This window comes from Streptomyces sp. NPDC045967, from assembly GCF_056430495.1.
In genome coordinates this window covers 18,948-64,141 of record NZ_JBWKLE010000027.1, presented here as the reverse complement: position 1 = coordinate 64,141, position 45,194 = coordinate 18,948, and the positions used below count along the sequence as shown (strand labels likewise).

46 protein-coding genes and 1 riboswitch are annotated in these 45,194 nt (G+C 73.3%); of the genes, 24 read left to right on the top strand and 22 right to left on the bottom strand.

What is annotated here, in order from left to right; translation table 11 throughout:
- Nucleotides 1-101 precede the first annotated feature (101 nt).
- On the bottom strand, nt 102-1,523 hold the full coding sequence (gene cobC / locus AC07FY_RS31320; protein ID WP_479013273.1) for an Rv2231c family pyridoxal phosphate-dependent protein CobC: 1,422 nt from the start codon (nt 1,521-1,523) through the stop codon (nt 102-104).
- A 92-nt stretch (nt 1,524-1,615) separates the two neighbouring features.
- Between cobC and AC07FY_RS31315 the strand changes: the two genes are divergently transcribed.
- Nucleotides 1,616-2,341 carry a ZIP family metal transporter gene (locus AC07FY_RS31315; RefSeq protein WP_479013270.1) on the top strand — a complete coding sequence of 242 codons (726 nt, stop codon included), beginning with the start codon at nt 1,616-1,618 and terminating at the stop codon, nt 2,339-2,341.
- Nucleotides 2,342-2,343: 2 nt separating this feature from the next.
- Here AC07FY_RS31315 and AC07FY_RS31310 read toward each other — a convergent pair whose 3' ends face one another.
- From AC07FY_RS31310 to AC07FY_RS31280, 7 genes are all read right to left on the bottom strand, one after another.
- Nucleotides 2,344-3,822, bottom strand: a complete 1,479-nt coding sequence (locus AC07FY_RS31310; RefSeq protein WP_479013267.1) for a cobyrinate a,c-diamide synthase — start codon at nt 3,820-3,822, stop codon at nt 2,344-2,346.
- Between the two features lie 5 nt (nt 3,823-3,827).
- Nucleotides 3,828-4,427 (bottom strand): cob(I)yrinic acid a,c-diamide adenosyltransferase, encoded by a 600-nt coding sequence (cobO, locus tag AC07FY_RS31305; protein ID WP_479013264.1) that lies wholly within the window; start codon nt 4,425-4,427, stop codon nt 3,828-3,830.
- The gene (locus AC07FY_RS31300) at nt 4,427-6,565 is read right to left on the bottom strand and encodes a putative cobaltochelatase (RefSeq protein ID WP_479013261.1); all 2,139 of its coding nucleotides are present in this window, start codon (nt 6,563-6,565) and stop codon (nt 4,427-4,429) included. Before AC07FY_RS31300 ends, cobO begins: the two co-directional genes overlap by 1 nt.
- A gap of 169 nt (nt 6,566-6,734) precedes the next feature.
- Nucleotides 6,735-8,255: a cobyric acid synthase gene (locus tag AC07FY_RS31295; RefSeq protein WP_479013258.1), complete on the bottom strand. Its 1,521-nt coding sequence runs from the start codon at nt 8,253-8,255 to the stop codon at nt 6,735-6,737.
- Complete coding sequence (locus AC07FY_RS31290) at nt 8,252-9,211, bottom strand: cobalamin biosynthesis protein (RefSeq protein WP_479013255.1); 960 nt, start codon at nt 9,209-9,211, stop codon at nt 8,252-8,254. Before AC07FY_RS31290 ends, AC07FY_RS31295 begins: the two co-directional genes overlap by 4 nt.
- 58 nt (nt 9,212-9,269) lie before the next feature.
- Nucleotides 9,270-9,352: riboswitch (cobalamin riboswitch) on the bottom strand.
- 163 nt (nt 9,353-9,515) lie between these two features.
- Nucleotides 9,516-9,737 carry a hypothetical protein gene (locus tag AC07FY_RS31285; RefSeq protein WP_479013252.1) on the bottom strand — a complete coding sequence of 74 codons (222 nt, stop codon included), beginning with the start codon at nt 9,735-9,737 and terminating at the stop codon, nt 9,516-9,518.
- Nucleotides 9,738-9,765: 28 nt separating this feature from the next.
- Nucleotides 9,766-11,031 (bottom strand): inorganic phosphate transporter, encoded by a 1,266-nt coding sequence (locus AC07FY_RS31280; RefSeq protein WP_479013249.1) that lies wholly within the window; start codon nt 11,029-11,031, stop codon nt 9,766-9,768.
- Nucleotides 11,032-11,341: 310 nt separating this feature from the next.
- Between AC07FY_RS31280 and AC07FY_RS31275 the strand changes: the two genes are divergently transcribed.
- Nucleotides 11,342-12,499 (top strand): alpha/beta hydrolase family protein, encoded by a 1,158-nt coding sequence (locus AC07FY_RS31275; RefSeq protein ID WP_479013246.1) that lies wholly within the window; start codon nt 11,342-11,344, stop codon nt 12,497-12,499.
- 181 nt (nt 12,500-12,680) lie between these two features.
- Entirely contained in the window at nt 12,681-14,162 is a 1,482-nt protein-coding gene (locus tag AC07FY_RS31270; RefSeq protein ID WP_479013244.1) for a hypothetical protein, read from the top strand.
- An 84-nt stretch (nt 14,163-14,246) separates the two neighbouring features.
- Here the strand turns inward: AC07FY_RS31270 and AC07FY_RS31265 are convergent, their stop codons facing one another.
- Nucleotides 14,247-14,642, bottom strand: a complete 396-nt coding sequence (locus AC07FY_RS31265; RefSeq protein WP_479013241.1) for a VOC family protein — start codon at nt 14,640-14,642, stop codon at nt 14,247-14,249.
- A gap of 60 nt (nt 14,643-14,702) precedes the next feature.
- Nucleotides 14,703-15,593, bottom strand: a complete 891-nt coding sequence (gene ypfJ / locus AC07FY_RS31260; protein WP_479013238.1) for a KPN_02809 family neutral zinc metallopeptidase — start codon at nt 15,591-15,593, stop codon at nt 14,703-14,705.
- Between the two features lie 294 nt (nt 15,594-15,887).
- On the opposite strand from ypfJ, the gene AC07FY_RS31255 reads away from it, so the two are divergent.
- The 8 genes from AC07FY_RS31255 to amaP all read left to right on the top strand — a co-directional run bounded on the left by AC07FY_RS31255 (nt 15,888) and on the right by amaP (nt 21,335).
- Nucleotides 15,888-17,486: an ABC-F family ATP-binding cassette domain-containing protein gene (locus AC07FY_RS31255; RefSeq protein WP_479013235.1), complete on the top strand. Its 1,599-nt coding sequence runs from the start codon at nt 15,888-15,890 to the stop codon at nt 17,484-17,486.
- 335 nt (nt 17,487-17,821) lie between these two features.
- Nucleotides 17,822-18,043 (top strand): helix-turn-helix domain-containing protein, encoded by a 222-nt coding sequence (locus tag AC07FY_RS31250; protein ID WP_030010789.1) that lies wholly within the window; start codon nt 17,822-17,824, stop codon nt 18,041-18,043.
- 156 nt (nt 18,044-18,199) lie between these two features.
- A complete protein-coding gene (locus AC07FY_RS31245) occupies nt 18,200-18,979 on the top strand; it encodes an enoyl-CoA hydratase/isomerase family protein (RefSeq protein WP_479013232.1) in 780 nt (259 codons plus the stop codon).
- 157 nt (nt 18,980-19,136) lie between these two features.
- The gene (locus tag AC07FY_RS31240; protein WP_479013230.1) at nt 19,137-19,568 is read left to right on the top strand and encodes an Asp23/Gls24 family envelope stress response protein; all 432 of its coding nucleotides are present in this window, start codon (nt 19,137-19,139) and stop codon (nt 19,566-19,568) included.
- Between the two features lie 17 nt (nt 19,569-19,585).
- Nucleotides 19,586-19,771 (top strand): hypothetical protein, encoded by a 186-nt coding sequence (locus AC07FY_RS31235; RefSeq protein WP_479013227.1) that lies wholly within the window; start codon nt 19,586-19,588, stop codon nt 19,769-19,771.
- A gap of 7 nt (nt 19,772-19,778) precedes the next feature.
- A complete protein-coding gene (locus AC07FY_RS31230; RefSeq protein WP_479013224.1) occupies nt 19,779-20,213 on the top strand; it encodes an Asp23/Gls24 family envelope stress response protein in 435 nt (144 codons plus the stop codon).
- On the top strand, nt 20,210-20,776 hold the full coding sequence (locus AC07FY_RS31225) for a DUF6286 domain-containing protein (protein WP_479013221.1): 567 nt from the start codon (nt 20,210-20,212) through the stop codon (nt 20,774-20,776). The genes AC07FY_RS31230 and AC07FY_RS31225 overlap by 4 nt, the downstream gene beginning before the upstream one ends.
- A gap of 4 nt (nt 20,777-20,780) precedes the next feature.
- On the top strand, nt 20,781-21,335 hold the full coding sequence (gene amaP / locus AC07FY_RS31220; protein ID WP_479013218.1) for an alkaline shock response membrane anchor protein AmaP: 555 nt from the start codon (nt 20,781-20,783) through the stop codon (nt 21,333-21,335).
- Between the two features lie 18 nt (nt 21,336-21,353).
- Here amaP and AC07FY_RS31215 read toward each other — a convergent pair whose 3' ends face one another.
- From AC07FY_RS31215 to AC07FY_RS31190, 6 genes are all read right to left on the bottom strand, one after another.
- Complete coding sequence (locus tag AC07FY_RS31215; RefSeq protein ID WP_479013215.1) at nt 21,354-22,109, bottom strand: SDR family oxidoreductase; 756 nt, start codon at nt 22,107-22,109, stop codon at nt 21,354-21,356.
- Between the two features lie 9 nt (nt 22,110-22,118).
- Complete coding sequence (locus AC07FY_RS31210) at nt 22,119-22,913, bottom strand: SURF1 family cytochrome oxidase biogenesis protein (RefSeq protein WP_479013212.1); 795 nt, start codon at nt 22,911-22,913, stop codon at nt 22,119-22,121.
- 105 nt (nt 22,914-23,018) lie between these two features.
- Entirely contained in the window at nt 23,019-23,252 is a 234-nt protein-coding gene (locus AC07FY_RS31205) for a hypothetical protein (RefSeq protein WP_479013209.1), read from the bottom strand.
- A gap of 86 nt (nt 23,253-23,338) precedes the next feature.
- Nucleotides 23,339-24,427, bottom strand: coding sequence for a DEDDh family exonuclease (locus AC07FY_RS31200; protein ID WP_479013207.1), 1,089 nt, complete (start codon nt 24,425-24,427; stop codon nt 23,339-23,341).
- Nucleotides 24,428-24,600: 173 nt separating this feature from the next.
- Nucleotides 24,601-24,801: a DUF2191 domain-containing protein gene (locus AC07FY_RS31195; protein WP_479013204.1), complete on the bottom strand. Its 201-nt coding sequence runs from the start codon at nt 24,799-24,801 to the stop codon at nt 24,601-24,603.
- A gap of 56 nt (nt 24,802-24,857) precedes the next feature.
- Complete coding sequence (locus AC07FY_RS31190) at nt 24,858-25,511, bottom strand: TetR/AcrR family transcriptional regulator (RefSeq protein ID WP_479013201.1); 654 nt, start codon at nt 25,509-25,511, stop codon at nt 24,858-24,860.
- A gap of 132 nt (nt 25,512-25,643) precedes the next feature.
- On the opposite strand from AC07FY_RS31190, the gene AC07FY_RS31185 reads away from it, so the two are divergent.
- The 7 genes from AC07FY_RS31185 (at nt 25,644) to AC07FY_RS31155 (ending at nt 32,807) form a co-directional block, all read left to right on the top strand.
- The gene (locus AC07FY_RS31185; protein ID WP_479013198.1) at nt 25,644-26,441 is read left to right on the top strand and encodes an acetoacetate decarboxylase family protein; all 798 of its coding nucleotides are present in this window, start codon (nt 25,644-25,646) and stop codon (nt 26,439-26,441) included.
- A 1-nt stretch (nt 26,442) separates the two neighbouring features.
- Complete coding sequence (locus tag AC07FY_RS31180; protein WP_479013196.1) at nt 26,443-27,327, top strand: SDR family NAD(P)-dependent oxidoreductase; 885 nt, start codon at nt 26,443-26,445, stop codon at nt 27,325-27,327.
- Nucleotides 27,328-27,338: 11 nt separating this feature from the next.
- Complete coding sequence (locus AC07FY_RS31175; RefSeq protein ID WP_479013193.1) at nt 27,339-28,631, top strand: amidohydrolase family protein; 1,293 nt, start codon at nt 27,339-27,341, stop codon at nt 28,629-28,631.
- A complete protein-coding gene (locus AC07FY_RS31170) occupies nt 28,628-29,851 on the top strand; it encodes an amidohydrolase family protein (RefSeq protein ID WP_479013190.1) in 1,224 nt (407 codons plus the stop codon). Before AC07FY_RS31175 ends, AC07FY_RS31170 begins: the two co-directional genes overlap by 4 nt.
- Nucleotides 29,852-30,063: 212 nt before the next feature.
- Nucleotides 30,064-31,035, top strand: coding sequence for a sterol desaturase family protein (locus AC07FY_RS31165; RefSeq protein WP_479013187.1), 972 nt, complete (start codon nt 30,064-30,066; stop codon nt 31,033-31,035).
- Nucleotides 31,032-31,733, top strand: coding sequence for a lysoplasmalogenase (locus tag AC07FY_RS31160; protein ID WP_479013184.1), 702 nt, complete (start codon nt 31,032-31,034; stop codon nt 31,731-31,733). The genes AC07FY_RS31165 and AC07FY_RS31160 overlap by 4 nt, the downstream gene beginning before the upstream one ends.
- A gap of 30 nt (nt 31,734-31,763) precedes the next feature.
- Nucleotides 31,764-32,807: a zinc-dependent alcohol dehydrogenase family protein gene (locus AC07FY_RS31155; protein ID WP_479013181.1), complete on the top strand. Its 1,044-nt coding sequence runs from the start codon at nt 31,764-31,766 to the stop codon at nt 32,805-32,807.
- A 65-nt stretch (nt 32,808-32,872) separates the two neighbouring features.
- Here the strand turns inward: AC07FY_RS31155 and AC07FY_RS31150 are convergent, their stop codons facing one another.
- Nucleotides 32,873-34,417 (bottom strand): S8 family serine peptidase, encoded by a 1,545-nt coding sequence (locus tag AC07FY_RS31150; RefSeq protein ID WP_479013178.1) that lies wholly within the window; start codon nt 34,415-34,417, stop codon nt 32,873-32,875.
- A gap of 259 nt (nt 34,418-34,676) precedes the next feature.
- Here AC07FY_RS31150 and AC07FY_RS31145 point away from each other — a divergent pair, with 259 nt between their 5' ends.
- The 3 genes from AC07FY_RS31145 to moaA all read left to right on the top strand — a co-directional run bounded on the left by AC07FY_RS31145 (nt 34,677) and on the right by moaA (nt 37,821).
- The gene (locus tag AC07FY_RS31145) at nt 34,677-35,054 is read left to right on the top strand and encodes a DUF485 domain-containing protein (protein WP_479013175.1); all 378 of its coding nucleotides are present in this window, start codon (nt 34,677-34,679) and stop codon (nt 35,052-35,054) included.
- The gene (locus AC07FY_RS31140) at nt 35,051-36,679 is read left to right on the top strand and encodes a solute symporter family protein (RefSeq protein ID WP_479013173.1); all 1,629 of its coding nucleotides are present in this window, start codon (nt 35,051-35,053) and stop codon (nt 36,677-36,679) included. The genes AC07FY_RS31145 and AC07FY_RS31140 overlap by 4 nt, the downstream gene beginning before the upstream one ends.
- A gap of 152 nt (nt 36,680-36,831) precedes the next feature.
- Complete coding sequence (gene moaA, locus AC07FY_RS31135) at nt 36,832-37,821, top strand: GTP 3',8-cyclase MoaA (protein WP_479013170.1); 990 nt, start codon at nt 36,832-36,834, stop codon at nt 37,819-37,821.
- 19 nt (nt 37,822-37,840) lie between these two features.
- Here moaA and AC07FY_RS31130 read toward each other — a convergent pair whose 3' ends face one another.
- Nucleotides 37,841-38,095 carry a hypothetical protein gene (locus AC07FY_RS31130; protein WP_479013167.1) on the bottom strand — a complete coding sequence of 85 codons (255 nt, stop codon included), beginning with the start codon at nt 38,093-38,095 and terminating at the stop codon, nt 37,841-37,843.
- Nucleotides 38,096-38,241: 146 nt separating this feature from the next.
- On the bottom strand, nt 38,242-38,583 hold the full coding sequence (locus AC07FY_RS31125) for a DUF3099 domain-containing protein (protein ID WP_479013165.1): 342 nt from the start codon (nt 38,581-38,583) through the stop codon (nt 38,242-38,244).
- Nucleotides 38,584-38,763: 180 nt separating this feature from the next.
- Here AC07FY_RS31125 and AC07FY_RS31120 point away from each other — a divergent pair, with 180 nt between their 5' ends.
- Nucleotides 38,764-39,042 (top strand): GlsB/YeaQ/YmgE family stress response membrane protein, encoded by a 279-nt coding sequence (locus AC07FY_RS31120; RefSeq protein WP_479013162.1) that lies wholly within the window; start codon nt 38,764-38,766, stop codon nt 39,040-39,042.
- A gap of 121 nt (nt 39,043-39,163) precedes the next feature.
- Here the strand turns inward: AC07FY_RS31120 and tyrS are convergent, their stop codons facing one another.
- The 3 genes from tyrS to AC07FY_RS31105 are packed head-to-tail and all read right to left on the bottom strand — an operon-like array spanning nt 39,164 to nt 43,444.
- Nucleotides 39,164-40,432 (bottom strand): tyrosine--tRNA ligase, encoded by a 1,269-nt coding sequence (gene tyrS, locus AC07FY_RS31115; protein WP_479013160.1) that lies wholly within the window; start codon nt 40,430-40,432, stop codon nt 39,164-39,166.
- A 52-nt stretch (nt 40,433-40,484) separates the two neighbouring features.
- Nucleotides 40,485-41,885, bottom strand: coding sequence for a metallopeptidase TldD-related protein (locus tag AC07FY_RS31110; protein WP_479013157.1), 1,401 nt, complete (start codon nt 41,883-41,885; stop codon nt 40,485-40,487).
- A complete protein-coding gene (locus AC07FY_RS31105; RefSeq protein ID WP_479013155.1) occupies nt 41,882-43,444 on the bottom strand; it encodes a TldD/PmbA family protein in 1,563 nt (520 codons plus the stop codon). Before AC07FY_RS31105 ends, AC07FY_RS31110 begins: the two co-directional genes overlap by 4 nt.
- 145 nt (nt 43,445-43,589) lie before the next feature.
- Here AC07FY_RS31105 and fabG point away from each other — a divergent pair, with 145 nt between their 5' ends.
- The gene (gene fabG / locus AC07FY_RS31100) at nt 43,590-44,309 is read left to right on the top strand and encodes a 3-oxoacyl-[acyl-carrier-protein] reductase (protein WP_479013152.1); all 720 of its coding nucleotides are present in this window, start codon (nt 43,590-43,592) and stop codon (nt 44,307-44,309) included.
- Between the two features lie 5 nt (nt 44,310-44,314).
- The gene (gene fabI / locus AC07FY_RS31095; protein WP_479013150.1) at nt 44,315-45,085 is read left to right on the top strand and encodes an enoyl-ACP reductase FabI; all 771 of its coding nucleotides are present in this window, start codon (nt 44,315-44,317) and stop codon (nt 45,083-45,085) included.
- Nucleotides 45,086-45,194: the final 109 nt, after the last annotated feature.

The following is a 45,194-nucleotide window of genomic DNA, read 5'->3' as shown; positions in this document are numbered from 1 at the left end:
CCCCCCCCCCCCCCCCCCCCCCCCCCCCCCCCCCCCCCCCCCCCCCCCCCCCCCCCCCCCCCCCCCCCCCCCCCCCCCCCCCCCCCCCCCCCCCGCCGGGTTCAGGGCGTGGTCAGCGCCAACGCGTGGTCCAGGGCCTGCAGGAGGCGGCCCGTCGTCGCCCGGTCGCGGACCGCCAGGCGCAGCCAGGATCCGTCCAGCCCCGGGAAGGTGTCCCCGCGGCGGACGGCGAAGCCGAGGGCGCGCAGCCGGGTGCGCACCTGCGCGCCGCCCGCGACCCGGATCAGGACGAACGGGCCCTGCGCCTCGCCCACCACGGTGACCTCGTCGAACTCCGCGAGCCCGGCCAGCAGGTGGGCCCGGTCCACGGCGATCTGCCGCGCCGCCTGCGCCGCCTCGGCCAGCGCCTCGGGAGCCGTACACGCCTCGGCCGCCACCAGCGCCGGGGTGGACACCGGCCACAGCGGCTGGGCCGCGGCCAGCTTCGCGACCACTGCCGGTTCGGCCAGCACGTAGCCGATCCGCAGCCCCGCGAGGCCCCACGTCTTCGTCAGGCTCCGCAGCACCACCAGCCCCGGCAGGTCCGTCCGGCCCGCCAGTGCCTCGCGTTCCCCGGGCACCGCGTCCATGAACGCCTCGTCCACCACCAGGATCCGGCCGGGTCGGGCCAGCGCGGCCAGCGCCGACGCGGGGTGCAGGACCGAGGTCGGGTTGGTCGGGTTGCCGACCACCACCAGGTCCGCCTCCTCGGGCACGGCCGCCGGATCCAGCCGGAACCCGTCCGCCGCGGCCAGTACCACCCGCTCCACCCGGTGGCCCGCGTCCCGCAGGGCCGCCTCCGGCTCGGTGAACTGAGGATGCACCACCACCGGCCGGACGGCGTCCAGAGCCCGGGCGATCAGGACGAAGGCCTCCGCGGCCCCGGCCGTCAGCAGGACCCGCTCCACGGGCAGCCCGTGCCGCTCCGCCACCGCCGCCCGGGCGGCCCGGCCGTCGGGGTACGCGGACAGGTCGCCGAGGCAGTCCGCGATGCGCCGCCTGAGCCACTCGGGGGGCGTGTGCGCCCGTACGTTGACCGCGAGGTCGACCAGGCCGGCGCCCGCGTCGACCACCTCCGCGTCGCCGTGGTGGCGCAGGTCGTGGGCCTGCGCCGTGGCCACCGCGCAGGTCGCGGCCATCGACCGGCGCTTGGGCACCAGGAGTTCACCGCCACCCGCGAGTGCCGCGGCCTCCGCCACCGACGGGGTCCCGGTGGCGGAGCGCGTCGCCTCCGACGGATGCGGCACGGGGACCGCCGCCAACGTGTGCGCCGGGTAGCCGACGAGCGGTACGCCGAAACGTTTCGCCGCACCCGCCAGCCCGGCCTCCTCCACCTTCGAGTCCACCGTCGCCAGAGCCGTCACCGCCCCCGGAGCCAGCCCGGCCCCCCGCAGCGTCTCCTCGACCAGGGCGCACACCTCGGCCACGGACACCCCCGCGCGCCCGCCGACCCCGACCACCAGCCGCGTCACGTCCTCGCCCACCGGGGCTCCCTTCCGTAGATCGTCAACAGTCCGCCGCCCGCCACCCGCGCGCGGACGTGCGCGCGGGGCCGGGAATCGGTATGCAGGGGCACATGGCCGTGATCGTGGCACTGGGCGCGTTCCTGATGACCCTGGCGGGCGGATGGGCGGCGCAGCGCGTCACCGACCGCCGCCATCTCGTGCTGGGCCTGGCCGGCGGGCTGATGCTGGGCGTCGTCGGCCTCGACCTGCTCCCCGAATCCCTGCACGCGGCGGGCGGCGAGGTGTTCGGCGTCCCGCTCGCCCTGCTGCTCTTCGTGGCCGGATTCCTCGTCGCGCACGTGGTGGAACGCCTCCTCGCCGTGCGCCAGGCCGCGCACGGGGCGGAGGACGGCGCCCGGGTCCCGCAGGTCGGGCTCACCGCGGCCGCCGCGATGGTCGGCCACAGCCTCGCCGACGGGGTGGCCCTGGGGGCCGCGTTCCAGGTCGGCGGGGGGATGGGGGCTGCCGTGGCGCTGGCCGTCATCACCCACGACTTCGCCGACGGGTTCAACACCTACACGCTGACCCGGCTGTACGGCAACGCCCGCCGCAAGGCGCTGATGATGCTCTTCGCCGATGCCGCGGCGCCCGTGGTGGGCGCGGCGTCCACGCTGCTGTTCACCCTTCCGGAGGAACCGCTCGGCGCCTACCTCGGCTTCTTCGGCGGGGTCCTGCTGTACCTGGCGGCCGCCGAGATCCTGCCCGAGGCCCACCACGAACACCCCGCCCTGTCCACGCTGATGTGCACGGTGGGCGGGGTCGCCGGGATCTGGCTCGTGGTCGGCCTCGCGGAGTGATCTCACGGCCGGGCCGCCGCGGCCCCGGTGAAACGCGCGGCGACGGACGGCTCCGCCGCCCAGTGCGTGTGCAGGTAGCTGGCGTGCACGCCCTGCCGGACGAAGCCCTCGACGCGGCGCTCCGGGTGGGTGAACCCCCACGCGGGGGCCGGGCCGGCGCCGGGCTCCACCACCGTCCGGTGGAACTCGTGCCCCCGCAGCCGGGTTCCGGCCGCCGCCAGGGCGCTGTCGCGGACCGCCACGGCCTCGCGGTAGCCGAGGGTGAGCCGCTCCGACATCCGGGCCTCGGCGTCGAGCACCCCGCACATGGGCTTGCCGTCCAGGGACCGCGCGAGGTAGAGCAGCCCGGCGCACTCGGCGGCCACCGGGCCGCCCGCCGCGGCGAAGGCGGCCACGGCCGCGCGCAGCGGTTCGTTCGCCGACAGCTCGGGGGCGTAGACCTCCGGGAAGCCGCCGCCGATCACCAGACCGGCGGTGCCGTCGGGCAGTGCCTCGTCGCGCAGCGGATCGAACGGCACGACGTCGGCGCCGGCGGCCGTCAGCAGCTCGGCGTGCTCGGCGTACGAGAACGTGAACGCGGCCCCGCCGGCGACGGCGACCACCGGTCGTGGGCCCGGGCTCTGCCCCGGACCCCGCGCCCCGATCGCCGGCGAGGCCGGATCGTGGCCGATGGCGTCCGCCAGGCGCGGCCCTGCCAGCCCCTCCGGCGTGTGCGGAGCGGATTCGGGGGCCGAGCCCCGGCTGCGCGCCAGCGCCGTCGCGGGCGACCACGCTTCGCACGGCAGGGCCGGGGCCGTGCGGGCCAGAGCCATCAGCGCGTCCAGGTCGCACCCGGCCCGGACCTGCGCCGCCAGCGCCGCGACCGCGGCCAGCGCGTCCGCCCGCCGCTCGGCCACCGGTACCAGGCCCAGGTGCCGCGACGGCGCCGCCACCTGCGGAGCCCGCCGCAGCACGCCGAGCACCGGCACGCCCGCCTCCTCCAGCGCCTCCCGCAGCATCACCTCGTGCCGGTCGGAGCCGACCTTGTTCAGGATCACGCCTCCCAGCCGGACCTGCGGGTCGAAGGACGCGAAGCCGTGCACCAGCGCCGCCACCGACCGCGACTGCGAGGAGGCGTCGACGACCAGCACCACCGGCGCCCGCAGCAGCTTGGCCACCTGCGCGGTCGACGCCAGCTCGCCCCGGCCCGCCGCCCCGTCGTAGAGGCCCATCACGCCCTCCACCACGGCGAGGTCGCACCCCGCCGCCCCGTGAGCGAACAGCGGGGCGATCAGCTCCGGCCCGCACATGAAGGCGTCGAGGTTGCGCCCGGGCCGGCCGGTGGCCAGCGCGTGGTAGCCCGGGTCGATGTAGTCCGGCCCGGCCTTGTGCGGGGACACGGCGAGGCCGCGCTCCGAGAAGGCCGCCATCAGCCCCGTGGCGACGGTGGTCTTTCCGCTGCCGGACGACGGCGCGGCGACGACCAGCCGGGGCACGTTCACGGACGTCACCACTCGATGCCTCTCTGGCCCTTCTGGCCCGCGTCCATCGGGTGCTTCACCTTGGTCATCTCGGTGACGAGGTCGGCGAACTCCAGCAGCTTCTCCGGCGCGTTGCGGCCGGTGATCACCACGTGCTGGGTGCCGGGCCGGGCCCGCAGCACCTCGATGACCTCGTCGACGTCGATCCAGCCCCAGTGCATCGGGTAGGCGAACTCGTCCAGCACGTACAGCTTGTGCGTCTGGGCCGCCAGGTCCCGCTTGACCTGCTCCCAGCCCTCCTTGGCCGCCTGTTCGTTGTCGAGCTGCGCGTCGCGCTGGACCCAGGACCAGCCCTCGCCCATCTTGTGCCAGACCACGGAGCCGCCCTCGCCGGAGGCGCCGAGCACCTTGAGCGCGTTCTCCTCGCCGACCTTCCACTTCGCCGACTTGACGAACTGGAACACCCCGATCGGCCAACCCTGGTTCCAGGCGCGCAGCGCCAGCCCGAAGGCCGCCGTGGACTTGCCCTTGCCGGGACCGGTGTGGACGAAGACGAGCGGACGGTTGCGGCGCTGGCGCGTCGTGAGGCCGTCGTCCGGAACGACGGTCGGCTGTCCCTGCGGCATTACGCGGCTCTCCTGGGGGTGTCGGAAGCGGAGGATGACACTGCGGTACGTACGTTCTTCACGAGCCCGGCCAGCGAGTCGGCCCGCAGCCCGTCGAGGGTGACGGCGGGACCGCCGAGATCGGCGGCCAGCACCCCGGCCAGACCCAGCCGGACCGGCCCGCTCTCGCAGTCCACGACCACGGACGCCACACCGGCGGCCCGCAGCAGCCGGGCGCTGCGCCCGGCCACCTCGCGCGGGTCACCGCCGACGGCGCCGGCCGAGGTGGCCCGCCCGTCGGTGACGAGCACGAGGAGCGGCCGCCGCGAGGGGTCCCTGAGCCGCTCGACCCGCAGCACCTCGTGGGCCTTCAGCAGCCCGGCGGCCAGCGGGGTGCGGCCGCCCGTCGGCAACCGCTCCAGCCGGGCCGCGGCCGCGTCCACCGAGGAGGTGGGCGGCAGCGCCAGCTCGGCCGCCGCCCCGCGGAAGGTGATGAGGCCGACCTTGTCCCGGCGCTGGTAGGCGTCCAGGAGCAGCGACATCACGGCGCCCTTGACCGCGCTCATCCGCTGACGGGCGGCCATCGAGCCCGAGGCGTCGACGACGAAGAGGACGAGGTTGCCCTCGCGGCCCTCCCGCGTGGCCTGGCGCAGATCGTCCTTGCGGATCACCAGGCCGCGCCCGTCGCGGCCGCGTGCCCTCTGGTGCGGGGCGGCCGCGTGCACGGTCGCCGCCAGGTGCAGCTTCGTGAGCTGGCCGCGGGGGCGCTGGGCGCCGGTGGTCCGGCCGTGGGCGGTACGGGCCCGCGAACGCCGTCCGGCGGCGCCCTCGCCGAGGCCGGGCACGCTCAGCATCCTGGTCCGGAACGGCTCCGCCGCCCCTACGGCGGCCTGTTCGGGCGCGGCGCCGTCCCGGGAGGCGGGCCGGGGGTCGGGGGACTCCTCGGCGGCCGGGGCCGGCGCGGGCGGCGTCGCGTCCTCGCGCGCCCCGGGGGAGTCAGGGGCCTCGGGCGCCTCGGGACCGCCGCCCCGCGGGGGGACCCCGCCGCCTCCGCCGTCCGGGCCCCCGTCGTCCGGACCGTCGTCGTGCGGACCCTGGCCGTCCGGGCCCTCCGGCTCGGGCTCGGGCTCGGGCTCCGGCTCCTCGTCGGGGAACCGGTCCAGGATCTCGTCGAGCAGGTCCTCGTCGAGGCCCGGCGCGTCGAACGGAGCACGGCGGCGCCGGTGGGGAAGCGCCAGCAGCGCGGCCTGCCGCACGTCCTCCTTCAGCACCTCGGTCCGCCCGGCCCAGGCGGCCAGGGCCGTCGCGGTCCGGGCCATCACGATGTCCGCCCGCATGCCGTCGACCTCGAAGCCGGCGCAGGTCGCGGCGATCCGGAGCAGGGCGGTGTCCCCGAGCCGGACCTGCGGCAGCAGCGCCCGCGCCGCCACCACCCGGGCGCGCACCGCGCGTTCGTCATCCGCCCAGCGGGTCGCGAAACCGGCCGGGTCGTCCTCGTAGGCCAGCCTGCGGCGCACGACCTCGACGCGCTGGACGGGCTCCCGGGAGGCCGCCACCTCGACCGTCAGCCCGAACCGGTCGAGGAGCTGCGGGCGCAGCTCGCCCTCCTCGGGGTTCATGGTGCCGACGAGCAGGAACCGCGCGGCGTGCCGGACGGAGACCCCCTCGCGCTCCACGTACGAGGCGCCCATCGCGGCGGCGTCGAGGAGCACGTCCACCAAGTGGTCATGGAGGAGGTTCACTTCATCGACGTACAGGATCCCGCGGTGCGCGTCGGCGAGCAGGCCGGGCTCGAAGGCCTTCACGCCCTCCGCCAGGGCCCGTTCGATGTCGAGGGCGCCGACCAGGCGGTCCTCGGACGCCCCGACGGGCAGCTCCACCATGCGGGCGGGCCGGGCGGCGCCGGGGCCGGGCTCGTGCGGGCCGTCCGGGCAGGCCGGGTCCGGCGCGCCGGGCGCGCACGAGAACCGGCACCCGGGCACCACGTCGACCTGCGGCAGCAGCGCGGAGAGGGCGCGCACGGCGGTGGACTTGGCGGTCCCCTTCTCGCCGCGGACCAGTACACCGCCCACCGCCGGGCTCACGGCGTTCAGCAGCAGTGCCAGCCTCAGATCGTCCTGGCCGACCACCGCTGTGAAGGGAAAGTGGGTGGTGCTCATCCGCTGATCACTCCTTCGAGTGGACCGCGCTCGTTGCCTGTTGCACAGGAGCGGTCCATGGTCATGCCGGCTTTCTGCTCCCCGTGGTGAAGGGGACGGCCCGCTGCTGCACGAGCACGTGATCGAACTGCGCTTCTGCTCCCCGGGCGTGCGGGGATCCGACGGGACTTCACGGTGCGCCCGGCGGGAGGAACGGCAGGCCCGCCGGGGCCCCGGTCTCGATCAGCCGGAGCAGGGCTTCCGTGTCCGCGTGCTCCTCGATCAGGTCCCCCAGCAGGTCCAGCTGCCGCTCCCGCAGGGCGGAGAACGACGTGTCCGCCGCCGGGACGAACCGGCGGCCCGCGGCCGCGGCCACCTCCCGGAGGAACGCCCGGCGGAAGCCGTCCGACTCCAGCGAGCCGTGCCAGTGCGTACCCCACACCGACCCGACCCGGCAGCCGTCCAGGAACGGCTCGCCGCCCAGGACCTCGGCCACCCCGTGGTGGATCTCGTACCCCTCGACCGGCTCCCCGAGCGCCGAACCCTCCGGCCGCGCCAGGGTCTTCTCCCGCGCGAAGCGGACCCGCACGGGCAGCAGCCCGAGCCCGTCCACCGCACCGGCGCGTGATTCGACCTCGTCCTCGATGTGCTCGCCGAGCACCTGGAACCCGCCGCAGATCCCGAGCACCGGCCGCCCCTCGGCCGCCCGCCGCAGCAGCGCGTCCGCGAGCCCCCGTTCGCGCAGCCACTCCAGGGCCTTCACCGTGCCGCGCGTCCCCGGCACGACGACGAGGTCCGCGTCGGCCAGCTCCTCGGCCCGGTCCACGAACCGCACCACCACCCCCGGCTCCGCCGCGAGCGCGTCCACGTCCGTGAAGTTCGACATCAGGGGCACCGCGCACACGGCGACGCGCAGCACGTCCTCGCCCAGCGGCGGCGCCACCACGGACTCCCGTACCGCTCCCCGGAGGGAGACCCGCAGCCCGTCCTCCTCGTCGATGCCCAGCCCGTGCCGGAAGGGCAGGACCCCGTACGTGGCCCGCCCGGTCAGCCCGCGCAGCATCTCCATGCCGGGCTCCAGCAGCGAGACGTCGCCGCGGAACTTGTTGACCAGGTATCCGGCGATCAGCGACTGGTCCTGCGCCGACAGCAGGGCCGTCGTACCGAAGAAGGAGGCGAAGACACCGCCGCGGTCGATGTCCCCGACCACGACCACCGGGAACCGCGCGGCCCGCGCGATGCCCATGTTCACGATGTCGGTCCGGCGCAGGTTGATCTCGGCCGGACTCCCCGCTCCCTCGCAGACCACGGCGTCATAGGTGCCCCGCAGCTGCTCGAGGCAGTCCGTGACGATGCCGAGCAACTGCTCCTGCCTGCCCCCGTGGTAGCCGCGGGCGCTCATCTCGCCCACCGGCTTGCCCAGCAGCACCACCTGGCTGCTGCGGTCGCTGCCCGGCTTGAGCAGGACCGGATTCATCAGCGCGGTCGGCTCCACGCCCGCCGCCTGCGCCTGCATCGCCTGGGCGCGGCCGATCTCGGCGCCCTCCCGGGTGACGAAGGAGTTCAGCGACATGTTCTGCGCCTTGAAGGGCGCCACCTTGACGCCCCGGCGTGCCAGCCAGCGGCAGATGCCCGCCGTGACGACGCTCTTGCCCGCGTCCGACGTCGTTCCGGCGACCAGCAGTCCGCCACCGCGCTTAGCGCCGCTCATGCGCGCCCCCTCCGTGTTGTACGCGAGACCAGCATCCGGGCCGCCACACAGGTGCCCAGCGCCAGCCAGGTCACCCGCCGCGACAGCCGTACCGCCCGCTCGATGTCCGCGACCTCCACCGGCCGCCCCGCCCCGCCGTTGAGGACCGCGCGGTGTTCGACGCGGCCCCCGTACGCCAGGGTGCCCCCCAGCCGGACGCCCAGCGCCCCCGCGAAGGATGCCTCCACGGGCCCGGCGTTGGGGCTGGGGTGCCCGGCGGCGTCCGCACGCCAGGCCCGTACGGCTCCCCGCCGGTCGGGTCCGGCCGCCACGGCGGCCAGCGCGGTCAGCCGGGCACCGGGCCAGCCCGCCAGGTCGTCGAGCCGGGCGGAGGCCCAGCCGTAGCGCAGGTAGCGGGGGGACTTGTGGCCGACCATCGCGTCCAGGGTGTTCACCGCACGGAAGGCCAGCAGCCCGGGTACCCCGGCGACGGCCCCCCACACCAGGGCCCCGACCACCGCGTCCGAGGTGTTCTCCGCGACCGACTCCACCACGGCCCGGGCCATCTGCTGCTCGTCCAGGGCCTGCGGGTCGCGACCGCACAGGTGCGGCAGCCGCTCCCGGGCGACCTCCGCGTCCCCGGCGGCGAGCGCGCCCCCGATCGCGCGGGCCTCGCGGGCCAGCGAGGTGCCGCCCACCACGGCCCAGGTCGCGGCGGCGGTCAGGGCGATACGGGCGGCAGCGGGCCGGGAGCGCACGGCGCGGGCGCCGAGCGCGCCGACGGCGGCCGCGCCCCCGGCGCAGACGAGGGTGTGCAGAAGGCCCCGGGCGCGGTCGTCGCGCCACAGGGCGCTCTCGACGGCGGCGGCGGCTCGTCCGAAGGCGGCCACGGGGTGCCCTCGGCGCGGATCCCCGAGGATCCGGTCGCCGATCAGGCCCGCCGTGGCGCCGTACGCGAAGACGCGGTCGGCACGCATGGTGGCAGGTATGTCCTCACTCAGGGTCCGCGCCCTGGTTCGACGTGTCCGGCGGCGAGAGTTCCTGGCTCCCGGGTCGCACTCGGCGGAGTGACCCGGTGACAGTGGCGGGACCGCGCCGGATTCGCACCGGACTTCCTCTCCATGCCGCCGTGTTGGCCCGGGCAGTCCACCACGCACCGCGAAGGCCCGTCAACTCGCCGTTGACCTGCGGCGGGGGCGGGGCGGGGGCGGCCGGAAGCGGGCGGGGGTGCGCGAAGGCTCCCCCCGGGAGAACCCGGGGGGAGCCTTCGCCTGTGACGTCTCAGACGACGATCAGGTAGATCCCGTAGGCCACGGCCGCCGCGCACAGCGCGAAGCAGGCGTAGGCGCCGCTGCGGGCCAGGGTGGCCGCGCCGCCCTGCTCGGTGGCGGTCTCGTGCTTGGAGAGGCCCATCAGGCCGAGGGTGAACAGGGCCACGAGGGCGACGGTGGCGGAGAGGCTGACCCCGAACACGGAGCCGAGGGCTGCCCAGTCGATCTTCATACCGCTGATTCCTCTGTCGTTCTCGGGGTCAGACCGCCGCGGCCGGAGCCGCGGGCGTCGCGGTGGTGGAGGCCGGGATGGTGGCCCTCAGGGCGTCGTCGGTGACCGCCGCGGTGGTCGCCGCGGCGGTCGGCGGGACGCTGACGGCGGCGATCGCCGTGGTGACGACCCCGGGCTCGCCGGCGTCGGCGGCGGGCACGTCGTTGACGTTGTGGTGGTCGACGACCTGGCGGCGCGAGACGAGCCAGATGGCGAGGCAGGAGCCGATCAGGAACACCGTGACGGCGGCGATGCCGATGTCACCGGTGCGCATGACGAGCTCGGCGCCCGCGGCGACGAGGGCGGCGGCCGGCAGGGTCAGACCCCACGCGATGAACATGCGGGTCGCGGTGGACCAGCGGACCACACCGCCCTTGCGGCCCAGGCCGGCGCCCATGACCGCGCCGGAGCACGAGTGGGTGGTGGAGAGCGAGAAGCCGAGGTTGGAGGAGGCCAGGATGACGGTCGCGGCCGAGGTCTGGGCGGCGAAGCCCTGCTGCGGCTGGAGGTCGGTCAGGCCCTTGCCCATGGTGCGGATGATGCGCCAGCCGCCCAGGTAGGTGCCGAGCGCGATGGCCACACCGGCGGAGAGGATGACCCAGACCGGCGGGTTCGCGTCGGGCGCGATGGCGCCGCCCGCGATGAGCGCCAGGGTGATGATGCCCATCGTCTTCTGCGCGTCGTTGGTGCCGTGCGCGAGGGAGACGAGTCCGGCGGAGGCGATCTGGCCGGCGCGGTAGCCCTTGGCCGAGGTCTTCTCGCCGACCTTGCCACCGAACTTGTACGTCACCTTCGTGGCCAGCATCGCCGCCAGACCCGCGACCAGCGGGGCCGCGATGGCCGGGATCAGCACCTTGGTGACGAGCGTGTCGCCGTTGACCGCGCCGAGGCCCGCCGAGGCGACCGCGGCACCGATCAGGCCGCCCATCAGGGCGTGCGAGGAGCTGGAGGGCAGGCCGACCAGCCAGGTGAGGAGATTCCACAGGATCGCGCCGACCAGTGCGGCGAAGATCACTTCTGGCTGGATGCCCTCCTCGTTGACCAGGCCCTTGGAGATCGTCTTGGCGACCTCCACGGACATGAAGGCGCCGACGAGGTTGAGCACGGCGGACATGGCCACCGCCGTCTTGGGCTTGAGGGCGCCAGTGGAGATGGTGGTGGCCATCGCATTGGCTGTGTCGTGGAAACCGTTCGTGAAGTCGAACACGAGAGCGGTGATGATCACGATCCCGAGGAGAAGCGTTATGTGCTCCATTTACCCAGGCTTCTGTTTGACGTCAGTGGCTCGGCGAACGTAGGCAACCAGGATGAACGGAAGGTGAACTGGCGCGGGCGTAACGGTGTCTCCATGCGGGGTGTGATCGGGCCGTTCGTCCCGGTTCACCCGTATGTATCGCAATAAATGCACGTCAAAGCGGGGTGAACGAGCCGTTCCGGGAGCCACCTCCGACCGCCGGCCGCTCTGCCGGAGAAGGCGAGTGAGAGGGAGATCACCTCCCGGCCGCCGGCGAGCGGAGCAAGCCTTTCCGGTGGCCCGCCGGAGCCCGCGCCTCGACACTGGAGCCGTGCGCACACCGACAGCGACGGCAGCGGCCGTCACGACGACCCTGCTGGGCGCCGGTCTGGCCGCGGTCGCGGCCGGCCGGTACGCCGCCGGAGCGGCCCTGCGGCCCGAGCCCGGGCACCCGCTGCCCGGCAGCCCGCGGCTGAGCGTCCACTCCACGGCCGCCGGGCGGATCGTGCTGAACCTCCCCCGGCGCCCGGCCGGCGGCGCCCCCGTTCCCGGCTTCCTGCCCGACGGCACCTACGGACTGGACGCGCCCGGCCTGCACGCCGTGGTCGGGCCCGTGCTCCCCGACGCCGCACACGGACCGGACACCGTCGTACGCCGGCTCCTCGCCGTCACCCACGGCGGCCTCCATCCCGGCACCCGCGTCACCGTGACCCCCCAGGTCCACCTCGGCAACCCCCGCACGGCGCTCGGGCTCGACCACGCCGACGTGGACGTGCCGGGGGAGCTCGGCGCCCTGCCCGCCTGGTTCGTCCCCGCGGGCCGCGACATCTGGGTCATCACCGTGCACGGGCTCGGCACCGGCCGGGAGCACCCGATGGTGGTCATGCCCTTCCTGCACGGGCAACGGCTGCCCGTCCTCGACCTCGCCTACCGCGGCGACCTCGGCGCCCCCGCCTCCCCGGACGGGCTCGGCCACCTCGGCGAGTCGGAGTGGCGCGATCTGGACGCCGCCATCCGCTACGCCCTGCGCTACGGCGCCCGCCGGGTGATCCTGCACGGATGGTCCACCGGCGCGGCCATGGCCCTGCGCGCCGCCGAACGCTCGGCACTGGCCGGCCGGATCTCCGGACTGGTGCTGGACTCGCCCGTACTCGACTGGCACGCCACCCTGCGCGCGCTCGCGGCGGCCCGCCGCGTTCCGACCCCGGTGCTGCCCCTCGCGGTGCGCGCCGCCGAGAGCCGCGCGGGCCTGCGCGCCGACCACCGGCCGCCCCTGGCCGACCCGGGCGCGCTCGCCGTCCCCGTATTGATCTTCCACGGACCGGACGACGCCCTCGCCTCCTGGGAGCACTCCCGGCGGCTCGCCGCCGCCCGCCCCGACCTCGTCACCCTGCACACCGTGCCGGGGGCGGGCCACGGCGCCATGTGGAACGCCGATCCCACCGACTACGAGGAAACCCTGCGCCGCTTCCTCACCCCCCTGATGTGAGTCGCCGCTGAGGCGAGCTCCCGCGCGGCACGGGCGCGGGGCCTCCCGTCCGGGTTCTCGGGCGGGGAAGGAGGGGCATCGGGGGTCCTGCGGGTGAGTTGCCCCGGTCTGCGCTCGGGCCCGCCTCGGAAACGGCTGGTTCCGTTTGGGCTTTCGGCCGGTGACGGGCGAGACTGCTTCCGTGACGTCCCGAAAGCCTGATGAGCAGTTGGCTCGCGACTCCAGACTCCGACTCGTCTCCCCGCGCTCGGTCGCCGCGGCCCGCAAGGCGGTGACGGACCGGCGCACCCGGCCCGCCCCGAGGCCCCCGGCGGGCACCCCCGCCACGGCCGACCTCGCGAACCGGGCCCGCGCCTCGCTGTCCGACGCCGTGCGCCTGACCCGCTGGGCCGAACAGCACCTCGGTGCCGGCGACGGGGGGAGGCCGGCCCCCACGGGCGCCCTGCGCGCGGAGGACGTCGAACGCGCCGCCGCCGAACTGAACCTGACGCACGGCCAGATCAGGGTCGGCTGGGACCGCGCCCGGCTCGCCGGCCTGGTCGAAGTGCACGGCGGCCACGCCCGGCCCGGCTGGCGCCTGCGCGCCTGGGAGCGCGACGACACCGCCGTACTGCGCGGCTGGGTCGCCCTCTTCGACGCCTGGTCCCTGGTGCACCCCGCCCCGGCCGACATCGCCCCCGCGGCCGTCGCCGAGGTCGTCGAGGCGATGCCCCAACTGCTGTCCCTGCTCCAGCTGTCCGCCGGGCCGGTGACCGTGCCCGACCTCCTGGACCTGCTCGGGCAGCGCGTCACCGAACTGCGCGACGAGCGGTGCGAGATCCCCTACGACACGGACCCCGCGGCGGCCCGGGCGGGCGAGCCGGAGGCCCCGGCCCGGGCGAGCGAGCCGGACACCCCGCCCCGGAACGCCCCGGCCGCCGGCCCCGCCGAGAACCGCCCCGTCCCGCTCGCCCGCCTGCTGCGCTGGGCGCTCGGCGGACTCGCCGCCGTGGACGCCGTCACCCTCGGCCCCGCACGGGCCGCGCTCACCCCGCTCGGCAGCTGGGCGGTCTGGGTCAAGCTGGAGCAGATCTGCGTGGCCGCCCAGAGCCCCGCCGGGAACATCGAGCAGTCCGCCGCCGCCATGCTGCACGGCTGCGCCCGGCTCACCCCGGGCCCGGCCCGCGCCGAGTACCGGGCCTGGCTCGCGGCCCGTCCCGTCCGGCACGCCGTCAGCGAGCTCCTGCACGCCGCCCGCGGAGAGGACGCCCTGCTGCGCGGCCTCGCCTTCGAGGCGCTGCGCGTGGTCGGCGCCCCCGCCGAACCCGAGGTGCGGGCAGCCGTACGGGAGCCCGCTCTGCGCCCCTACGCCCTGCTCTGGCTCGCCGAGCACGACGGGGTCGACCCCGAAGAGGCGCAGCACGTCCTCACCGCCGAGGAGTCCACGTGGCTCTGGGTGGACACCGCGGCCGCCATCGCCGACCACGGCGAGGCCGAGCTGCTCGCCCGCCACCTGGACTCGGCCGTCCGGACCACCGTCCCGAGGCTGCTGGACGAGGTCCGCGCGGTCGGCCATCCGCGCACCGTGCAGGTGCTGGTCGCGCTGGCGGCGGCCCACCCCGACCCGGCCCTGGCCAAGGCGGTCCGCCGGGCCGCCTTCCAGGTCCACACCGGCGGCGCGTAGGTCCTGTCGTCGACGTGGGGCCAGGCGGGACTTCGACGACAGGGCCTCGGTCGGCGAGCGGCGGGGGCGTACCCGCCGCGGGTCTCAGACCTGCGGCGCGTACGTCCCGAAGCTCCAGATGTTGCCCTCGCCGTCCCGCGCCATGTAGTCGCGGGAGCCGTAGTCCTGGTCGTTGGGCGCCATCAGGATCTCGGCGCCGTGCTCGACGGCGCGCCGGTGGTGGGCGTCGACGTCCTCCACCACGACGTACACCCCCGAGGGCCCCGCATCCCCCATGGCCTTGTCGAAGACCCCACCGGTCCCCTTGCTGCCCAGCATCACCACGCCGTTGCCGTAGGCCAGCTCCGCGTGCACCACCGCGCCGTCCTCACCCTCGTAGACCGCGACCTGGCTGAAGCCGAAGGCTTCGGTCAGCAGCTTGATGGCCGCCTTCGCGTCGCGGTAGACCAGCGTGGGACAGATGGACGGAACGCCTGCCATGACGATCACTCCCTCTCGTGACGGTGACCCACGTCACAGCATGGCAGGCCCCGCCGGCGGTCAGCGGAAGGTGTTGCACTGGGCCATGTCACCGGTGCGGTAGCCCTGGTAGAACCACTGCTGGCGCTGCTCGGCCGACCCGTGCGTCCAGGACTCCGGGGTCACCCGGCCCTGCACCTTCTCCTGGATCCGGTCGTCGCCGACCGCGGCCGCCGCGTCCAGCCCGTCCCGGATGTCCGCGTCGGTGAGCGAGGTGATCAGCGGCCGGCCGGTGGACTCGTCGGGGGTCTTGGTCGCGTTGTGCGCCCACACCCCGGCATAGCAGTCCGCCTGGAGCTCCACCTTCACCGAGTTGCTGGCGGCTCCCTGCCGCCCGTCCTGGGCCCGCTGGAGCGTCCCGGTCAGGTTCTGGATGTGGTGCCCGTACTCGTGGGCGATCACGTACGCCTGCGCGAAGGGGCCGCCGCTCGCGCCGAACTTCGTCCGCAGGTCGTCGTAGAACGCCAGGTCCAGGTAGACGCGCCGGTCGGCGGGGCAGTAGAAGGGGCCGACCGCCGAGGTCGCCGTGCCGCAGCCGGTGCTCACGCGGTCCTGGAAGAAGAAGGTGTTCGCCGGGGTGTAGGTGCCGCTGCGCCGGGTGAACTCCTGGCGCCAGAAGTCCTGCGTGCTGTTGACCACCGCGACCAGCCGGCAGTCCTCCCGCGTGTTCGCGTCCCGCCCGCTCCTGCAGGTCTGCTCCACCTGGCTGACGGAGGACGCGGCGGGCGCCGGCTCCGGTTCGCCGGTGGACAGCCCCAGCTGGTCGGGCCCGACCCCGAACAGCAGGCCCAGCACCAGCGCGACCAGTCCGACGAGCCCGCCGCCGATGGTGGCCCTCCCGCCCGGGACGCGGCTGCCGCGCGCGTCCGTGACCTCGGCCGTGTCCAGCTGGGCGTCGTCGTCGAACTGCATGCCGCACCGTCCTCCACACGTGGGACCCGCGGGGGCGCCGGGCGGGCGCCCCTGCGGTGAGTATCAACCCGTATACCCCGTCCCGCGTCCCGGTCCCGCGGTCCGGCCCATCGGTCCGGCCCACCGGCCGGACGGGGGCGCGGACGGGCGGACGCGGGGCCGCCGACCGGCCCGGAAACCAGTTGCAGAGCCCCGGTAGAATGTCTTCCATGGCAAATCTCCTCGCGGATTAGCGGCGTCGAAGCTTCGCGTCCTGCCCCCCTTCCGCCGTCCCGACCGCCCTGGAGCATTTCCGTGATCACCGCCACCGGTATCGAGCTGCGCGCCGGCGCCCGCATCCTCCTCGAGTCCGCTTCCTTCCGCATCGCCAAGGGCGACCGCATCGGCCTCGTCGGCCGCAACGGGGCGGGCAAGACCACCCTCACCAAGTGCCTCGCCGGCGAGGGGCAGCCCGCGGCCGGCAGCATCACCCGCTCGGGCGAGGTCGGCTACCTCCCGCAGGACCCGCGCACCGGCGACCTCGACGTCCTGGCCCGCGACCGGATCCTGTCCGCCCGCGGCCTCGACGTCCTGATCAAGAAGATGCGGATGAACGAGGAGCGCATCGCCACCGGCGCCGGCGCCACCCGCGAGAAGGCGCTCAAGCAGTACGAGCGCCAGGAGACCGAGTTCCTCACCAAGGGCGGGTACGCCGCCGAGTCCGAGGCCGCGACCATCTCGGCCGCCCTCAGCCTGCCGGAGCGGGTCCTCGGCCAGCCGCTGCACACGCTCTCCGGCGGTCAGCGCCGCCGCGTCGAGCTCGCCCGGATCCTCTTCTCGGACGCCGACACCCTCCTCCTCGACGAGCCCACCAACCACCTCGACGCCGACTCGATCGTCTGGCTGCGGGACTACCTGAAGAACTACCGCGGCGGCTTCGTGGTCATCTCCCACGACGTCGACCTGGTCGAGACCGTCGTGAACAAGGTGTTCTACCTGGACGCCAACCGGTCCCAGATCGATGTCTACAACATGGGCTGGAAGCTCTACCAGCAGCAGCGCGAGGCCGACGAGAAGCGGCGCAAGCGCGAGCGCCAGAACGCGGAGAAGAAGGCCGCCACCCTGAACTCGCAGGCCGACAAGATGCGCGCCAAGGCGACCAAGACCGTCGCCGCGCAGAACATGGCCAAGCGCGCCGAGCGGCTGCTGTCCGGCCTGGAGGCGGTCCGCGTCTCCGACAAGGTCGCCAAGCTGCGCTTCCCGGACCCGGCGCCCTGCGGCAAGACCCCGCTGACCGCCGAGGGCCTGTCGAAGTCCTACGGCTCGCTGGAGATCTTCACCGACGTCGACCTGGCGATCGACAAGGGTTCCCGCGTGGTCATCCTCGGCCTCAACGGCGCCGGCAAGACCACCCTGCTGCGCCTGCTGTCGGGCACGGAGAAGCCCGACACCGGCACCGTCACGCCGGGGCACGGGCTCAAGCTGGGCTACTACGCCCAGGAGCACGAGACGCTGGACCCCGACCGCACGGTCCTGGAGAACATGCGCTCCTCCGCGCCCGACCTGGACCTGGTCGCCGTACGCAAGACGCTCGGCTCCTTCCTCTTCTCCGGGGATGACGTGGACAAGCCCGCCGGAGTGCTCTCCGGCGGGGAGAAGACCCGGCTGGCCCTGGCCACGCTGGTGGTCTCCTCGGCGAACGTGCTGCTGCTCGACGAGCCCACCAACAACCTCGACCCGGCCAGCCGCGAGGAGATCCTGGGCGCCCTGCGCACCTACAAGGGCGCGGTCATCCTGGTCACGCACGACGAGGGCGCGGTCGAGGCGCTGGAGCCGGAGCGGATCATCCTGCTGCCGGACGGCGTCGAGGACCTGTGGGGCCCCGACTACCGCGACCTGGTCGCCCTCGCCTGATCCAATCCCTTATGGATCATTCGGCTCAGCCGTGATCCATCATCTGAGTGAGACGGTCTCGTACCGTCGCGCGTCGCACGACGGCCCCGGCCGCGCTCGGCCCAGCGCGCGGCCGGGGCCGTTTGCTCGTCCGCTCCACGCCTCTGACCTGGTGATTCCCGGGCCGGGGCGGGAAGTGTGACGCAGGTCATGCGGCGGAAGGGGAGATTCCGCTCTGCTCCGGTGTCCACCCCTCGGGAAATGCGGTCGTACCGACCTTGCTGAATGGGTGGCCAGGAAGCGCGGGAGGGGTGATCATGAGAAGTCCAGAGCGCACTTCCCACGAGGAGGCACGGGTGGCCGAGACTCTGAAGAAGGGCAGCCGGGTAACCGGCGCCGCGCGCGACAAGCTCGCGGCAGACCTGAAGAAGAAGTACGACTCCGGTGCGAGCATCCGGGCGCTGGCCGAAGAGACCGGCCGGTCCTACGGGTTCGTCCACCGGATGCTCAGTGAGTCCGGGGTCTCGCTGCGCGGTCGCGGTGGTGCGACGCGCGGCAAGAAGGCCGCTACGGCCTGATCCCGGGCCCAACGGTTCCGATGCTCCACAGTGTGACGCTCCACATGGTCCGACGTTTCCTCCGGTGACCCCCGGGCGGCCATCCGGCCGACCGGGTGGTTACTGTGCAGTCACTTAGGCCGGCTTAGCGGCCGACTGCACTCCGGAGGCATACGGATGACTCTGCTCGACAAGGACGGCGTGCGACTCACCGTCGACGACTCGCTCGCCACGGTGACACTGACCAATCCGGCCAAGCGAAATGCCCAATCCCCCGCGCTCTGGCGGGCTTTGGCGGAGGCCGGAAGGTTGTTGCCGGGCACCGTCCGGGTCGTCGTGCTGCGCGGTGAGGGCAAGTCCTTCTCCGCCGGGCTCGACCGGCAGGCGTTCACCCCCGAGGGTTTCGAGGGCGAGCCGTCCTTCCTCGACCTGGCACGCGGTTCGGACGAACTGCTCGACTCCACGATCGCCGCGTACCAGGAGGCGTTCACCTGGTGGCGGCGCAACGACGTCATCTCCGTCGCCGCCGTGCAGGGGCACGCCATCGGCGCCGGCTTCCAGCTCGCGCTCGCGTGCGACCTGCGCGTCGTCGCCGACGACGTGCAGTTCGCCATGCGCGAGACCAGCCTGGGCCTGGTGCCCGACCTGGCCGGCACCCAGCCGCTCACCTCGCTCGTCGGCTACGCCCGTGCGCTGGAGATCTGCGCCACGGGCCGCTTCGTGCACGCCGAGGAGGCGGAGCGGGTCGGCCTGGCCAACCTCGTGGTCCCCGCCGACGAGCTCGACGCCGCCGTCCAGGACCTCGCCACCGCCCTGCTCGCCCCGCCGCGCGACGCCGTCGTCGAGACGAAGGCGCTGCTGCGCGGCGCGCAGTCCCGGCCGTACGACGACCAGCGGGCCGCCGAGCGCGCCGCCCAGGCCCGCCGCCTGCGCGACCTGGCCGGGCTCTCGGACTGAAACCCGCCGCCGCCCGCCGCACCGGGACCGGCCCCGGGGGCGGCGGGCGGCGAGGAATCTCCGCGCATCGAACCACTCGGCCGCGGCCCTACAGCGGGTTCGGCGCTTCGCGCTTACCGTGGTGCGGAGTGAGTCCGAACGCGCGAAGGGACATGCGATGACCGAATCCGCATCGGGCAGCCTGGCCAAGGCGCCTGCAGACCGGGGACGCACCACGATCGCCGACGGGGTGGTCGAGAAGATCGCCGGTCTGGCGGCGCGCGAGGTGGTCGGTGTCCACGCGATGGGCAGCGGCAGCGGCCTGTCCCGTACCTTCGGCGCGGTCCGCGACCGCGTCCCCGGAGGCCCGAAGGCCTCCGTCAGCCGCGGGGTCAAGGCGGAGGTGGGAGAGGTCCAGACCGCCCTCGACCTGGAGATCGTCGTCGAATACGGCGTGTCGATCCGGGAGGTCGCCGGCGCGGTCCGTGAGAACGTCATCTCGGCGGTCGAGCGGATGACCGGCCTGGAGGTCGTCGAGGTCAACATCGCGGTCAGCGACGTCAAACTGCCCGACGAGCCCGACGACGAGCCGGAGTCCAGGCTTCAGTAGCCGAGAGGAACCACGCGATGAGCATGGCGATCGCCGGCCTTTTCGCCGGCATGGCCCTGGCGTTCGCCGGGTACTTCGGCGGCTTCGGGGCCTTCCTGCTGGTGGCCGCGCTGGGAGCCGTCGGCTTCATCGCCGGCCGGTTCCTCGACGGGGACCTGGACCCCGGGGACGTGTTCCGGCGCCGAGACGACCGGCGCGGGTGAGGCGCCGATGAGCAGCACCCCACCCGAGGCGACCCCGCCCGCCGCAGACCTGCCCACGGCCGGTGCGCCCCCCGACGGTCCGTCCCGGGCGACCGTGACCCGGGTTGCCCCCGCCGACCGGGGCGCCACCCGGATCGCCGACCGGGTCGTCGCCAAGATCGCGGCCCAGGCCGCCCGGGAGGCGCTCGACCAGCCGCCGGCCGGGGCGGCGGCCCCGCACGCCACCGTCACCGTGCACCACGACATCGCCCGGGTCCGGGTGAGTCTGGAACTGGGCTACCCCTCGGACCTCGGCGCGCAGTGCGCCGCAGTGCGCCGCCGGGTGGCCCTGCGGATCGAGGAGTGCGCCGCCATGTCCGTACCCGAGGTCGACATCGACATCGAGCACCTGCACCCCGCGCACGCCCGGCCCGCCGCCGGACGGGACCGGCGGCTGCGATGACGGACACCGCCCCGCGCGCACCCCGCGCCCACCGGCTCCGATCCTCCCGCCGCGTGCCGGCCGCGCTCACCGCGCTCGTCGTCCTCGGCGTGGCGGGACTGTTCCTCTACGACCTGGCCGCCGTACGGGCCGGCCGGCCCGCCATGGGCTGGCGCCGCGAGCTCGCCCGGCAACTGGACCGGCAGACCCCGGCCGACCTCGCCGTACAGGTGGGCGGCGGGGTGCTCGTGGCCGCCGGTGCGCTGCTCCTGCTGCTGGCGCTCACCCCCGGCCTGCGCGGGATGCTGACCATGCGGATTCCGGACGCGGCCGCGGACACCGGTCTGCGCGCCGGGCTCGGGCGCAAGGACGCGGCGCAGGTGCTGCGGGACCGGGCCATGGAGGTGCCCGGGGTGCGGTCGGCCCGGGTGAAGGTGGGCCGCTCCCGGGTCCGGGTCCGGGCCGCCTCCCACTTCCGGGAACTGGACGACGTACGGGCCGACCTGGACACCGTGGTCACCGCCGGCGTCGGGGAGCTCGGCCTCGCGCACCCGCCGCATCCGCACGTCCGGGTCGGGAGGTGACCGGATGCTCGGGGTGGTGAACCGCGTCCTGCTGGCCGTGACCGGCCTGGTCCTGCTGGCGGCCGGGACGGCGGTGCTCGCGGCGACCTGGCCGCTGCGCGGCCGCCACGTGCCGCTGCTCACGGAGGCCCGGCGCAGGTACTGGCACGCCGAGGGCTGGTGGTGGTGGGCGGTGATCGCCTGCCTCGCCCTGGGCGTGCTGCTGTCGCTGTGGTGGCTGCTGGCCCAGCTGAGGCGGGCCCGCCTGCGGGCCCTGGAGGTCGACACCGGCGACGGGGCGTTCGCCGTGCTGCGGGGACGCGCCCTGGAGGAGGCGGTGGCGGGGGAGGCCGGCGCCCTGGACGGGGTGGCCCGCTGCCGGGTCGCGCTGCGCGGCAGGCGCGCCGCGCCGTCCCTGCGCATCGCGCTGGAACTGGAGCCCCATGCCGTTCCGGCCGATGTGCTGGCCGCCCTCGCCGACCCGGTCCTGGCCCGTGCACGGGCCTCGGCGGGCCTCGCCGTACTGCCGGCGGAGGCCCGCCTGAAGGTGACGTCCCACAAGGCCCGGCGCGTCACGTGAGCACGGGCGGGGGACCGGTCAGAAGCCGTGCCGGGAGCCGCCGTCGACCGGGAGCATGACGCCCGTCAGGTACGAGGCCGCCGGCGAGAGCAGGAACGCCGCCGTGCGGCCGAACTCCTCCGGGGCGCCGTAGCGCCGCAGCGGGATCCTGGACTCGTTCGCGGCGCGGGCCGCCGCCGCGTCGCCCGACAGCGCGTCCAGCTCCCGCACCCGGTCGGTGTCGATCCGCGCCGGGAGCAGGCCGACGACCCGGATCCCGCGCGGGCCGAGCTCCACCGACAGGGACTTCGCGAAGCCGGCCAGGCCGGGGCGCAGGCCGTTGGAGATGGTCAGGCCGGGGATCGGCTCGTGGACCGAGCCGGACAGGACGAAGCCGATGACGCCGCCCTCGCCCAGTTCGGCGGCGGCCGCCCGGGCCAGGCGTACCGCGCCCAGGAAGACCGACTCGAAGGCGGCCGTCCACTGCTCGTCGGTGTTGTCCAGTGCGGAGCCCGGGGCGGGGCCGCCGACGCTGATGAGGATGCCGTCGAGGCGCCCGAAGCGCTCGCGGGCGGCCGCGACGAGCCGCCCGGCCGCCGCCGGGTCGGCGTTGTCGGCCGCCACCGCGACCACGTCCGGGCCGAGTTCGCCGGCCGCGGCGGCCGTCCGCTGCTCGTCGCGGCCCGTCACGACGAGCCGGGCCCCGTCGGCGGCCAGTTCCCGGGCGGCTGCGAAGCCGAGGCCGCGCGTGGCCCCGGTGACGATGTAGACACGGTCCTTCAGTCCAAGATCCATGCCGACACGCTACGCCGTCGCGGGTTCGCTTTCGGCGGGGGATCCGGATCGGGCCGCCTGTTCCTCGCGGTCGCGCTTCTCGCGCCGGACGAGGACCACCCAGCCCACCGGGACCGCGGACGCGAACAGCCACCACTGGACGGCGTACGCCATGTGCGCGCCGATCGAGTCGTGGTCGGGCTCGCCCACGGGCTCGGGGCTGCCGCCGGCCGGGGCCGGGGAGGTGAGCTCCAGGTAGCCGCCGAGGACGGGCTTGCCGAGGTACTGCTCCTGCCGGGTGCTGCTGATCAGCATCACCTGGCGGTCCGGCAGGCCCTTGCGGTCCTTGATGCCGCTGCCGCCGCTGGTCTCGTCGGCCTTCAGGCGGCCGGTGACCGTGACCTCGCCCGCGGGGGCGGCCGGCACCGGCGGGTAGGCGCGGGGGTCGTCGCCGCCCGGCACCCAGCCCCGGTTGACGAGCACCACCCGGCCGTCGCCGAGGACGAGGGGGGTCAGGACGTGGAAGCCGACCTTGTCGTCTTTGTCGGTCCGCATCCGGACGACCACCTCGTGGGAGGCGTCGTACGTGCCGGTCGCGGTGACCGCCCGCCAGAAGTCCGCGCGCGGGACCCGGTGGCCGGGGGCGGACACCCGGGTCATGGGGACCGGCTCCGCCCGCAGGTTCGCCTCGATGAGCGCGTTCTGCGCGACCCGGTGCTCGTGCCGGTGGAACTGCCAGAACCCCAGCTTGATCATCACGGGGATGAGGGCGAGGGCGATGAGGGTGAGGCACACCCACTGCCGGGTCAGTACAAAGCGGTACACGCCCACGACGGTACCCCCAGCGGGGTCGGCCCCGGACGGCCGGGTGGCGGTCCGGGGCGGGACGGGCGGGGAAGGGATCGGGGCCGCGGGGTGCGGGGCGCGGTGTCAGACGTGGTCCTTGATGCCCGCCTTCCCCTCCGCGCGGGCGCAGTGCGCTCCGCAGAACCACTGCCCCTCGACGTCGACGCCCTGGCCGATGATCTGGACCCGGCAGTGCTCGCAGATGGGCGCCATGCGGTGAATGGCGCAGGAGAAGCAGTCGAAGACGTGCACGGCGCCCTGCGCGTGCACTTCGAACGACATGCCGTAATCGTTTCCGCAGACCTCACAACGTGCCATGCGCCGCATGCTCCGCACGGCGGCGGATCGGAACAAGATCCACCGGGGTGAGTCGCCGCGCCTGCACCCGCCCGGCGCAATCGGCCTCAGTCCGCGGCGCGCTCCGGGCGTCCGCCCGCGCCGTTTCCGACGGCGCCGTTCCCGCCCGCGCCGTGCCCGGCGCCGTCCGTCCCGGCGTCAGCGCCGTCGTCCGCGCCGTCCGCCGCGCCCTGCGCCAGTGCCACGTCCCGCAGCAGCTGGGTGAAGGCGGCCTCGTCGACGACCGGCGTGCCGTAGGACTTCGCCTTGACCGTCTTGGAGGTCGCCGAGTCCGGGTCGTTCGTCACGAGCAGGCTGGTGAGCCGCGACACACTCGTCGCGATGTGCAGGCCCGCCTCGACCGCGCGGTCCTCGAGCAGCTCCCGGTCCACGGAGGTGTCGCCGGAGAACGCGATCCGCATGCCCTGCCTCAGCGGCCTGCCGTCCTCGTAGCGCCCCGGGTTGGGGTGCGGGCACGGCGGCCGCTTGCGCGAGGGCCGCCAGCCGCCGCCCCGGTAGGAGGCCTGGTGGCCGACGCGCGGGGTGGCGGGGGAGTCGGACCACTCCGTCAGCGGCCGGCATTCCAGGAGCGGCAGCCGTACGCCGTCCCGCGCGGCCGCGTGCAGGGAGGGGCGGAACGCCTCCGCCAGCACCCGGGCGTCGTCGAGCGCGTGGTGCGCGCGCTGCTGGACCACGCCGAAGTGCGCGGCGAGCGACTCCAGCTTGTGGTTGGGCAGCGGGAGGTTCAGCTCCTTCGACAGGGCGATGGTGCACAGGCGTTGACGGACCGGCGCGGCCCCGGCGGCCCGGGCGTACTCCCGAGCGATCATCTGCCAGTCGAAGATGGCGTTGTGCGCGACCAGGACCCGGTCCGCGAGCCGGTCCGCGAACTCCACGGCGATGTCCTCGAAGAGCGGTGCGTCGCCCAGCATGTCGCTGGTGATCCCGTGGATCCACACCGGCCCCGGATCGCGCTGCGGGTTGACGAGCGTGTACCAGTGGTCCTCCACGTTGCCCCGCGCGTCGAGCCGGTAGACGGCGGCGGAGACTATCCGGTCGTCGCGAGCGAGCCCGGTGGTCTCCACGTCGACGACCGCGTACCCCTGGGGGTACGCGGCCGGCCACGTCGTCTCTGCGGTCGTACGGTCGTCGAGCATGGTCACAGAGGATATCGGCCCCGACTGACACCCGTGCCCGCGATGCCCCGATCCCGGGGCCGCCGGCCCACGGCGCGGGCGGCGCCGAGGGCTGTCCCGTACGCACCCTTCGCCTTCTGCGCCGACGAGTCCTCGGATGCGTCGCGAGGCAGTCCGAGCAGCGGCAGGGCTGTTCAGCCTTGCGGCTCCTGCGACTTGACGTCGAGCTCGCGCAGGTTTTGGTCCGTGAGCTCGGTGCGGGCCTCCGTGCGGTGGCCACGGGCGATGTAGTCCCGCACAATTGCCTCGATCGCGTCCTGGGGCGAGCCCACCCCGGCCAGGACCATCACCTCCACCACGAGTTCGGCGTCGAGACTGATACTGACCTTGGCCATCGTGCCCCCTCATCGCGTCGCACGCGCACTCTAGCCGCTCACACGTGGGACGGCCCTCAGCGCGCGGGAGGTTCGAGGAGGGCGCGGACCAGGGCGCGTACGGAGAGCACGAACAGCCGTTCAGGATCGGCCGGGCGGGCCAGCGCGCGGGCCAGCGCCGGATCGTGCGGAGCGGCCGCCGGGTCCCAGAGGTCGCTCTCGGCGGGGGACTGGGCCGGCGCGCGTTCGCGGTTGCGCTCGACGAGGAGGAAGCCGACGATCTGGAACTGGATCGCGCGCACCGCGTCGGCCGCACGGGTGCCGCGCAGCCCCGCGGCGTGCACCTCGTGCACGAGGGCCTGCTGCGCGGGCAGGAACATCCGCTCGGTGAGGCCGCGTTCGTGGACCATCGCGATCAGGTGCGGGCGCTCGCGCAGTTCGCGGCGCAGGGTCCGGGCCACCGACAGGATCCGGTCGGCCGGGGTGCGGCCGGCGGGCGGGGTCCCCCCGGAGGGGGTCCGGGGGAGGATCGCGCCCATCTCCTCGACGGTCCGGCGCACGAGGGCGTCGAGCAGCGATTCGCGGTTGCCGACGTGCCAGTAGATGGAGGTCACCGCGGTGCCGAGCTCGGCGGCGAGCTTGCGCATGGTGAGGGCGGCCGGGCCGTGCTGTTTGACCAGGGACGCGGCGGCGTCTAGCACCTCTTCGCGGGTCAGCGTGCTTCTGGCCATGGAGTCAGCCCCACCTGCCTGTCGATCTGGCGGTCCGTCAGTTTTCTGCCCGCACGGGTCTTCACCCTTCATCGCCGGCGGTGTAACTGTGTTACAGAACCGACTCCGCCTAGACGAGAGATGGTGCGGGACATGGCACGCGTACGGTACGGAGCGCGGACCGAAGCCGAGATCGCGGCATCGCGCGAGAAGAGCTCCCGGCTCCCCGACATCTGGTCCACCGGCGTGGTGGCGGTCTGGGAGAGCGACCCGGACGCGGTGGCGGCGGTCCTGCCCCCGCCGCTGAAGCCGGCCGACCGGCCGCTCGTCCGGGCCAGCATCAGCAAGGTCGACCTCCCCGGCTACCCCCTCGGCGCCGGCTCGGTGGCCGTCGCCGCCCGGCACGGCGAGGTCGAGGGCTGGTACCCGCTGGTCATGCCGATGACCCACGAACGCGCCCTGACCGGCGGCCGCGAGGTCTTCGGTGAGCCGAAGAAGCTGGGCGAGGTCACCGTCGAGCGCGAGGGTCTCGTCGTACGGGCCCGTCTGGCCCGGCACGGCATCGCCTTCGTCGAGGTGCGCGGGGCCGTCGACCGTGAGCTGCCGCTGCCCGCGCCGACCCGGAAGACCGACTTCTACTTCAAGTTCCTGCCCGCCGTGGACGGTTCCGGATTCGACGCCGACCCGGTCCTGGTGCACTGCACGCGCAACGAGAAGGTGCGCAGGCTGGAGCACATCACGGGTGACGTGGTGCTCCGAGAGTCCATGTTCGACCCCGTCGCCGACCTCGCCGTCCGCCGGATCGTGGAGATCACCCTCGGCGAGAAGACCACCGACCAGCAGGGCAGGGTCGTCGAGCGGGTCAGCGCTCGGGCCCTGCTCCCCTACATCCACCAGCGCTACGACGACCCGATGCAGATCCTGGACGGGCCGCCCGAGGGGAGCGTGTGACATGCGACTCGAACCGGGACAGGTGGCCGTCGTCACCGGCGCCGCGAGCGGGATCGGCCTCGCCATGGCCCGCCGCTTCGCCGCCGAGGGGATGAGGGTCGTCCTCGCCGACGTGGAGGAGGGCGCCCTGCGCAAGGCGGCGGACGCCCTCACCGCCGACGGGGCCGAGGTGCTCGCCCGGCCCGTCGACGTCGGCGACCGCGACCGCGTGCTCGCCCTCGCCGACGCGGCGTACGAGGCGTTCGGCGCGGTCCACGTGCTCTGCAACAACGCGGGCGTCGGCTCGGGCGCCGAGGGCCGGATGTGGGAGCACGAGCCCAACGACTGGAAGTGGGCCTTCTCCGTCAACGTGTGGGGCGTCTTCCACGGTATCCAGGCATTCGTCCCGCGCATGATCGCCGCCGGCGGGCCCGGACACGTCGTCAACACCTCCTCCGGTGACGGCGGCATCGCCCCGCTGCCCACCGCCTCCGTCTACGCCGTCACCAAGGCGGCCGTGGTCACCATGACCGAGTCCCTCTACGCGCACCTCAAGGCGGAGGGCGCGCCGGTCGGCGCCTCCGTCCTCTTCCCCGGCCCGCACATGCTGCGCACCGGCCTGTGGGAGTCCCACCGCAACCGGCCCGAGCGGTATGCGAAGCAGCGCCCGCGCAAGACCCCGTACCGCAGCCTGGAGCAGTACGAGGCCGCGATGAGGCGGGCCGGCCGCCAGGTGGACTTCACCCCGGTCGAGGAGGTCGCCGAGCACGTCGTCGACGGCATCCGCGCCGACCGCTTCTGGATGCTCCCGGCCGGCGAGCACAGCGACCGGCAGATCCGCGCCCGGTCGCAGTCCATGCTCGACCGCGCCAATCCCGCCTACCTGGAAAGCTTCATCCTCGACTGAGGGGCCCCGCCGTGCCTGACGAGACGTACGAAGACCCGTACCTGATCATCTCCTCCGACTGCCACGCGGGCCTGCCCACCGAGCGGTACCGCCCCTACCTCGACTCCCGCTTCCACGCCGCCTTCGACGAGTTCCTCGGGCAGCGCGACGCCCGGCGCGAGGAGGCCACCCGGCTCGGCATCCGCAACGAGGCCTTCGCCGAGAAGTGGTTCCACGACCACGAGGAGGGCCTCAAGGGCGGTTGGGACGCCGGGCAGCGCCTGAAGGAACTCGACGGCGACGGCGTGGCCGCCGAGGTCGTCTTCCCCGACGCGGACGCCGTCGACAGCCAGACCGCCGCCCCCTTCGGAGTGGGCCTCGGCCTCTCCGGCGACCAGGACCCCGACCTGGGCATGGCGGGCGCGCAGGCCCACAACCGCTGGCTCGCCGACTTCGTCGGGCAGAACCCCGAGCGGCACTGCGGCGTCGCGCTGCTGCCCGTCACCGGGGACCCGGACCGGGTGGTCGCCGAGATCCACCGGGCCAAGGAGTCCGGGCTGGGGGCGTTGATGATCCCCTCCATGTGGGTGGACAAGGCCCCCTACCACGACCGGCGCTACGACCCGGTCTGGGCGGCCGCCGCCGAGACGGCGATGCCGGTCGTGACCCACTCCGGGGCCGCCCCCCGTCACGAGTACGGCGACCACCTGGGCATCTACGTCTCCGAGGTCACCTGGTGGCCGGCGCGGCCGCTGTGGTTCCTGCTCTGGTCCGGGGTCTTCGAGCGGCACCCGGGGCTGAAGTTCGGCGTGGCCGAGTCGGGTTGCTGGTGGCTGCCCAACCAGCTGTGGTTCATGGACCGCCTCTACCTCGGCGCCCACGGCGGCAAGAAGCTCTCGCCGTTCGCCGAGCTCAAGCGCCCGCCGAGCGAGTACCTCGACCGGCAGGTCTTCGTCTGCGCCACCAACACCAAGCGCCGCGAACTGGCCCAGCGCTACGAGATCGGCGTGGACAACATCCTGTGGGGCTCGGACTTCCCGCACCCCGAGGGCACCTGGCCCGACACCCGCGCCTGGCTGCGCAGGACCTTCCACGACATCCCGGTGGGGGAGACCCGCCGGATGCTGGGGCTGGCGGCCGCCGAGGTCTTCGGCTTCGACACGGACAGGCTCGCCGCGACCGCCCGCCGGATCGGCCCCACCCCGGCCGAGCTCGGTCAATCCTCCGACCAGGCCGCGGTGGAGGCGTCCTGGGCCCGCTCGCGCGAGGTGGGCCGGCACTGGCTGACGGGGCGCGACTTCCCGGTGCTGGGGGTGTCGCGGTGACGGGCGGGGACCGCTACACGGTCATCTCGGCGGACTGCCACGCGGGCGCCGACCTGCTGGACTACAAGCCGTACCTGGAGAAGCGGTACCACGACGAGTTCGACGCCTGGGCCGCCACCTACGTGAACCCGTACGAGGACCTCCTCGCGGACACGGCGGACCGCAACTGGAACTCGGCGCGGCGGCTGGCGGAGCTGGAGGCCGACGGGATCGTCGCCGAGGTCGTCTTCCCCAACACCATCCCGCCGTTCTTCCCCAAGACCTCCCTGATGGCCCAGCCGCCGACCGCCGCCGAGTTCGAGATGCGGTGGGCCGGGCTCCAGGCCCACAACCGGTGGCTCGCGGACTTCTGCGCGCAGGCCCCGGGACGGCGGGCGGGGGTCGCCCAGATCCTGCTGAACGACGTCGACGCGGCGGTGGCGGAGATCCGCCGCACGCGGGAGGCGGGGCTGACGGGCGGCATCCTGCTGCCCGGGGTGCCACCCGGCTCCACCGTTCCCGAGCTGTACTCGGCCGCGTACGACCCCATCTGGGCCGTGTGCGACGAGCTCGACGTGCCGGTCAACCACCACGGCGGCTCGGCCTCCCCGCCGCTCGGCGACGAACCGGCCGCCCGGGCCGTCTTCATGGTGGAGACCACCTGGTTCTCGCACCGGGCCCTGTGGCACCTGGTCTTCGGCGGGGCCTTCCGCCGCCACCCCGGCCTGAAACTCGTCCTGACCGAGCAGGGCTCGGGCTGGATCCCGGGCGTGCTGGACATGCTGGACTACTACCACGGCCGCCTGGTCGCGGCCTCGGCGACGGCCGAGGCCAAGTTCGGCGCGGGCCTGGCGCAGGCCATGGGCAGGGGCCCGAGCGAGGTCTGGCGGGAGAACTGCTTCGTCGGTGCGAGCTTCATGCGCCCCCACGAGGTGCCCCTGCGGGAGCGGATCGGCCTCGACAAGATCATGTGGGGCAGCGACTACCCCCACGACGAGGGCACGGCCCCCTTCTCCCGGGAGGGCCTGCGCATCGCCTACGCGGGCCTCCCGCGGGAGGAGGTCGCCGCGATGGCCGGCGGCAACGCGGCGCGCGTCTACGGCTTCGACCTCACCCTGCTGGACGCCCTCGCGGCGAAGCACGGCCCGCTGGTCTCGGATATCGCGGTCCCCCTGACGGAGGTTCCGCCGGAGGCCACGAGCCCGGCCTTCGCCCGAGGGGGCTCGGTCCGCGTCTGGTAGCCCGCCTTCCGGCCCGGGGGGTCCGGCTCCCGGTGGGGAGCCGCCCCCGGACGGGAGGTCATACCGGGGCGCCGTACCGGGCAAGCAGCCGTACCGGTGCCGTCCCCCGCGCCCCGTCATGGCCCGCCCTGGCGAACCGTCGGTAACCTCGATGGATACCGATCGGTAACAACCCCTAGCGGCGCCCCGGAGGCCGCCTCTATGGTGCCGACATGCCGAACCTGCCCGATGTCGTGCTGTGGTCCATACCCGCCTTCGTGCTGCTCACCGTCATCGAGGTGGTCAGCTACCGGCTCCGCCCCGACGAGGACGCCGCCGGGTACGACGCCAAGGACGCCGTCACCAGCGTCACCATGGGGTTGGGCAGCATCGGCTTCGACCTGCTCTGGAAGATCCCGGTCGTCGCGGTGTTCACGGCCGTCTACGAACTCACCCCGCTGCGCGTGCCGTTCCTGTGGTGGACCCTCCTGCTGATGCTGCTCGCGCAGGACTTCCTCTACTACTGGCAGCACCGCCTCCACCACGTCATCCGCATCCTGTGGGCCTGCCACGTGGTCCACCACAGCAGTCGGCGGTTCAACCTCACCACCGCGCTGCGCCAGCCCTGGACCAGCGCCACCACCTGGTGGTTCTACCTGCCGATGGTGGCCCTCGGCGTGCACCCCGCCGCGATCCCGTTCTGCTACGGCATCAACCTGCTCTACCAGTTCTGGGTCCACACCGAGCGGATCGGGAAGCTGCCGCGCGCCTACGAGTACGTCTTCAACACCCCCTCCCACCACCGCGTCCACCACGCCTCGCAGGGCGGCTACCTGGACCGCAACTTCGGCGGGATCCTGATCGTCTGGGACCGGATGTTCGGTTCCTGGGTGGGGGAGACCGAGCGCCCCGTCTACGGGCTCACCAAGAACATCGGCACCCACAACCCGCTGCGCGTGGCCACCCACGAGTACGCCGCCATCGCCCGCGACGTCCGCGCGGCGAGCAGCTGGCGCGAGCGCGCCGGCCGGGTGTTCCGCGGCCCGGGCTGGCAGCCCGCAGCACCAGCCGCGACGCCCGCCGCGGCCACGCCCGCCGCGGCCACCGCCGCCTCGGTCGCGCCCGCCCCCGCCCCGCCCGCCCCCGCCGCGCCCGCCACCGAGGCCGTGGGCACCGCCGCCCCGGAGTCGGAGCACGCCGCGTGAGCGCCGCCGAGTCCCCGACGCCCTCCTGGGGCCGCCCCGCACCCGCGCGGGGCGCGGCCGCCTCCCGGGTCCTGCTCGGCGCCTTCGCCGCGGCCGCCGCCGCGGACCTCGGCTCGCTGCTCGCCGACTGGCACCTCGGGCACGTCCTCGCCAAACCCCTGCTGATGCCCCTGCTGGTGGCGTACGTGCTCACCCGCGGCGCCCCCCGCCTGCTGGTCGCCGCCCTGCTGTTCGGCTGGGGCGGGGACCTCGCGCTGCTCTTCGACGCCGAGCCCGCCTTCCTGATCGGCATGGGCTCCTTCGCCGCGGGGCACGTCTGCTACCTCGTGCTCTTCGGCCGCCGCCCGGCCAACCCGCTGCTCGGCGGCGGCTACCTGCTCGCGCTCCTCGGCACCGTCGGCCTGATGTGGCCCGACCTCCCGGCGGACCTGCGGATCCCCGTCGCGGGCTACAGCCTGCTCCTGACCGCCATGGCCTTCCGCTCCAGTGCCCTCGGGCTGCGCGCCGGGGCGGGCGGGGCGCTGTTCCTGCTCTCCGACACCCTCATCGCGACCGGGGTCGCCGCGTGGCCGCAGCTGCCGCGGCCCGACTTCTGGATCATGGCCACCTATCTGGCCGCCCAGTACCTCCTGGCCACGGGCGCGCTCGCCTCCGCGCAGGCGTACCGTGTGAAGGTCCTACAGGACCGCACCACCTGAGCCGCCCCCTAGCCGGAGGACTGCACCACCATGCGCGCCACCGTCATCCACGCCCCGCACGACATCCGCGTGGAGGAGGTGCCCGACGCTGCGATCCAGCGCCCCGAGGACGCCGTCGTCCGCGTCCTGCGTGCCTGCATCTGCGGCAGCGACCTCTGGGCCTACCGCGGCGAAGCTGCCCGCGAGCCCGGCCAGCGGATCGGCCACGAGTTCCTCGGCGTCGTCGAGGAGACCGGTTCCGCCGTCCGCGGCCTGCGCGCCGGCGACCTGGTCGTCGCCCCCTTCATGTGGTCCGACGGGACCTGCGCCTACTGCTCCGAAGGTCTGTACACCTCCTGCGTGCACGGCGGTTTCTGGGGCTCGGTCGGCCACGACGGCGGACAGGGCGAGGCCGTCCGCGTCCCGCACGCCGACGGCACCCTGGTGAAGCTGCCGGCCGCGGCCGTCTCCGACGAGCACCTGCTGACCGGGCTGCTCGCGCTCTCCGACGTCATGGGCACCGGCCACCACGCCGCGCTGGGCGCCGGCGTGCGCGCCGGCTCCACGGTCGCCGTCGTCGGCGACGGCGCCGTCGGCCTGTGCGGCGTCCTCGCCGCCAAGCGCCTCGGCGCCGAGCGGATCATCGCCCTCGGGCGCCACACCGCCCGTACGGACATCGCCCGGCTCTTCGGGGCCACGGACATCGTCGCCGAGCGCGGGGAGGCCGCCGAGGCGGCCGTCCGCGAACTCACCGGCGGTCAGGGCGCGCACGCTGTCATCGAGGCGGTCGGCACGGAGCAGTCCATGCGCACCGCCGTGCACATCACCCGCGACGGCGGGGCCATCGGCTACGTCGGCGTGCCGCACGGCAGCGGCACCGGCCTCGACCTCGGCGTGATGTTCGACCGCAACATCACCCTGCGCGGGGGCGTGGCCCCGGTCCGCGCCTACATCCCCGAGCTGCTTCAGGACGTCCTCAGCGGCGCCATCGACCCCTCTCCGCTCTTCGACCGGGCCGTGTCCCTGGCCGAGGTCCCCGACGGCTACCGCGCGATGGACGACCGCAGTGCGCTCAAGGTGCTGATCACGCCCTGACGACCGGTACGCGGAAGGGCCGGGCGGGATGGTCCCCGCCCGGCCCCTTTCCGTTGCCCAGCCGGTTACTTGACGGCCTTCAGCGCGTCGACCACGCCGTAGCCGTAGTAGCCCGTCTGGCCCCACTTGCTCTCGCAGGTGGTGGCGTCGACGAGGGTGCCCGCGCTGTTGTAGATCTGCGCCGGGCAGGGGGCCTTCGTGGCCTGGCTCTTGAGCATCGCCTGGAGCTGCGAGGGCGTGGCCGACGGGTGGGCGCTCTTGAGGAGCGCCGCGACGCCCGCGACGTGCGGGGCGGCCATCGAGGTGCCCTGCTTGTAGCCGTACCCGCCGCCCAGGACGGTGGACAGCACGCGGCCGTTCGCGTCCGGGGTGGCCGGTATCTGCCACTTGTCGCCGCCCGGGCCGGCGACGTCCACGACGCCCAGGCCGTAGCTGGAGTAGTACGAGCGCAGGCCCTGGTCGCCGGTCGCCGAGACCGTGACCACGCCCGGGAGCTGGGTGGGCAGGTCCAGGCAGACGCTCGGGTCGATGGTGCGCGGCACCGGGGTGGTGTCGTTCGGACTGGTGTCGTCGAGGATCGACTCCCCGGCCAGGTCGTGGTTGGAGTTGCCGGCCGAGGCCACGTGGAGCGTGCCCTTGCGCTCGGCGTACTTGGTGGCCCGGCCGATGGCCTCCACCAGCGCCTTCTGGTCGTCGTCCGACTTGCAGTTGTAGAGCCAGGGGTCGACGTAGTAGCTGTTGTTGGTCACCTCGATCCCCTTCTCGGCGGCGAACATGAAGCCGCAGACGACCGCCTCGGTGTAGAAGAGGCTGGTCCCCGGCTCGCTCACCTTGATGCCGGCGACCTTCACACCGGGCGCGACACCGCTGACGCCGATGCCGTTGCGGGGGGCCGCGATGGTGCCGGCCACGTGCGTGCCGTGGTCACTGCCGTCCGGGTAGGGACGCCAGGCGCCCTCGGAGGTGTCCGCGACACCGCCGACGCAGTTGGCCGACTGCTCCTTGGAGAAGTTCGGCGCCAGATCGGGGTGAGTGTCGTCGACACCTGTGTCGATGACGCCCACGGTGACGTCCTGGCTGCCATCGTTGATCTTGTGAGCCTGGTCGGCCTTGATCGTCCGCAGATCCCACTGGTTGGGCTCCAGCGGCTCCTGACCCTCCTGGGCCGCCGCGGCCGCCTTGGCGGCGTCCGCCGCGCTCAGCTGCTGCGTGGTGCCCTCGTCGGTCGTCTGCACCGCCTGGAGGGGGGCCGTACGGGTGGCGCCGACCGAGACGAACAGGCCGCGGTTGGCGCGCAGCTGCCGGGCGAAGTCGGGGTTCTGGGAGTGCGCGACGACGACCCCGATCTGCTCATAGGCCGTCACCACCGTTCCGCCGGCCCGCTCGATGGCCTTCTTCGCCGCCTTCACCGTGGCATACGCGTTGAGGTTCGCCACGTACGACAGCTTGGGGCCGGTGGTCTCCGCCCTCGAAGCCGTAGCCGCGTCCGCCGTGTTGCCCAGCGGGGCGGCCGAGGCCGAGACCGAGGGCAGGAAGGCGAGCGACGCGGTGAGCGCCAGGCCGACCGGTACGGCGAGAGCACGCCGGCGGCCGGATCCCAGATGAGCCATGGGTTCTCCACATCATCCTTGAAAAGAAGCCCGCCCGGTCGTGGTCACGGCGGACGGGTTCATGACATGGGGAACCTAGTGCCGGTGTTCCCCTTTGCGCCATCAGTTCGAGAAATCAGTTTCGAAAGAAGCGCCAGGTGTTGAACCGTCCCGACGCGCCGGCCGTGCCGTTGTCAGGGGGCGTCAGCGCCACCGTCCCCCCACGGAGGTTGTTTTGTCCGTCGTCCCCACCGCACCCGCGTCGCAAGGAGAGCCCCCCGTGACCACCGAAGCAGCGCCGCCGCCCGGCGGCACGGAAACGCCTCCGGCGGGTCCCGGCCCCGGGCCCACGGCCGAGGAGTTCACAGCCGTCCAGCAGAGTGCCGAGTTCGCCGAACTGCGCCGCTCCTACCGCTCCTTCGCCTTCCCGCTCACCGTCGCCTTCATCGCCTGGTACCTGCTCTACGTGCTGCTCTCCAGCTATGCGGGCGGCTTCATGGGGACCAAGCTCTTCGGCAACATCAACGTCGCCCTCGTCCTCGGCGTCGCCCAGTTCGCGACGACGTTCCTGATCGCCTGGCTGTACTCGCGGCACGCCGCCGCCAAGCTCGACCCCAGGGCCTCGGCCATCAAGGCACGGATGGAGGGCGGGAAATGAGCGGCACGCTCCACCTGACCACGGTCGCCGCCGGAGCCTCCGAGCACCGCCCGCTGATCATCACCCTGTTCGGCCTGTTCGTCGTCGCCACCCTGATCATCACCATCTGGGCCGGCCGCCAGACCAAGGGCGCCGCCGACTTCTACGCCGGCGGCCGGCAGTTCACCGGGTTCCAGAACGGCCTCGCGATCTCCGGCGACTACATGTCCGCCGCGTCCTTCCTCGGCATCGCCGGAGCCATCGCCCTCTTCGGCTACGACGGCTTCCTCTACTCCATCGGCTTCCTCGTCGCCTGGCTCGTGGCCCTGCTGCTCGTCGCCGAACCGCTGCGCAACTCCGGTCGCTACACGATGGGCGACGTCCTCGCCTACCGGATGCGCCAGCGGCCCGTCCGTACCGCCGCCGGCACGTCCACCATCGTCGTCTCGATCTTCTACCTGCTCGCCCAGATGGCCGGCGCCGGCGTGCTCGTCTCGCTGCTCCTCGGCATCACCAGCGACGGCGGCAAGGTCGCGGTCGTCGCGCTGGTCGGCGTCCTGATGATCGTCTACGTGACGATCGGCGGCATGAAGGGCACCACCTGGGTCCAGATGATCAAGGCCGTGCTGCTCATCGCGGGCGCCCTCCTGATCACCTTCCTGGTGCTGTGGAAGTTCAGCTTCAACGTCTCCGCGCTGCTCGGACAGGCCGCCGAGAACAGCGGACAGGGCACCAAGTTCCTCGAACCGGGGCTCAAGTACGGCAAGGACTCGCTCACCAAGCTGGACTTCATCTCGCTGGGCCTGGCCCTGGTGCTCGGCACCGCCGGCCTGCCGCACATCCTGATCCGCTTCTACACCGTGCCGACGGCCAAGGCCGCCCGCAAGTCCGTGAACTGGGCCATCGGCATCATCGGCGCCTTCTACCTGATGACCATCGCCCTCGGCTTCGGAGCCGCCGCCCTGCTCGAGCGGGACGACATCCTCGCCTCGAACAAGGCCGGCAACACCGCGGCCCCGCTGCTCGCCCAGGAGATCGGCGGCGGCGCGGGCTCCACCGGCGGCGCGGTCCTGCTGGCCGTGATCTCCGCGGTCGCCTTCGCCACCATCCTCGCCGTGGTCGCGGGCCTCACCCTGGCCTCCTCCTCGTCCTTCGCGCACGACCTGTACGTCAACGTCATCCGCAAGGGCAAGGCCACCGAGAAGGAGGAGGTGCGCGCGGCCCGCTGGTCCACCGTGGTCATCGGCGCCGCCGCCATCGGCCTCGGCGCCCTCGCCCGCGACCTCAACGTCGCCGGCCTGGTCGCCCTCGCCTTCGCCGTCGCCGCCTCCGCCAACCTGCCGACGATCCTCTACAGCCTCTTCTGGAAGCGCTTCAGCACCCAGGGCGCGCTGTGGTCCATCTATGGCGGCCTGGTATCGGCGGTCGGTCTGGTGCTGTTCTCCCCGGTCGTCTCCGGCAAGCCGACCTCGATGTTCAAGGACGCCGACTTCTACTGGTTCCCGCTGGAGAACCCGGGGATCGTCTCCATCCCGCTCGGCTTCCTGCTGGGCTGGCTGGGAACCGTCCTGTCCAAGGAGAAGGCCGATCCGCAGAAGTTCGCCGAGTTGGAGGTCCGCTCCCTCACCGGAACAGGCGCTCACTGAGATCGTCCGAACACCCACCGTGGCCGCGTCGTAGTTCCGTACGACGCGGCCCCCGTGTCTCTCGTCCGTTCGGGCGCCCCTGGATGTAACACCCGTCGCGTAGGCTCAAAGCATCCAACCTCTACAGATCCGGACAGGGGAGGGGGCCCACAGTGCTTCTCGACACCTACGGCCGCGTGGCCACTGACCTGCGCGTCTCGCTCACCGACCGGTGCAATCTCCGCTGTACCTACTGCATGCCCGAAGAAGGGCTGCAATGGCTCGGCAAGTCCGATCTGCTCACCGACGAGGAGATCGTCCGGCTCATCCGGATCGCCGTCACCGACCTCGGCATCACCGAGGTCCGCTTCACCGGAGGCGAGCCGCTGCTGCGCCCGGGTCTCGTCGGGATCGTCGAGCAGTGCGCGGCCCTCGAACCGCGCCCCAGGATGTCCCTGACCACCAACGGCATCGGCCTCAAGCGCACCGCGCAGGCGCTGAAGGCCGCCGGCCTGGACCGGGTGAACGTCTCGCTCGACACCCTGCGGCCCGAGGTCTTCAAGACCCTCACCCGTCGCGACCGGCACAAGGACGTCATCGACGGCATGGCCGCCGCCCGGGAAGCCGGCCTCACCCCCGTCAAGGTCAACGCCGTCCTGATGCCCGGGCTCAACGACGACGAGGCCCCCGACCTGCTGGCGTGGGCCGTGGAGAACGAGTACGAGCTGCGCTTCATCGAGCAGATGCCCCTCGACGCCCAGCACGGCTGGAAGCGCGAGGGCATGATCACCGCCGGTGACATCCTCCGGTCCCTGCGGGCCCGCTTCGAGCTCACCGAGGAGGGGGCCGACGAGCGCGGCTCCGCCCCGGCCGAGCGCTGGCTGGTCGACGGCGGCCCGGCCACCGTCGGCGTCATCGCCTCGGTCACCCGCCCCTTCTGCGGAGCCTGCGACCGCACGCGGCTCACGGCCGACGGCCAGATCCGCACGTGCCTGTTCGCCACCGAGGAGTCGGACCTGCGGTCCGCGCTGCGCTCGGGCGCCGAGGACGAGGAGATCGCCCGGCTGTGGAAGGTGGCCATGTGGGGCAAGAAGGCCGGATCCGGCCTGGACGACCCGTCCTTCCTGCAGCCCGAGCGCCCCATGTCGGCGATCGGCGGCTAGGCCCCGACCGCCCGGCGGCTCAGCCCGTGCGCTCCGAGCCCTCCGGCTGCACCCACTCGCCGAGCTCCACCACGTCCTTCAGGAACCCGCGGACGTCGAGGAAGCGGGACAGGTGGTCGCGGTGCTCCTCGCACGCCAGCCAGGTCTTGCGGCGCTCCGGCGTGTGCAGCGAGGGGTTGTTCCATGCCAGCACCCAGACGGCCGCGTCACGGCAGCCCTTGGCGGAGCAGGTGGGGACGTCGGTGCGGGGGGTGTCGGTATCAGGGGAGGTCACGCCTCAACCCTACAAACCGCCGGAACGGAATGGCGACGCCGAGCAGCCACGGGGGGAGCTGCCCGGCGTCGGTCCGTCGCTCCGACGGGGGATGCGGAGCGCGTAGGCAGTATGTCACGCAGGACCCGGTACGGTGCACCGGAACTTCATGATTGATCTGAGCTTTTCCTGAGGTTTCCCGCTTCCAGCGCGGGCAGCACCGGAGCCTGGATGAAGTGCGAGGGCAGCGAGGGGGCCGACTCGCGTCCCGCGTTGGCGATGACCACGGCGACGTACGGCAGCAACGCTCCCGCGACCAGCGTCACGATCGCCACCGGCCGCTGGACGTTCCACAGCACGACCGTCGCGATGACCGACAAGGTCCTGACGGCCATCGAGATCACGTAGCGGCGCTGACGGCCCCGCACGTCCTCGGTGAGCCCCATGCGCGCGCCCGTGATCCGGAAGACCTCGGCGCCGTCCCGCTTGTGTCGTCTCGTCCGCTCCATGCTCCACCACCGATCACCCGCCGGACGCTCGCTGCCGGCCCGGACCCTCTCCACGGTACGCCGCCTCCCCGGTCGTGAGGAGAGCGGGTCACCCCGAATGGTGCCGTCCGACATGCGCGGTGCGCCGGACGGTCCGACACTGGGCCCACGTGCGCACAACGCGCCAGGAGGAGGCTCGACATGCACTGGTTGTGGGCGATCATCGTCGGTTTGGTGCTGGGTCTGCTGGCCCGGCTGGTCCTGCCCGGCAAGCAGCACCAGCCCCTGTGGCTGACCGCGATCATGGGCATCCTGGGCGGTGTCCTGGGCAACGCCGTCGCCACCTGGATCGGGGTCGCCGACACCCGGGGCATCGACTGGATCCGCCACCTGCTCCAGCTGGCGGGCGCGGTCGCCCTCGTGGCGCTCGGTGAGATGGCCTACAAGGCCATGCGGGGCGGTCGGCGCGAGATGACCTAGCCGTTCCGGCCGCGTCCCGTCCCGGAACGCGGCGGAGGGGCCGGCCGGACCAACTGTCTGCACCGGCCCCTCCGCCGCGTTCTGCTGCGGGCCTTCCGGGCATTCGCCCGGCGACCGCCCGTCAGGCGCCGGCGACCTCGACCGCCGCCAGGTTCTTCTTGCCGCGCCGCAGGACCAGCCACCGTCCGTGCAGCAGGTCCTCCTCGGCGGGGACCGCGTCCTCGGCCGTCACCTTCACGTTGTTCACGTAGGCGCCGCCCTCCTTCACCGTCCGCCGGCCGGCCGACTTGCTCGGGACCAGGCCGGTTTCCGCCAGCAGGTCCACCACCGGGCCGAGCTCCGCGACCCGGGCGTGCGGCAGCTCCGACAGGGCCGCGGCCAGCGTGGCCTCGTCCAGCTCCGCCAGGTCGCCCTGTCCGAACAGCGCCTTCGACGCGGCGATCACGGCCGCGCACTGGTCGGCGCCGTGGACCAGCGTGGTCAGCTCCTCCGCCAGCGCCCGCTGCGCGGCGCGCGCCTGCGGGCGCTCGGCGGTCTGCGCCTCCAGCTCCTCCAGCTCCTCGCGGCTCCGGAAGGACAGGATCCGCATGTAGGTGGAGATGTCCCGGTCGTCCACGTTCAGCCAGAACTGGTAGAACGCGTACGGCGTGGTCATCTCCGGGTCCAGCCAGACGGCCCCGCCCTCGGTCTTGCCGAACTTGGTGCCGTCCGCCTTGACCATGAGCGGGGTCGCCATCGCGTGCACGACCGCCCCCGGCTCGACCCGGTGGATCAGGTCCAGCCCGGCCGTCAGGTTGCCCCACTGGTCGGAGCCGCCCTGCTGGAGCACGCAGCCGTGGCGCCGGTACAGCTCCAGGAAGTCCATGCCCTGCAGCAGCTGGTAGCTGAACTCCGTGTAGCTGATGCCCTGGTCGGACTCCAGGCGCTTGGCCACCGAGTCCTTCGTCAGCATCTTGTTGACGCGGAAGTGCTTGCCGATGTCCCGCAGGAACTCGATGGCGGACATGCCCGCCGTCCAGTCCAGGTTGTTGACCAGGACCGCCGCGTTCTCGCCCTCGAAGGACAGGAACGGCTCGATCTGCGACCGCAGCCGGTTCACCCACTCCGCGATGACCGCGGGATCGTTCAGCGTGCGCTCGGCGGTCGGCCGCGGGTCGCCGATCTGGCCGGTGGCCCCGCCGACCAGCGCCAGCGGCCGGTTCCCGGCCAGCTGGAGCCGGCGCATGGTGAGCACCTGGACGAGGTGGCCGACGTGCAGCGAGGCGGCGGTCGGGTCGTAGCCGCAATAGAACGTGACGGGACCGTCCGCGAAGGCCTTGCGCAGCGCTTCTTCGTCAGTGGACTGGGCGAAGAGCCCGCGCCACTTCAGTTCGTCGACGATGTCCGTCACGGTCTCTCGACTCCTTACGTTTTGTGGAAATGCCGTGCTCAGTCTAGGTGCGTCAGACGCCCTGGCTCACCGAACTCATGTTGAAGTCCGGGATGCGGACAGCCGGCATCGCGGCCCGCGTGAACCAGTCGCCCCACTCGCGCGGCAGCGTCTTCTCCGTCCGGCCCGCCTCCGTGGCCCGCGCCAGGAGGCCGACCGGGGACTCGTTGAACCGGAAGTTGTTCACCGCGCCCGTGACCTGGCCGTTCTCCACCAGGTACACCCCGTCCCGGGTGAGGCCCGTGAGCAGCAGGGTGGCCGGATCGACTTCGCGGATGTACCAGAGACAGGTGAGCAGCAGACCCCGCTCGGTACCGGCGACCATCTCCTCCAGGGACTTCTCCCCGCCGCCGTCCAGGACCAGGTTGCCGAAGGCCGGGGCCAGCGGCAGGTCGGTCAGCGCGGCGCTGTGCCGGGTCGTGGTCAGCCGGGTCAGCTCGCCTTCGCGGATCCACTCGGTCGCCGCGACCGGCAGGCCGTTGTCGAACACCGACGCGTCGTCCCCCGAGCTGTGCGCGATGACGAACGGCGCGGACTCCAGGCCCGGCTCGTTCGGGTCGCTGCGCAGCGTCAGCGGGAGGGAGGAGAGCCGCTCCCCGACCCGGGTGCCGCCGCCGGGCTTGGAGAAGACCGTCCGGCCCTCCACCGCGTCCCGCGCCGACGCCGACCACATCTGGTAGATCAGCAGGTCCGCCACGGCCGTCGGCGGCAGCAGCGTCTCGTACCGGCCGGCGGGCAGCTCGACCTTCCGCTCGGCCCAGCCGAGGCGGACGGCGAGCTCCGCGTCCAAGGCCGTCGGGTCCACGTCCTTGAAGTCGCGGGTGGCGCGGCCGGCCCACGCGGAGCGCTGCCGGTCCGGCGACTTGGCGTTGAGCTCCAGGGTGCCCTTGGGCTGGTCGTGCCGCAGCCGCAGGCCCGTGGAGGTCCCGACGTACGTCGAGACCAGCTCGTGGTTGGCGAATCCGTACAGCTCGCGGCCACCCGCGCGGGCCCGGGCGAAGGACTCGCCGAGCGCCGGGGCGAAGTCCGCGAAGACCGCCGAGGAGGTCTCGGCCGGGGCGTCGGTGAAGTCCGGCGAGGCGGGGGTCCCGGTCACCAGCGGCTGGGCGTCCTCGGCGGGACCGGCCCCGCGGGCGGCCGCCTCGGCGGCGCGCACCAGCGGCTCCAGGTCCGCGGCGGTGACGGCGGTGCGCGAGACGACCCCCGAGGCCGTCCCCTCCCGGCCGTCGACCGTGGCGATGACCGTCAGGGTCCGGCCGCGGGTGACGCCGTTGGTGGTGAGCGCGTTGCCCGCCCAGCGCAGGTTGGCGGTGGACTGCTCGTCGGCGATGACGACGCAGCCGTCGGCGGTGGACAGCTCCAGGGCCCGCTCGACGATCTCGTGGGGCTTGGTCGATCGGGTCGACGGGGTCATCGTCCGGCCTCCTGCGTGGTGTTCAGGATGTTCACGTCGCGGAACAGGGCGGACGGGCAGCCGTGGCTGACCGACGCGACCTGGCCCGGCTGGGCCTTTCCGCAGTTGAAGGCGCCGCCCAGGACATAGGTCTGCGGACCGCCGACCTTCTCCATGGAGCCCCAGAACTCGGTGGTCGTGGCCTGGTAGGCGACGTCGCGCAGCTGTCCGGCCAGCCGGCCGTTCTCGATGCGGAAGAACCGCTGCCCGGTGAACTGGAAGTTGTAGCGCTGCATGTCGATCGACCAGGAGCGGTCGCCGACCACGTAGATCCCGCGCTCGACCCCGCCGATCAGGTCCTCGGTGGACAGGCCGCCCGGATCCGGCTGGAGCGAGACGTTCGCCATGCGCTGCACGGGCACGTGGCCGGGGGAGTCGGCGTAGGCGCAGCCGTTGGAGCGGCCGAGGCCGGTCAGCTTGGCGATGCGCCGGTCCAGCTGGTAGCCGACCAGGGTGCCGTCCTTGACCAGGTCCCAGCTCTGCGCCTCGACGCCCTCGTCGTCGTACCCGACGGTGGCCAGTCCGTGCTCGGCGGTGCGGTCACCGGTCACGTTCATGATCGGGGAGCCGTACTTGAGCGTGCCGAGCTGGTCGAAGGTGGCGAAGGAGGTCCCCGCGTACGCCGCCTCGTAGCCCAGCGCCCGGTCCAGCTCGGTGGCGTGGCCGATGGACTCGTGGATGGTGAGCCACAGGTTGGACGGGTCCACCACCAGGTCGTAGCGCCCGGCCCGGACGCTCGGCGCCTTCATCTTCTCGGCGAGCAGGCCGGGGATCTGCTCCAGCTCCGCGTCCCAGTCCCAGCCGGTGCCGGTCAGGTACTCCCAGCCGCGGCCGGCGGGCGGGGCGATGGTGCGCATCGAGTCGAACTCGCCGGTGGCGGCGTTGACGGCGACCGCCGTGAGCTGCGGGTGGACGCGCACCCGCTGCTGGGTGGTCGTCGTGCCCGCGGTGTCGGCATAGAACTTGTTCTCGCGCACGGCCAGCAGGGAGGCGTCGACGTGCGCGACCCCGTCCGCCGCCAGCAGCCGCGCGCTCCAGTCGGCCAGCAGCGCCGCCTTCTCCGTGTCCGCCACCTCGAACGGGTCCACGTCGTAGGCGGAGATCCACGTCCGGTCCGCGTGCACCGGCTCCTCGGCGAGCTCCACCCGCTCGTCGGAACCGGCCGCCTTGATCACCTGGGCGGACAGCTTCGCCATGGCCACGGCCTGGGAGGCCACCCGCGCGGCGGCGTCCATGGTCAGGTCCACGCCGGAGGCGAACCCCCAGCTGCCCCCGTGCACCACCCGGACCGCGTAGCCGAGGTCAGTGGTGTCGGACCCGCCGGAGGGCTTGGCGTCCCGCAGCCGCCAGGAGGCGCTGCGGATCCGCTCCAGCCGGAAATCGGCATGCTCGGCGCCCAGCGCGCGGGCCCGGGCGAGCGCCGCGTCGGCGAGCGCGCGCAGGGGGAGCGCGGTGAAGGCCGCGTCGATGGAATGGGGCACGGAATTCCTCCCGAAGTCGGGGCCGGTCTCCCCGATCATGTCGCGCCCGGGGCGGTCGTGCCTACCTCTTTCTGTAGGGATTCGACAGAGCCCGTCCCAAGGCCCTGTCGGAGGTCGATTCTCCGTACGCGGGGCGCGGCCTATAGGTTTCCGGTATTCAGACCGCTAGCGAAAGGGTGATCCGTTGAGCCGCTCGGTTCTCGTCACCGGAGGAAACCGGGGCATCGGCCTCGCCATCGCCCGTGCCTTCGCGGAGGGCGGAGACAAGGTCGCGATCACGTACCGGTCGGGAGAGCCGCCGCAGGAGCTCGCCTCGCTCGGCGTGCTGGCGGTCCGGTGCGACATCACCGACTCCGAGCAGGTGGAGCAGGCCTACAAGCAGATCGAGGAAGCGCACGGCGCGGTCGAGGTGCTGGTGGCCAACGCGGGCATCACCAAGGACACCCTGCTGATGCGGATGACCGAGGAGGACTTCACCTCGGTCGTCGACACCAACCTCACCGGCACCTTCCGGGTGGTCAAGCGCGCGAACCGCGGCATGCTGCGGGCCAAGAAGGGCCGCGTCGTCCTGATCTCCTCGGTCGTCGGACTGCTGGGATCGGCGGGCCAGGCCAACTACGCCGCCTCCAAGGCCGCGCTGGTCGGCTTCGCCCGGTCGCTCGCCCGCGAGCTGGGCTCCCGCAACATCACCTTCAACGTGGTCGCCCCCGGCTTCGTCGACACGGACATGACCAAGGTCCTCACCGACGAGCAGCGTGCGGGCATCGTGGGCCAGGTGCCGCTCGGCCGCTACGCGCAGCCCGAGGAGATCGCGGCGGCCGTGAGCTTCCTGGCGTCCGACGACGCCGCGTACATCACCGGAGCCGTCATTCCCGTTGACGGCGGATTGGGCATGGGTCACTGATCACCATGAGCGGAATTCTCGAGGGCAAGCGCATCCTCATCACCGGCGTGCTGATGGAGTCCTCCATCGCGTTCCACGCCGCCAAGCTCGCCCAGGAGCAGGGTGCCGAGGTCATCCTCACGGCGTGGCCGCGGCCGACGCTGACGGAGCGGATCGCCAAGAAGCTGCCCAAGCCCGTCAAGGTGATCGAGCTCGACGTCACCAACGACGAGCACCTGGCCCGCCTGGAGGGCCTCGTCCGCGACGAGCTCGGCGGTCTCGACGGTGTCGTCCACTCCATCGGCTTCGCGCCGCAGGACGCCCTGGGCGGCAACTTCCTGAACACGCCGTTCGAGTCGGTCGCCACCGCCATGCACGTCTCGGCGTTCTCGCTGAAGTCGCTGACCATGGCCTGCAAGCCGCTCTTCCCGCAGGAGGGCGCGGCCATCGTCGGCCTCACCTTCGACGCGCAGTTCGCCTGGCCGCAGTACGACTGGATGGGCCCGGCCAAGGCCGCGCTGGAAGCCACCAGCCGCTACCTCGCCCGCGACCTGGGCAAGGAGAACATCCGCTGCAACCTGATCTCGGCGGGCCCGCTCGGCTCCATGGCCGCCAAGTCCATCCCGGGCTTCGGCGAGCTGGCCGACGTGTGGAACTCCCGCTCCATGCTGGAGTGGGACATGACCGACCCGGAGCCGACCGGGCGCGGCGTCGTCGCCCTGCTGTCGGACTGGTTCCCCAAGACCACCGGCGAGATCATCCACGTGGACGGCGGCCTGCACGCGATGGGCGCCTGACCCCCGCTCCGTACGGCGGCGGGGGGGGGGGGGGGGGGGGGGGGGGGGGGGGGGGGGGGGGGGTGTTTGGATTTTCTCTCAAGGTTCCCACTTACCTGATCCTGCCCCT

Excerpts from the sequence above, each read along its gene's own strand:
- AC07FY_RS31315 (WP_479013270.1), top strand. The coding sequence starts at position 1,616 with ATGGCCGTGATCGTGGCACTGGGCGCGTTCCTGATGACCCTGGCGGGC.
- cobO (WP_479013264.1), bottom strand. The coding sequence starts at position 4,427 with ATGCCGCAGGGACAGCCGACCGTCGTTCCGGACGACGGCCTCACGACG.
- AC07FY_RS31300 (WP_479013261.1), bottom strand. The coding sequence starts at position 6,565 with ATGAGCACCACCCACTTTCCCTTCACAGCGGTGGTCGGCCAGGACGAT.
- AC07FY_RS31295 (WP_479013258.1), bottom strand. The coding sequence starts at position 8,255 with ATGAGCGGCGCTAAGCGCGGTGGCGGACTGCTGGTCGCCGGAACGACG.
- AC07FY_RS31290 (WP_479013255.1), bottom strand. The coding sequence starts at position 9,211 with ATGCGTGCCGACCGCGTCTTCGCGTACGGCGCCACGGCGGGCCTGATC.
- AC07FY_RS31285 (WP_479013252.1), bottom strand. The coding sequence starts at position 9,737 with ATGAAGATCGACTGGGCAGCCCTCGGCTCCGTGTTCGGGGTCAGCCTC.
- AC07FY_RS31280 (WP_479013249.1), bottom strand. The coding sequence starts at position 11,031 with ATGGAGCACATAACGCTTCTCCTCGGGATCGTGATCATCACCGCTCTC.
- AC07FY_RS31265 (WP_479013241.1), bottom strand. The coding sequence starts at position 14,642 with ATGGCAGGCGTTCCGTCCATCTGTCCCACGCTGGTCTACCGCGACGCG.
- ypfJ (WP_479013238.1), bottom strand. The coding sequence starts at position 15,593 with ATGCAGTTCGACGACGACGCCCAGCTGGACACGGCCGAGGTCACGGAC.
- AC07FY_RS31245 (WP_479013232.1), top strand. The coding sequence starts at position 18,200 with ATGACTCTGCTCGACAAGGACGGCGTGCGACTCACCGTCGACGACTCG.
- AC07FY_RS31240 (WP_479013230.1), top strand. The coding sequence starts at position 19,137 with ATGACCGAATCCGCATCGGGCAGCCTGGCCAAGGCGCCTGCAGACCGG.
- AC07FY_RS31235 (WP_479013227.1), top strand. The coding sequence starts at position 19,586 with ATGAGCATGGCGATCGCCGGCCTTTTCGCCGGCATGGCCCTGGCGTTC.
- AC07FY_RS31230 (WP_479013224.1), top strand. The coding sequence starts at position 19,779 with ATGAGCAGCACCCCACCCGAGGCGACCCCGCCCGCCGCAGACCTGCCC.
- AC07FY_RS31225 (WP_479013221.1), top strand. The coding sequence starts at position 20,210 with ATGACGGACACCGCCCCGCGCGCACCCCGCGCCCACCGGCTCCGATCC.
- amaP (WP_479013218.1), top strand. The coding sequence starts at position 20,781 with ATGCTCGGGGTGGTGAACCGCGTCCTGCTGGCCGTGACCGGCCTGGTC.
- AC07FY_RS31215 (WP_479013215.1), bottom strand. The coding sequence starts at position 22,109 with ATGGATCTTGGACTGAAGGACCGTGTCTACATCGTCACCGGGGCCACG.
- AC07FY_RS31205 (WP_479013209.1), bottom strand. The coding sequence starts at position 23,252 with ATGGCACGTTGTGAGGTCTGCGGAAACGATTACGGCATGTCGTTCGAA.
- AC07FY_RS31200 (WP_479013207.1), bottom strand. The coding sequence starts at position 24,427 with ATGCTCGACGACCGTACGACCGCAGAGACGACGTGGCCGGCCGCGTAC.
- AC07FY_RS31195 (WP_479013204.1), bottom strand. The coding sequence starts at position 24,801 with ATGGCCAAGGTCAGTATCAGTCTCGACGCCGAACTCGTGGTGGAGGTG.
- AC07FY_RS31190 (WP_479013201.1), bottom strand. The coding sequence starts at position 25,511 with ATGGCCAGAAGCACGCTGACCCGCGAAGAGGTGCTAGACGCCGCCGCG.
- AC07FY_RS31185 (WP_479013198.1), top strand. The coding sequence starts at position 25,644 with ATGGCACGCGTACGGTACGGAGCGCGGACCGAAGCCGAGATCGCGGCA.
- AC07FY_RS31180 (WP_479013196.1), top strand. The coding sequence starts at position 26,443 with ATGCGACTCGAACCGGGACAGGTGGCCGTCGTCACCGGCGCCGCGAGC.
- AC07FY_RS31165 (WP_479013187.1), top strand. The coding sequence starts at position 30,064 with ATGCCGAACCTGCCCGATGTCGTGCTGTGGTCCATACCCGCCTTCGTG.
- AC07FY_RS31155 (WP_479013181.1), top strand. The coding sequence starts at position 31,764 with ATGCGCGCCACCGTCATCCACGCCCCGCACGACATCCGCGTGGAGGAG.
- AC07FY_RS31150 (WP_479013178.1), bottom strand. The coding sequence starts at position 34,417 with ATGGCTCATCTGGGATCCGGCCGCCGGCGTGCTCTCGCCGTACCGGTC.
- AC07FY_RS31140 (WP_479013173.1), top strand. The coding sequence starts at position 35,051 with ATGAGCGGCACGCTCCACCTGACCACGGTCGCCGCCGGAGCCTCCGAG.
- AC07FY_RS31125 (WP_479013165.1), bottom strand. The coding sequence starts at position 38,583 with ATGGAGCGGACGAGACGACACAAGCGGGACGGCGCCGAGGTCTTCCGG.
- AC07FY_RS31120 (WP_479013162.1), top strand. The coding sequence starts at position 38,764 with ATGCACTGGTTGTGGGCGATCATCGTCGGTTTGGTGCTGGGTCTGCTG.
- AC07FY_RS31110 (WP_479013157.1), bottom strand. The coding sequence starts at position 41,885 with ATGACCCCGTCGACCCGATCGACCAAGCCCCACGAGATCGTCGAGCGG.
- AC07FY_RS31105 (WP_479013155.1), bottom strand. The coding sequence starts at position 43,444 with ATGATCGGGGAGACCGGCCCCGACTTCGGGAGGAATTCCGTGCCCCAT.
- fabI (WP_479013150.1), top strand. The coding sequence starts at position 44,315 with ATGAGCGGAATTCTCGAGGGCAAGCGCATCCTCATCACCGGCGTGCTG.